39 protein-coding genes and 2 pseudogenes (2 of these 41 running past the window's edge) are annotated in these 57,671 nt (G+C 68.5%); 17 read left to right on the top strand and 24 right to left on the bottom strand.

Translation table 11 applies throughout. From position 1 onward, the window contains the following. A protein-coding gene (locus tag BEN78_08760) for a hypothetical protein (GenBank protein ID ASR43451.1) crosses the window boundary here: on the top strand, positions 1 to 669 show its 3' portion. The gene continues 441 nt to the left of window position 1, outside the view; 669 of the gene's 1,110 nt are visible here — the last part of the coding sequence; its start codon lies off the left edge, out of view; its stop codon occupies positions 667 to 669. 24 nt (positions 670 to 693) lie between these two features. Then, positions 694 to 1,128, top strand: a complete 435-nt coding sequence (locus BEN78_08755; GenBank protein ID ASR43450.1) for a hypothetical protein — start codon at positions 694 to 696, stop codon at positions 1,126 to 1,128. Positions 1,129 to 1,156: 28 nt separating this feature from the next. Here the strand turns inward: BEN78_08755 and BEN78_08750 are convergent, their stop codons facing one another. Then, positions 1,157 to 1,552, bottom strand: coding sequence for a hypothetical protein (locus BEN78_08750; GenBank protein ASR43449.1), 396 nt, complete (start codon positions 1,550 to 1,552; stop codon positions 1,157 to 1,159). Between the two features lie 109 nt (positions 1,553 to 1,661). On the opposite strand from BEN78_08750, the gene BEN78_08745 reads away from it, so the two are divergent. Together BEN78_08745 and BEN78_08740 are read left to right on the top strand one after the other, a co-directional pair. Further along, the gene (locus BEN78_08745) at positions 1,662 to 2,018 is read left to right on the top strand and encodes a 6-carboxytetrahydropterin synthase QueD (protein ASR45030.1); all 357 of its coding nucleotides are present in this window, start codon (positions 1,662 to 1,664) and stop codon (positions 2,016 to 2,018) included. A gap of 216 nt (positions 2,019 to 2,234) precedes the next feature. After that, positions 2,235 to 2,642 (top strand): phasin-family protein, encoded by a 408-nt coding sequence (locus BEN78_08740; protein ASR43448.1) that lies wholly within the window; start codon positions 2,235 to 2,237, stop codon positions 2,640 to 2,642. 93 nt (positions 2,643 to 2,735) lie between these two features. Here the strand turns inward: BEN78_08740 and BEN78_08735 are convergent, their stop codons facing one another. The 4 genes and pseudogenes from BEN78_08735 to BEN78_08720 form a co-directional block, all read right to left on the bottom strand. Then, on the bottom strand, positions 2,736 to 3,470 hold the full coding sequence (locus BEN78_08735; GenBank protein ID ASR43447.1) for a uracil-DNA glycosylase: 735 nt from the start codon (positions 3,468 to 3,470) through the stop codon (positions 2,736 to 2,738). Then, positions 3,463 to 4,413, bottom strand: a complete 951-nt coding sequence (locus tag BEN78_08730; GenBank protein ID ASR43446.1) for a cell division protein FtsX — start codon at positions 4,411 to 4,413, stop codon at positions 3,463 to 3,465. Before BEN78_08730 ends, BEN78_08735 begins: the two co-directional genes overlap by 8 nt. Further along, positions 4,406 to 5,095: a cell division ATP-binding protein FtsE gene (locus BEN78_08725; GenBank protein ID ASR43445.1), complete on the bottom strand. Its 690-nt coding sequence runs from the start codon at positions 5,093 to 5,095 to the stop codon at positions 4,406 to 4,408. Before BEN78_08725 ends, BEN78_08730 begins: the two co-directional genes overlap by 8 nt. A 379-nt stretch (positions 5,096 to 5,474) precedes the next feature. Next, a pseudogene (locus BEN78_08720) lies at positions 5,475 to 7,228 on the bottom strand (ATP-dependent RNA helicase RhlB). A gap of 201 nt (positions 7,229 to 7,429) precedes the next feature. Between BEN78_08720 and BEN78_08715 the strand changes: the two are divergent. Further along, on the top strand, positions 7,430 to 7,756 hold the full coding sequence (locus tag BEN78_08715; protein ID ASR43444.1) for a thioredoxin: 327 nt from the start codon (positions 7,430 to 7,432) through the stop codon (positions 7,754 to 7,756). A gap of 227 nt (positions 7,757 to 7,983) precedes the next feature. Beyond that, on the top strand, positions 7,984 to 9,768 hold the full coding sequence (locus BEN78_08710) for a transcription termination factor Rho (protein ASR43443.1): 1,785 nt from the start codon (positions 7,984 to 7,986) through the stop codon (positions 9,766 to 9,768). Between the two features lie 125 nt (positions 9,769 to 9,893). On the opposite strand, the gene BEN78_08705 is transcribed toward BEN78_08710, so the two are convergent. The 4 genes from BEN78_08705 to BEN78_08690 all read right to left on the bottom strand — a co-directional run bounded on the left by BEN78_08705 (position 9,894) and on the right by BEN78_08690 (position 24,573). Next, on the bottom strand, positions 9,894 to 10,595 hold the full coding sequence (locus BEN78_08705; protein ID ASR43442.1) for an aquaporin Z: 702 nt from the start codon (positions 10,593 to 10,595) through the stop codon (positions 9,894 to 9,896). Between the two features lie 410 nt (positions 10,596 to 11,005). Further along, positions 11,006 to 16,726, bottom strand: coding sequence for a hypothetical protein (locus BEN78_08700; GenBank protein ASR43441.1), 5,721 nt, complete (start codon positions 16,724 to 16,726; stop codon positions 11,006 to 11,008). 794 nt (positions 16,727 to 17,520) lie between these two features. After that, complete coding sequence (locus BEN78_08695; protein ASR43440.1) at positions 17,521 to 18,705, bottom strand: hypothetical protein; 1,185 nt, start codon at positions 18,703 to 18,705, stop codon at positions 17,521 to 17,523. Positions 18,706 to 18,903: 198 nt separating this feature from the next. Further along, positions 18,904 to 24,573, bottom strand: a complete 5,670-nt coding sequence (locus tag BEN78_08690) for a hypothetical protein (GenBank protein ID ASR43439.1) — start codon at positions 24,571 to 24,573, stop codon at positions 18,904 to 18,906. A 303-nt stretch (positions 24,574 to 24,876) separates the two neighbouring features. Here BEN78_08690 and BEN78_08685 point away from each other — a divergent pair, with 303 nt between their 5' ends. Further along, the gene (locus BEN78_08685; protein ASR43438.1) at positions 24,877 to 25,089 is read left to right on the top strand and encodes a hypothetical protein; all 213 of its coding nucleotides are present in this window, start codon (positions 24,877 to 24,879) and stop codon (positions 25,087 to 25,089) included. A gap of 164 nt (positions 25,090 to 25,253) precedes the next feature. Here BEN78_08685 and BEN78_08680 read toward each other — a convergent pair whose 3' ends face one another. From BEN78_08680 to BEN78_08655, 6 genes are all read right to left on the bottom strand, one after another. Beyond that, positions 25,254 to 26,387: a hypothetical protein gene (locus BEN78_08680; protein ASR45029.1), complete on the bottom strand. Its 1,134-nt coding sequence runs from the start codon at positions 26,385 to 26,387 to the stop codon at positions 25,254 to 25,256. Positions 26,388 to 26,455: 68 nt separating this feature from the next. Next, positions 26,456 to 27,082, bottom strand: a complete 627-nt coding sequence (locus BEN78_08675; GenBank protein ID ASR43437.1) for a hypothetical protein — start codon at positions 27,080 to 27,082, stop codon at positions 26,456 to 26,458. After that, entirely contained in the window at positions 27,079 to 28,212 is a 1,134-nt protein-coding gene (locus BEN78_08670; GenBank protein ID ASR43436.1) for a hypothetical protein, read from the bottom strand. Before BEN78_08670 ends, BEN78_08675 begins: the two co-directional genes overlap by 4 nt. Next, the gene (locus BEN78_08665; GenBank protein ASR43435.1) at positions 28,209 to 29,375 is read right to left on the bottom strand and encodes a hypothetical protein; all 1,167 of its coding nucleotides are present in this window, start codon (positions 29,373 to 29,375) and stop codon (positions 28,209 to 28,211) included. The genes BEN78_08670 and BEN78_08665 overlap by 4 nt, the downstream gene beginning before the upstream one ends. Positions 29,376 to 29,479: 104 nt before the next feature. Then, positions 29,480 to 30,265: a hypothetical protein gene (locus BEN78_08660; GenBank protein ASR43434.1), complete on the bottom strand. Its 786-nt coding sequence runs from the start codon at positions 30,263 to 30,265 to the stop codon at positions 29,480 to 29,482. 74 nt (positions 30,266 to 30,339) lie between these two features. Further along, a complete protein-coding gene (locus BEN78_08655) occupies positions 30,340 to 30,696 on the bottom strand; it encodes a hypothetical protein (protein ID ASR43433.1) in 357 nt (118 codons plus the stop codon). A gap of 45 nt (positions 30,697 to 30,741) precedes the next feature. Here BEN78_08655 and BEN78_08650 point away from each other — a divergent pair, with 45 nt between their 5' ends. After that, complete coding sequence (locus BEN78_08650) at positions 30,742 to 31,062, top strand: hypothetical protein (GenBank protein ASR43432.1); 321 nt, start codon at positions 30,742 to 30,744, stop codon at positions 31,060 to 31,062. A gap of 55 nt (positions 31,063 to 31,117) precedes the next feature. Here the strand turns inward: BEN78_08650 and BEN78_08645 are convergent, their stop codons facing one another. Then, a complete protein-coding gene (locus tag BEN78_08645; protein ID ASR43431.1) occupies positions 31,118 to 33,766 on the bottom strand; it encodes a hypothetical protein in 2,649 nt (882 codons plus the stop codon). A 1,141-nt stretch (positions 33,767 to 34,907) separates the two neighbouring features. Here BEN78_08645 and BEN78_08640 point away from each other — a divergent pair. Next, entirely contained in the window at positions 34,908 to 35,477 is a 570-nt protein-coding gene (locus tag BEN78_08640) for a DNA resolvase (protein ID ASR43430.1), read from the top strand. Positions 35,478 to 35,792: 315 nt separating this feature from the next. Here the strand turns inward: BEN78_08640 and BEN78_08635 are convergent, their stop codons facing one another. Continuing rightward, complete coding sequence (locus BEN78_08635; GenBank protein ID ASR43429.1) at positions 35,793 to 36,569, bottom strand: AMP nucleosidase; 777 nt, start codon at positions 36,567 to 36,569, stop codon at positions 35,793 to 35,795. A gap of 176 nt (positions 36,570 to 36,745) precedes the next feature. On the opposite strand from BEN78_08635, the gene BEN78_08630 reads away from it, so the two are divergent. Next, complete coding sequence (locus BEN78_08630; GenBank protein ASR45028.1) at positions 36,746 to 38,119, top strand: amidohydrolase; 1,374 nt, start codon at positions 36,746 to 36,748, stop codon at positions 38,117 to 38,119. Next, the gene (locus BEN78_08625; GenBank protein ASR43428.1) at positions 38,116 to 39,423 is read left to right on the top strand and encodes an amidohydrolase; all 1,308 of its coding nucleotides are present in this window, start codon (positions 38,116 to 38,118) and stop codon (positions 39,421 to 39,423) included. The genes BEN78_08630 and BEN78_08625 overlap by 4 nt, the downstream gene beginning before the upstream one ends. A 357-nt stretch (positions 39,424 to 39,780) precedes the next feature. On the opposite strand, the gene BEN78_08620 is transcribed toward BEN78_08625, so the two are convergent. Both BEN78_08620 and BEN78_08615 read right to left on the bottom strand, forming a co-directional pair. Further along, a complete protein-coding gene (locus BEN78_08620) occupies positions 39,781 to 40,446 on the bottom strand; it encodes a DNA-binding response regulator (GenBank protein ASR43427.1) in 666 nt (221 codons plus the stop codon). Positions 40,447 to 40,455: 9 nt separating this feature from the next. Beyond that, complete coding sequence (locus BEN78_08615; protein ASR43426.1) at positions 40,456 to 42,459, bottom strand: acetate--CoA ligase; 2,004 nt, start codon at positions 42,457 to 42,459, stop codon at positions 40,456 to 40,458. 205 nt (positions 42,460 to 42,664) lie between these two features. Here BEN78_08615 and BEN78_08610 point away from each other — a divergent pair, with 205 nt between their 5' ends. Continuing rightward, entirely contained in the window at positions 42,665 to 44,044 is a 1,380-nt protein-coding gene (locus BEN78_08610) for a hypothetical protein (protein ASR43425.1), read from the top strand. A gap of 129 nt (positions 44,045 to 44,173) precedes the next feature. Continuing rightward, complete coding sequence (locus BEN78_08605) at positions 44,174 to 45,835, top strand: MFS transporter (protein ASR43424.1); 1,662 nt, start codon at positions 44,174 to 44,176, stop codon at positions 45,833 to 45,835. 355 nt (positions 45,836 to 46,190) lie between these two features. Here the strand turns inward: BEN78_08605 and BEN78_08600 are convergent, their stop codons facing one another. Together BEN78_08600 and BEN78_08595 are read right to left on the bottom strand one after the other, a co-directional pair. Continuing rightward, complete coding sequence (locus BEN78_08600; GenBank protein ID ASR43423.1) at positions 46,191 to 46,550, bottom strand: hypothetical protein; 360 nt, start codon at positions 46,548 to 46,550, stop codon at positions 46,191 to 46,193. Positions 46,551 to 46,563: 13 nt separating this feature from the next. Then, complete coding sequence (locus tag BEN78_08595) at positions 46,564 to 47,772, bottom strand: aminotransferase (protein ASR43422.1); 1,209 nt, start codon at positions 47,770 to 47,772, stop codon at positions 46,564 to 46,566. Positions 47,773 to 47,890: 118 nt separating this feature from the next. Between BEN78_08595 and BEN78_08590 the strand changes: the two genes are divergently transcribed. Both BEN78_08590 and hppA read left to right on the top strand, forming a co-directional pair. Next, positions 47,891 to 48,718, top strand: a complete 828-nt coding sequence (locus tag BEN78_08590; GenBank protein ID ASR45027.1) for an ABC transporter ATP-binding protein — start codon at positions 47,891 to 47,893, stop codon at positions 48,716 to 48,718. Between the two features lie 101 nt (positions 48,719 to 48,819). Further along, positions 48,820 to 50,871: a sodium-translocating pyrophosphatase gene (gene hppA / locus BEN78_08585; GenBank protein ID ASR43421.1), complete on the top strand. Its 2,052-nt coding sequence runs from the start codon at positions 48,820 to 48,822 to the stop codon at positions 50,869 to 50,871. 226 nt (positions 50,872 to 51,097) lie between these two features. Here the strand turns inward: hppA and BEN78_08580 are convergent, their stop codons facing one another. Then, positions 51,098 to 51,643, bottom strand: coding sequence for a hypothetical protein (locus BEN78_08580; GenBank protein ID ASR43420.1), 546 nt, complete (start codon positions 51,641 to 51,643; stop codon positions 51,098 to 51,100). Positions 51,644 to 51,887: 244 nt separating this feature from the next. Continuing rightward, on the bottom strand, positions 51,888 to 53,450 hold the full coding sequence (locus BEN78_08575) for a hypothetical protein (protein ASR43419.1): 1,563 nt from the start codon (positions 53,448 to 53,450) through the stop codon (positions 51,888 to 51,890). A gap of 187 nt (positions 53,451 to 53,637) precedes the next feature. Here BEN78_08575 and BEN78_08570 point away from each other — a divergent pair, with 187 nt between their 5' ends. Together BEN78_08570 and BEN78_08565 are read left to right on the top strand one after the other, a co-directional pair. Then, positions 53,638 to 54,171 carry an inorganic pyrophosphatase gene (locus tag BEN78_08570; protein ASR43418.1) on the top strand — a complete coding sequence of 178 codons (534 nt, stop codon included), beginning with the start codon at positions 53,638 to 53,640 and terminating at the stop codon, positions 54,169 to 54,171. Between the two features lie 106 nt (positions 54,172 to 54,277). After that, on the top strand, positions 54,278 to 55,393 hold the full coding sequence (locus BEN78_08565) for a hypothetical protein (GenBank protein ID ASR43417.1): 1,116 nt from the start codon (positions 54,278 to 54,280) through the stop codon (positions 55,391 to 55,393). A 173-nt stretch (positions 55,394 to 55,566) separates the two neighbouring features. Here BEN78_08565 and BEN78_08560 read toward each other — a convergent pair. Then, positions 55,567 to 57,671: pseudogene (locus BEN78_08560) on the bottom strand (hypothetical protein) (it continues 783 nt past the right edge of the window).

Below are 57,671 nucleotides of genomic sequence, written 5' to 3'. Positions count from 1 at the left end.
GCGGCCGACGCGGCCGGCGACGTCGCCGATGCCGCGCGCGTGGCCGAGCACGCACAGGGCCTGGGGGAAGGCGGACGCGCTGCTGCGCGCGGCAGCGAGACGGCGGACCTCGCCGATGTGCTTGCCCGCGCCGACACCGGCCGCACCGTCGGCGGGCGGCCCCTGCTGCGGTTCGACACGATGGACGACTTCAATGTCGCCGCGAATGCCGCGCGCCCCGACACGGTGTATGAGTTCGGCGACTACCGCTGGAGCACCGACGAGGCCGGCCGCGTGGTCAAGGCCGAAGGCAGCGTGTCGCTCGAGCCCGCCGGCCGCAACGATCCCGGCCTGCAGCGGCAGATCGGACACGAGGGCTATCCCACCGACGTGGGCTTCCACCTGATCGCCGATTCGTTCGCCGGCCCGACCAATCGCCTCAACGTCGTGCCCGGCAACGGCAAACCGTTGCCCGACGGCACCAAGAACCTCAACACCGGGGCCTACGGCCACCAGTTCGAGGGCCAGATCCGCGCACTCAAGCAGGAGAATCCGGAGCTGGATGTGCAGATCCGGGTCGAGCCCTACTACGACGCCGGCAACACGACATCGCGGCCTGACGGCTTCGTCGCTGCTTATCGACAGGAAGGCGGGAAGTGGGTGGAGTTCGATTTCGATAACATCCACTGATCCCTGAGTCTCGCCCGGAATCCCATGCTCGACGCCATCGCCATCCAGCAAGCCCAGGAACGGGTCGTGCGCGAAGTCGCCGCCTGCGTCACCGATGTGATGGAAGGCGAATGGGGCGCGCGCGAGTGGAAGCGCATCGGCCTGCATGCGGAGATCGACACCGAAGGCGGCCGCAGGATCAGCTCGCAGACCTCCGCGATCGCGGCCGCCCCTGCGCAGCCACTCGAAGACGTGGACTTCCGCCTCTCGCGCGCCGCCAAGGACGCGCTGGTGGCGCTGCGCGAGACCATGCGCGAGGAGCGCGGCGCGTGGTCGAGCGTGCTGTTGACGATCGAGCCGAGCGGCCGGTTCTCGTTCGATTTCTCCTACGAGCCACCGCGGCGGCTGGCCGGCGACCTGCTCTACTCGCCTCTCGACGGGTTCCTGGACCGCTACAAGGCCGAGACCGGCGCGCCCTAAGCGCACTGCCGCAGCGCACGCCTGCGCGTCATGCCGCCGGAGGTTCGGGGCGCAGCCACAGCCAGGTGCCGACGACCGCCATACAGCCGATCGGCAGCGCGGTCATCCACCAGCGATGGGCCGGGATCCACCACACGAGCGCGACCAGGATCACCGACGAGGCCAGCATCGTCACCGTCGCCAGCCACTTCGCGCGGCGGCTGACGGCGCGATGGGCCTGCCAGTCGCGGATCGATGGCCCAAAACGCGGGTGCGCAAGCAGCCAGCGATGCAGGCGCTCGGACCCGCGCGAAGCGGCCCAGGCCGCGATCAGGATGAACACCGTGGTCGGCAGGCCCGGCACGAAGATGCCCAGGATGCCGAGGCCCAGGCTGGCATAGGCCAGCAGCCACCAGGCCCAGCGGAAGCGCGCGCGACGATGCATGCCCGCATTCTATGCGCGGCCAACGCTGCGTCGCGTGTCCACGGACGCTATGCGACCTGCCCGCCACGCCGCGATTGCCGCGCCGCCAGCCACCCTCGACAATGCCGTCATGGATATCTTCAAGGTCTTCTCCGTCGAGGCGGCGCATCGCCTGCCCAACGTGCCACCCGGGCACAAATGCGCGCGGCTGCACGGCCACTCGTTCCAGATCGAGATCCACGTCTCGGGCGAGCCGGGCGAGCACTCGGGGTGGATCATGGACTTCGGCGATCTCAAGGCCGCGTTCGCGCCGCTCTACGCCCAGCTCGACCATCACTACCTCAACGACATCCCCGGGCTCGAGAACCCAACCAGCGAGCGCCTGGCGATCTGGATCTGGGAACGGCTCAAGCCGACCCTGCCGGCGTTGAGCGCGATCGTGATCCGCGAGACCTGCACCTCGGGCTGTCGCTACACCGGTCCCTGAGCGGCATCCGCTTGGTCGCCAGCCGATCACGGCGGACCCGCCCGAGCCAAGCCCCGTAGACCCGCGACCCGCCTTGGCAGCGCGCCCAAGCCGTTGATCCGCCTACGAAACTGAATACACAGCGACCGTTCGTCGGCTCGATGTTGCAATGCAACATAGACGCGCTATGCTGCATTGCACAAACCCGGCAGCCGCCGGCCCACGCAGGTAACCGCCATGTCCTACCAGTTCAACGAGCAGTTCACCGCCGCGTCGCGCCAGTTCGCCGATGCCGCAGCCCAGATCAACCGCCTGACCCTCGAGAATGTCGAGAAGGTCTTTGGCGTCCACTTCACCACGCTCGGCGAGAACGCCAACGCCACGTTCGCATTCGTCAACGAAGCGATCGAGGTCCGCGACCTCGACGGTATCAAGGCGCTGTGGCCCAAGGGCGCGCAGATTGCCCGTGAGAACGTCGAGCGTCTGGTCAGCGCGGGCCAGGAAGTCATCGGCCGCACCGTGAAGACCAACGAGGCGATCGCCGAACTCGCCAAGTCGCAGCTCGAATCGGCCACCGCCGACGTCCGTGCGCAGGCCGAGACCGTCGCCAAGGCGGCCGCGGGCAAGCCTACCGCCAAGCGTTGACCGCATGCGGGCCACGGCCCGCATGCCATCGAACACCCGGGCGCTCCCTCCCTCGCCCGGGCCGACCCGGCAGCTCGCGCTGCCGGGTTTTTTTTATGCGAGCGAAGCGCGCGGTGGCAGCGACCAGTCGATCGGCCGCTCGCCTCGGCGCTGCAGATAGTCGTTGGTGGCGGAGAAATGGCCGCAGCCCAGGAACCCGCGATGCGCCGACAGTGGTGAGGGATGGGTGCTGCGCAGTACCCGGTGGCGACGCGTGTCGACCAGCTTGCCCTTGGCCTGCGCATAGCTGCCCCATAGCAGGAACACCAAGCCTTCGCGCTCGCGGTTGAGGGTGTCGACGACGTGGTCGGTGAACCCCTCCCAGCCCTTGCCCTGGTGCGAGCCGGCCCGGCCTTCCTCGACCGTCAACACCGCATTGAGCAGCAGCACACCCTGGCGCGCCCAAGGCACCAACCAGCCGTGATCGGGTCTCGGCAGGCCGAGGTCGCGGGTGATCTCCTTGAACATGTTGTCCAGCGACGGCGGGATGCGCACGTCGGGCCGTACCGAAAACGACAGACCATGCGCCTGGCCGGGCCCGTGATAGGGGTCCTGCCCGAGGATGACGACTTTGACCGCGTCGAACGGAGTCGCGTCGAACGCGGCGAAGATGTCCGGACCCGGCGGGTGGATCCGCGCGCCCTCGGCGCGGCGTGTGCGCAGGAACGCCGACAGCGCCTGCATGTCGTCGCGGAGCAGCCAGTCGCCCACGCGCGCCTTCCACGAGGGCTCGAGTTTGATCCGGGAGGCGGTCTCGGCCGCGGGCGTCGTCGTGTGCGAATCAGGCATGGTCGGGACGCGTCTGGCGCAGGAAGTGGCCGGTGACGATCCCCCCACCCAGCCAGCCGAGTGCGGTCGAGCCGCCCAGCACCGCCAACACGCCGAGCGGCCCGAAGCCACGCAGCGCGAACGTGGCGCCGTAGCTGGCCGCGACTTCGGCCAGCGGCGCGCGCAACGCGGCCGCCGCCGCGCCCAGCAGCACCAGCGCGACCGCGCCCGAGGCCAGCCCGTACCAGGCGCCAAGATAGAGGAACGGCCGCCGGATGAAGCCGTCGGTCGCGCCCAGCAGCTGCAGCACGCCCAGTTCTTCGCGCCGCGACTGGATGTCCAACCGCACGGTGTTGCCCACGACCAGCAACGCGCCCAGCCCCAGCAGCGCGGCCAGGACCCAGACCACGCGCCCGCCCAGGCGCAGCCAGCCGTCGAGCCGCTGCCGCCACTGCGCGTCGTGCTGCACCAGTTCGGCCTCGGGCAGTTGGCGCAGCGCATCGGCCAGCAGCATCTCGTCGCCCGACGGGGTCAGGATCAGCACGTGCGGCAAGGGGTTCTCATCGAGGACGTCGATCGCCGGACCGAACTCGCCGCGCTCTCGCAGTTCCGCCAGGCCCTCGTCGGGCGTGCGGTGGACCACGCTGCCGACATCACCACGCGCGCGCAACTCGCCGGCCAGCGCGGCAGCGCGCTCGGCATCGACATCGCGCTGCAGGAACACGCTGATCTCGCGCGAGGCGTCGATGCTGCCGCCGAGCCGGCCGACGTTGTCGAGCACCAGCCACAGGCCGAGCGGCAGGGCCAGCGCGACGGCCATCACGCCGATAGTCAGCGCGGTCGACCAGGGCCTGCGGAACACGCGCCCCAGGCTGGCGACGAAGCTGTAGACATGGTGGTCGACCCAGGTGCCGACCGGGGACGCGCCGGTGCGGGCCGGCTGGTTGCGAGGCGCCTCAGGCATCGGCGAGATCCTCCGGCGCAATGTCGTCGACCAGGGTGCCGTGGTCGAGCACGAGCGTGCGTTTCTTCATGCGCTTGACCAGGCCCAGGTCGTGGCTGGCGATCAGCACGCTGGTGCCGCGCTCGGGCAACTCGGCGAACAGCGCCATGATCTCGGCCGACAACGTCGGGTCGAGGTTGCCGGTGGGTTCGTCGGCGACCAGCAGCCGCGGCTCGCCGACGATCGCGCGCGCGATCCCGACCCGCTGCTGCTCGCCGGCCGACAGCTGCGTGGGCAGCGCGCGCTCGCGGTTGCCCAGGCCCAGCCGCTCGAGCGCACTGCGCACCCGCTTGCCGATCTCGCCGCGGCGCTGGCCGCGCAGGATCAGCGGCAGCGCGATGTTGTCGAACACGCTGCGGTCCGACAGCAGCCGATGGTCCTGGAACACCACGCCCACATCGCGGCGATGCAGCGCCACGCCGCGCCCGCGCACCTTCAGCAGGTTGCGCTCGGCGAACACCACCGCGCCGCGGCTGGGCCGCTCGGCCAGGTGGATCAGCTTGAGCAGCGTGCTCTTGCCCGCGCCCGAGTGGCCGGTGACGAACAACAGTTCGCCCGCCGACACGGCAAAATTGACATCCGACAGCGCCACATGGCCGCCGGCGTACTGCTTGCTCACGTTGTCGAATCGCAGAACGCTCATGCGCAGGATTATTGCAGGGAACGCGTGCAGGGCGCTGTCACCGGATCGGCGCGACGCAAGGCCCCTTCCCCCGTTGACGGGGGAAGGTTGGGATGGCGGCGATTCCACCGTCGAGTCGCTCGGACCGCGTTGTCGTCATCGGAACCATCTCCCCCACCCAACCCTCCCCCGCGCGCGGGGAGGGCTTGCGCATACAGCGGTCCGCGCACCTGGGCCACCCCCCGCGCGCGGGGGAGGGCTCGCAACGCTGACCGACACCGGCGCACAAGCCTCCCTCACGCGGGGACGCAAGCCAAAGATTCTGCGTCTGGTCCGGAATCCACGGAATGAAGAAGCCCCGCTTGAGCGGGGCTTCTTGGACCTACGACCTCGCGCCGGATCAGCGCGAATCGCCACCCGACACCAGACGACGCAGCCCACGGCCGATGCGGCTGAGCAGCGACGGCGCCTTCTCGGCCGCCGCGGTCGGCGCCAGGCGCTGGGTCGGACGCACTTCGCGCGGACCCTTGCCGTCGTTGCCGCCATTGCCGCGCGGCTTGGACTCGGTCGACTTCGTCTCGCCGGTCTGCAGCGCCGTGGCGTCCGCACCCTCGACCTTCTTGCCGCCACGACGGCGGCGACGCTTGCGCGGCGGACGCGACTCGTCCGGCATCGCCTGGGCGACGGCGCCGGCGGCGTCAATGACCGGCTTGGCCGGCGCGGCGGATGCATCGACCGTCGTCGCGTCCGGCCGCGGGGCGCGGGGCTTGCGCGGACCGCGCTCGCCACGACCTTCGCCACCGCCCGCACGCGGACCCCGCGAACCCGGCGCGCCGCGCGCCCCCCCGGACCACCACGACCGCCACCACGCTTGGCGTCCTCGGCAGCACGCGCCTCGCGGACCTCGCGGAAGATCTCACCGACGCTCTCGCCCTCGGCGGCATCGACCTCGACGCCTTCGCGCGGCTTGCGCGGCAGCGGCGTCAGCAACTCCTGGGTGACCGGCTCGGACGGGATCTTCTGCTCGATATAGGCCTCGATATCCGGCAGCGAGGTCGCGTAGCGCTCGCAGGCGAAGCTGATCGCATCGCCCTCGGCGCCCAGACGCGCGGTGCGCCCGATGCGGTGCACGTAGTCCTCGGCGTCGAACGGCAGGTCGTAGTTGAAGACGTGGCTCACGCCATCGATATGCAGGCCGCGGGCGGCAACGTCGGTCGCCACCAGCAACTCCAGCTGGCCGGCCTGGAACTTCTTGAGCAGCGACTCGCGCTTCTTCTGCGGCACATCGCCCGAGAGCACGCCGACGCGGTAGCCGGCTTTCTCCAGCGCGCGCGCGACCCGCTCGACGAACGCCTTGGTGTTGACGAACACCATCGTGCGCGCGCCTTCGCTGCGCGACAGCAGGCCGATCAGCAGCGGCAGCTTCTCGTCGTCGGCCGGGTAATACATGCGCTGGCGCACGCGCGCGGCGGTGATCGACTCGGTTTCCACGACGAGCTTCTCGGGCTCGTTCATGTGCTCGTAGGCGAGTTCGAGCACGCGGTGGCTGAGAGTGGCGGAGAACAGCAGCGTCTGGCGCTCGGTGCGCACCGGCATGCGACGCAACAGGAAACGGATGTCCTTGATGAAGCCCAGGTCGAACATCCGGTCGGCCTCGTCGAGCACGCACATCTCGCAGGCGTGCAGGCTGACGACCTTGTGCTGCTTGACGTAGTCGATCAGCCGGCCGGGGGTCGCGATGATGACGTCGGCGCCCTCCTGCAGGATCTGGCGCTGCTTGTCGTAGTCGACGCCGCCGTAGACCAGCGCGAACTTCAGGCCCAGCTCGCTGCCGAACTTGACCGCGTCCTTATGGATCTGGATCGCCAGTTCGCGGGTCGGCGCCAGGATCAGCGCGCGCGGGTCCTCGGGCTTGCGGTCGGCCAGGGCCGGGCGGGTCAACAGGCGATTGATCACCGCGACCAGGAACGCCAGCGTCTTGCCGGTGCCGGTCTGGGCCTGGCCGGCGACGTCACGGCCATTGAGCGCCAGCGGCAGCGTCAGCGCCTGAATCGGGGTGCAGCGGGTGAAGCCCGCGCCTTCCAGGCCGGCCTGCAGGGCCGGATGCAGCTCGAAGGAGGCGAAGGTGAGGTCGGTCAGGGGTTTGTCGCTCATGCGTAGGTCTGTATCCGGGCGTCGCCGGCAATGGGCGCCGCGTGCTTGCGTGGGAGGCATCCGCGACGCAGACTGCCTGGATGCAGGACGCGTGGGTCGTCCCGCGGATGCGCCGCCTTGATTCGGGCCGACGATCCCCCACTTTACCATCCATCCCGGCGCCGCTGCCGCAGCCGGCGCCTCCTTGATCCGGAGAAGCCCGTGAGCGAACGCGTCATCCATGCCACCGATTCCGACTTCGACGCCACCGTGCTGCAGGCCGACGTGCCGGTGCTGGTGGACTTCTGGGCGCCGTGGTGCGGCCCCTGCCGGATGATCGCCCCGGCGCTGGACGAACTGGCCGGCGACTACGCCGGGCGCGCCAAGGTGGTCAAGGTCGACGTCGACCAGAACCAGGCCACCGCGCTGAAGTACCACGTGCGCTCGATCCCGATGCTGCTGGTGTTCAAGGACGGCCAGGTCCACGGCACCCAGATCGGCGCGGTCGGCAAGGCCCAATTGGCCCAACTGATCGACAAGGCGCTCTGAGCACGCCTCCCGCGGCGGCCCCAGCGCCGCCGCAAACGGCCTCGGCCTGAATCGCCATCGCCGCAACCGCTTGCCGACGCCCCCGCGGCGATGCTAGGTTTGCGCGACTCCGGTAGGCATTCGCCTGCCGCACCCATCTGAACTGCACCTGCCGGGCGTGATCTCCCGGCCCTGCCCGTTTCCACCTTCCGCCCTCCGGGCGCTCGCACCGAGCGAGGATTCTGCTCTTGTCCGACAACACCCCTGACGACGCCGGCACGCCGGCCGCCGACACTGCCGTCAAGCGCGTCCGCAAGCCCCGCGCGGCCAAAAAGCCCGCCGACGCTGCATCCGACGCCCCCCAGCCCCAACTCCAGCTGCCCGCCCAGGACGCCCCTGCCGCCCCGGCCCCTCCGCGTCCGGCCGCCGAGCCCCCGGCATCGCCCGCTCCTGAGGCGCCGCGCCCGCAGCCGCCGAAGGCCCCGCCCGCCGCAGCCAGCGATGGCGCGCCGCAAGACGGCGGACAGCGCCACGAGCCGCGCAACGGCGGCGAACCCCGCCACGGTGGTGAGCGTCAGGGCGGCGAGCCGCGCCCGCAGCAGCAGCCTTACCAGAACAACCGGCAGGATCGCCAGGACCAGGGCAACCGCCGCGACCGCTTCAAGAACCGGCGCGACCGCCAGCGCGGCGGCCGCGATGACGGCCTGCCGCAGGACGGCGGCAACGACCACGCGCAGCGCCTGCCGCCGCCGAACGTGCCCGAGGGCTTCCCGCAGTACTCGCTGAGCGACCTGAAGCGGATGCCGGCGCACAAGCTGCTCGACATCGCCGACCAGCTCGCGATCGAGGGCGTGGCCCGCGCCCGCAAGCAGGACGTGATCTTCGCGCTGCTCAAGGTCCTGACCCGCCACGGCGAGGGCGTCGTCGCCGACGGCGTGCTCGAGATCCTGCCCGACGGCTACGGCTTCCTGCGCGCAGCCGAGGCCAGCTACCTGGCCGGCCCGGACGATGTCTACATCTCGCCCAGCCAGATCCGCCGCTTCAACCTGCGCACCGGCGACCACCTGCTCGGCCGCATTCGCTGGCCGAAGGACGGCGAGCGCTACTTCGCGCTGTCGGTCGTGGACACGATCAACGGCGAGCCGCCGGAAGCCAGCAAGGGCAAGGTGCTGTTCGAGAACCTGACCCCGCTGTTCCCGCGCAAGCGCTTCAAGCTCGAGCGTGGCGACGGCTCCAGCGAGGACATCGCCGGCCGCGTCCTCGACCTCATGGCCCCGCAGGGCAAGGGCCAGCGCGCCCTGATCGTCTCGCCGCCCAAGGCCGGCAAGACGATGATGATGCAGCAGGTCGCCAGCGCCATCACCTACAACCACCCCGACGTGCATCTGATCGTGCTGCTGATCGACGAGCGGCCCGAGGAAGTGACCGAGATGCAGCGCACCGTGCGCGGCGAGGTCATCAGCTCGACGTTCGACGAGCCGGCCGCGCGCCACGTGCAGGTCGCCGAAATGGTGATCGAGCGCGCCAAGCGCCTGGTCGAGCACAAGAAGGACGTGGTCATCCTGCTCGACTCGATCACCCGCCTGGCCCGTGCCTACAACAACGTCGTGCCGAGCTCGGGCAAGGTGCTCACCGGCGGCGTCGACGCCAACGCGATGCATCGGCCCAAGCGCTTCTTCGGCGCGGCCCGCAACGTCGAGGAAGGCGGCTCGCTGACGATCATCGCCACCGCGCTGGTCGACACCGGCAGCGCGATGGACAAGGTGATCTATGAAGAGTTCAAGGGCACCGGCAACTCGGAAGTGCACCTGGACCGCCGCATCACCGAAAAGCGCGTCTACCCGGCGATCAACGTCAATCAGTCGGGCACCCGCCGCGAGGATCTGCTGATCGAGCCGGAGCTGCTGCAGAAGATCTGGATCCTGCGCAAGCTGCTGCATCCGATGGACGAGATCGCCGCGATGGAGTTCCTGCTCGACAAGATGAAGAGCACGAAGTCCAACGACGAGTTCTTCTCGTCGATGAAGCGCTGAAGCCCCCAGCCTTCCCGAAGAACGCCCCGCATCGCGGGGCGTTCTTCGTTCTGCGGTCATCGCGGCTTCACGGGAACGCAGCCGCATTCGTAACGAGCTTTCTCACGACCGACATCGCCAGTCCCTCAGAGCTCACGACGCGGCGCCAATACCAGACGATGCAGCACACCACCGGCCGCACCGGCGACGAGCGGCACTAGCCAGAACACCCAGAGCTGCTGCAGCGCCGCGCCGCCCTGAAACAACGCCACGCCGGTGCTGCGCGCCGGGTTGACCGAGGTATTGGTGACCGGAATGCTCACCAGGTGGATCAGCGTCAGCGCCAGGCCGATCGCCAGCGGCGCAAACGGCGCGGTCACCGGCTTGGCGGTCACGCCCAGCACGATCACGGTAAACAGCATTGTCAGCACGAACTCGATAACGATGGCCGCCTCCAGCGGATAGCCGGCCGGCGAATGCGCGCCGTAGCCGTTGGTGGCGAAGCCATGGCTGGAGTCGAAGACCGGGCTGGCACTGGCGATGTAGTACAACACCGCCGCCGCGCAGATCGCGCCGGCGGTCTGCGCGATGACGTAAGGCACGACGCGACCTGCGGTGATGCGCCTTGCCACCCAACACGACAACGTGATCGCGGGATTGAAGTGGCCGCCCGAGATCGCGCCCAGCGCATAGGCCATGGTCACGACGCTCAGGCCGAAGGCGAACGAGACACCGAGGGTGCCGATCCCCGCGCCAGGCGAGGACGCCGCCAGCACCGCGGCACCGCAGCCGCCCAGGACCAGCCAGAAAGTACCGATGAATTCTGCGACCAGGGGTTTGTAGTTCATGGGACGCGCACCTCTTTCAGGAGAATGACCGCCGGATGGCGGGTGGAAACGAACGCAGCCGTTGACCTGTCCAGGGATCGATCGCGTTCGGAGAACACGCACTTGCAGGACATCCTTGGCGCACGCTGTCGGGCCCGCCGCACATGGCACGGCATTGATACGCACGTGGCGTAACCCGAACGCGGTTCGGCGCTCCCCACAAGCAGGACGGTCTGGCAGCCGGGAAGACGATGGCGACCGCGAAGACTGCGCCCTGCCCCCCCCCTGCGGGGAGCAAGCGCGAAGACCGGGCCTTCCCCCTGCGGAAGCGCGAAGACCGAGCCCGTCCCACCTTCGGGAAGCACGAAGACCGAGCCCTCCCCCGCCTGCGGGGGAGGGTTGGGTGGGGGCGACACCGCACCTGTGATGCATCACCAACCCACCTTCACGCCGACGCTCGCCGACAGGTCATCGCTGCGGCTGCGGCTCTGATCACCGTGCGCCCACAACTTGCTGACTTCGCCGAACAGGCTCACCTCGTTGTTCACCGACAACGTGCCACCCATCGCCAGCTCGCTGCTGCGGCCACCGGTCGGCGTCACGATGTCCGCCGTCGCCGACGGGCCGATGAAGCGCGCCACGTCCTGATCCGAGCGCGTGCGGTAGTAGTTCACCCGCGTGTACGGCTGCAGCAGCCCCGCGCCGGTCTCGAACTCGCCCTTCAGCCGCAGGCCCACACGCGCCGTCAGGCTGTTGGCCGCGTCCTGCTGCACCAACGCATTGGCGATCTCGACATCGTCGTTGTCCAGACGCTGGTAGATCAGCTGCAGCTGCGGCTCGAGCTGCCAGTCGCGTCCGATCGGGAACGCCTGGCCGACTTCCACCGACGCCGTCCGGCTGTCGCCATCGCCCGACACCATGTCGCCGATCGTCGGGATCAGCTTGTAGCGCAGCCGGCCGCCCTGCAGCACCGTATCGACGTAGAAGCCGTTCTCGGCCTCGAAGGTGCCGTACAGACCGACGAACTTGCTGTCGAGATCGGTGCGGCCCACCGCCAGGTTCGTGCTGCCACGGGCCGAGCCTGCGACCTCCATCTCGCCGGCCAAGGTGCCGAAGTAGGCGCCGACGTGCCAATTGCCGTTGGCCCACACGTCGGAGCCGATCTGCAGGCCGTTCTGGCGCCCACGGCTGCTCGGCGTCGCGTCGCCGCCCTGCTTCAGGCTGCGATCGATGCTGACCAGGCGGCCCCAGGACTGCCGATACCCGGCCGACTCCGAGCCGCTGCCCATCGTCGCGTCGCCCAGGCGCTGGTGCAGGTTGCCGAGCATGCCGGCCGCTGATTCGCGGAACTGACCGCCCAGCGATCCGAACAGCGCCGCCTCACCGCGATTGCTCGAGCGCAGGTACCAGTTCTCGCCCAGGCCCGCGGCATCGGCGGCATACAGCCGGTACTCGAACGCACCCGCATCGACGAAATCTCCGACCAGCGAGAAGCCGTCCTTGGTCGTCTGCGCGGTGGTCGTTGCGCCGTTGATCGCACGGACCACTTCGATGCCGTCGCCGGTGGTCTGCGCCCCGAGACCGTCGCGGTTGGTGAGGTCGATCAGCGTGCGACCACTCACCGCACCGCCATCGATCACCAACCGGTCGGTCGGGCTGGACGAGTCGCCCAGCGCTGCGCTCATCCGCAGCACGCCACCGTCGCCGACGTAGTCGCCACGCACGGTCAGCGTCGTGCCCGGGGTCGCGCCCATCAGCGACACGGTGCCGGCGTTGCGCAGACCGGCCACCGTCTGGTCGTAGCCAGCGAGGTCCAGCGTGCCGTCGGCGGCGACCTCATGCCGCGAGTTGGCACTGAACGCGTTGGCCATCGCCACCTGTAGCGAACCACTGGCCACTTCGGTCACGCCCGTATAGGTGTTGCCGCCGCCGAAGGTCACTTGGCCGGCGCCCTCCTGACGCACGCGACCGGTGCCGGACACCACGCCATCGAAGCGCACCGCATCGGACCGGTCGAACACCAAGGCGCCGGCGTTGGCGACGTTGCCGACCAGACTGCCCGTGGTCCCGCCACTGCCGACCTGCAGCGTGCCGGCCGAGATGGTCGTGCCGCCGGTATAGGTGTTGTCGCCGACGAGAACGGTGGTGCCCGTCCCCGCCTGCGTCAGGTGCCCGGTACCGGAGATGGCGCCGGTCAGCGTCGTCTCGTCCGAGCGGTTCATCACCAGCGCGGCGTTGTTGACGATGTCGCCGGCCAGGCTGCCGCTGGTGCCGCCGTCGCCGACCTGCACGGTGCCCGCCGAGATGGTCGTGCCGCCGGTGTGGGTGTTGGCGCCGGTCAGCACCGTGGTACCGGTACCGGCCTGGGTCAGGTGACCCGTGCCCGACATGGCGCCGGCCAGCGTCACGGCGTCACTGCGGTCGATGGCCAGCGTGCCGTTGTTGACGATGTCGCCGGCGATGTGGCCGCTCGTGCCGCCGTCACCAAGCTGCAGCGTGCCGGCCGAGATCGTCGTGCCGCCGGTGTAGCCGTTGTCGGCCGTCAGCGTCAGCGTGCCGGTGCCGGCCTTGGTCAGGGCGCCGGGGCCAGCGATCGCACCACCCAGCGTCACCGCGTAGGCCTGCGTGTCGATCGTGCCGCCACCGGCCCGCGCAGCGATCGCGCGATCGCTGTCCAGGTCGGCCAGCGCCCGCAGCGTGCCGCCGTCGAGGGTCACCCCACTGGTGGAAGCACCGAGGTTGGCGTCTTCGGAGATCGCCACCGCACCACCGTTGACCGTCGTACCGCCGGTGTAGGTGTTGGCACCGCCGAGCACCAGGGTGCCAGCGTCGGTCTTGACCACACCCACATCGCCTTGCAGCACCGCGTCGATCGTCGCGGTGAAGTCGGCACCGGCCGTCGTGCCATCGCCAACCCGGATCGCGGCCCCATTCGCATCGTCAGCGACCAATGTCAGCGCGTCGCCCTGCACCACGTAGCCGTCGGTCGCAAACTGCATGCCACCGGCGACCACGTCTCCCAGGCTGTTGTCGACATCCACTGTGCCCGCCGCGCCGGCGAAGATCGCGAACGCGCCACTGTTGTGCGGGGCATTGAGCGTGCCGTCGGCATCGGTCCAGTTGTCGTTGCCCGCACGTGCTTGCCAGGTGCCGTCGCCGCCGCTGATCGTGCCGTCGTTGCGCCCACCCGCGTCGCCGTCCCAGAAGTTGAGCGTCAGCCCGGTCGCGTTGACCAGATTGACTTGGTTCGCGATCGAGGTCTGCACGCTGATCTGCGCCGGATCCAGCATCGTGCCGAGATCGAGCGTGTTGTTGGTCAGCGCGCCGCCATAGCTGATGACGCGATAAAGGCCGGTGCCGAATTCGCCGCCGGGCGACTGGGTCGCATTCAAGGTCCCGTCGAGCACCAGATCGCCTTCGACCACAGTCAGATCGTTGAGCGGACCGCCGACCGTGCCGGCTTGGCCGAACTGGTAATCGAGCACCGCACCGTCGGCCAGCGACAGATCACCGGCAATCGTCAGCGTACCCGGCGCACCCGCGCTCGCACCCGGCGCCAAGGTGGCACCGCTGGCGACCGCCACATCGCCGCCGACGATGCCGGCACCGCCGATCGTCGCGCCGCTGGCGACCGTGGTCGCGCCCGTGGCAGCACGCTGGTCGCCGTTGACCAGCAACGCACCGGCCGCGACATCGGTCGCACCGGTGTAGGCATTGGTGCCCGTCAGCACCGTGGTGCCGGCGCCGTCCTGCACCACACGCCCACGTCCGGAAATCGTGCCGTCGAACGAGTGCACATCCGAGCGGTCGAACACCAGTACGGCGTCCAACAAAATGTCGCCGACCAGGCCACCGACCACCACGTCGCCGACCACGCTGCCGCTGGTGCCGCCGTCGCCCAGCCGCAACGTGCCGTTCAAGACCGTCGTACCGCCGGTGTAGGTGTTGTCGCCGGTCAGCGTCGTGGTGCCGAAGCCGGTCTGCAGCACGCGGCCATTGCCGGAGATCGTGCCTGCAAGGGTCAACGCATCGCTGCGCCGGATCTCCAACGTGGCGTTGTTGACCACATCGCCGACCAGGCCGCCGGTGGTGCCGCCCGCCCCCAACTGCAGCGTGCCGGCCGTGATCGTCGTGCCGCCGGTGTAGGTGTTGTCGGCCGTCATGACCGTCGTGCCATCGCCGATCTGGTGCACCTGGCCGTTGCCGGAGACGAGGTTGCCCAGCGTCGCCGTCCCGGACCGGTCCACCGCCAGCGTCGCGTTGTTGACGATATCGCCGAGCACGCTGCCGGTGGTGCCACCATCGCCCAGTTGCAGCGTGCCGCCCTCGATCGTCGTGCCGTCGGTGTAGGTGTTGTCGGCGCTCAGCACCAGCGTGCCGGCGTCGGTCTTGGCCACCGCCGTGTCGCCCTGCAGCACCGTGTCCAGGGTGGCGGTATAGCCCGCACCCGCGGTCGTGCCGTCGCCTACCCGCAACGTCGCGCTGCCGGTGCCGTCGTCGATCAGCGTCAGCGCATTGCCCGCCACGCGGTACCCGTCGGTCGCGAACTGCAGACCGTTCGCGGTCACGGCACCGACGCTGTTGTCCACGGTCACCGTGCCGGCCGTGCCGGCGAAGACTGCGAAGGCACCGTCCGAATAGGTCGCATTGATCGAGCCGTCGGCGTCGGTCCAGCTGTCGTCGCCACCGACCGTACGCGCCTGCCAGCTGCCGTTACCGCCATCGACAACACCATCGTTGCGACCGCCCGCCTTGCCGTCCCAGAAATTCAGGCTCAGGCCGGCGGTATTGACCAGGTTGACTTGGTTGGCCACCGAGGTCTGCACGTTGAACGTCGCCGGGTCCAGCCCGGCGCCCAGCGACAGGCCGTTGTTGGTCAGTGCACCGTCGTAACTGATGACGCGATACAGGCCGCCGCCGAAGGTGCCGCCAGGCGATGCGGTTGCGCTCAGGATGCCGTCGAGCACCAGGTCGCCTTCGACCACGGTCAGGTCGTTGAGCGCGCCGCCCACCGTGCCGGCCTGGCCGAACTGGTAAGCGAGTGCGCTGCCGGCCGACAGCGACAGGTCGCCGGCAATCGTCAGCGTGCCCGGGGCGCCCGCACTGGCGCCCGGCGACAGCGTGGCGCCATCGGCGATCACGACATCGCCGCCGATCACACCGCTACCGCCGACCGTCGTGCCACGGGCCGTCGTGACCGTTCCGGTCGCGGCGCGCTGGTTGCCGTTGACCAGCAGCGTGCCGGCCAGGACCTCGGTCGCACCGGTGTAGCTGTTGGCGCCGGACAGCGTGGTGGTCCCCGCACCCGATTGGGTCAAGGTGCCGCTGCCGGAGATCGCGCCACCGAGTGCGATCGCGTTGCTGCGTTCGACGACCAGCGCGGCATTGTTGACGATGTTGCCGACCACGCTGCCGACAGTCCCGCCGTTGCCCAGCTGCAGCGTGCCGGCCGAAATCGTCGTGCCGCCGGTGTAGGTCTGGTCGGCGGTCACCGTCGTGGTGCCGGTGCCGGCCTGGGTCAGGCTGCCACTGCCCGACACGCCGCCGCCGAGTGTGTAGGCATTGGAACGGTTGATCACCAATGCGCCGTTGTTGACGATGGGACCGACCACGTTGCCGCTCGTCCCCCCATTGCCCAACTGCAGCGTGCCTGCCTCGATGGTCGTGCCACCGGCGTAGGTGTTGTTGCCGGTGTAAACCAGCGTGCCGGGACCGCGCTTGACGACACTCCCCGCGCCGGTGATCGTTTGGGAGATCGTGAATGCATTGGTCGGGCTGGCGATGTCGAACGCCCCACCGGTGTCTTCGATCACGATCTGGCGCGCCGTGCTGGTGAAGGCGTCGCCTGCCACGCGCAAAGTGCCGCCAGCGAGCAGAGTCAGGCTGCCCGAGGTCGCGCCCAGCGCCCCTTCCGAAGACGCGGTCAGCGTGCCGCCAAAGATCTGCCAAGGAGTGACCGCGGCTGTGGTGCCGGTCAGTGTCCAATCTACCCCGAGCACCTGAAAGCGACCGAACCCACGATACTTCGCTGCATCCCCGATCTCGGCGACATCGAGGGCGCCGGTGCGATTATCGCTCGTTCCGCCGAGAATCAGGCTGTCATTACGACTGAACGCGAAGACGGTGCCATTAATGACGCCGCCGGGTTGCAACTCCAGAGTATTGGTGCCGCCGGTGAAGAGAATTCCATTGGTCCTGGCGCCGTTGCCATTCTGCCCACCTGAAATGATGCCGGCATTGCTCACATAGACGTTTGATCCCAGGACGCCGTAGCCGCCCGGCTGTGCGCCACCGCCACCATTGCCGCCGGAGATGGTGCCGAAGTTCCGAATCGTTGCCCTATTTTCCGAGCTAGTGCCCCCGGACGCGATGATCCCGTGCCCCCCCCGCGTCCAGGCAGGGCATCTGCCGCGATGATTCGGCCAGTTGTAGTGTTGATGAGTTCCACCCCGTCTTGGGACATCCCGACAGCACTACCGGCATTGCCGTTGTTCGTCCCGCCGCCCGCCTGAATGAGGCCGCTATTACGATGGCCTTTACCCCCACGCAGCTCGGCCCCTGCCCCACCGCTGTAGTCGTAACCAGACGATGGCCCTCCAATCAGGCTGCCGGTGTTGTTCATGATGTTCCCGGCGTCGAATACCCCACCGGGCGCACCAGCTTGCGCATGCGCGAGTGGGATCGCTCCCGCGAATAACCCCGCCGACAACAACGCGGCACCGATCGTGCGCCCGCTTCCTGCGGACGCATTGGATGTGGGCCGCGTGCGCCGGGCCAGTTCGCTGGTCACGACCCAACGGCGGATGGAGGCGTTCCAGCGAAGTGCGTAGATGCGGTTCATGACGTGATGTCCTTCAGAGAATGGGGGTTGCGACGGATGGGGGTGAACACCCCCCGATGACGCGGAAAAGAAAAGAACAGAGCGAACGTTGTGATCGCTCCGGGATCAGGACGCCGCACGTTGCAATGCGCGTTCTCGGGAACGCAGTTGTCCGTGGGCGCGGTGCTGCCCGGCGCGTCCGCGGTAGAGCGACCAGTTGCCGTCCACGGCATGCATCGCCGCCTTGCTGGCTTCGCGCCGCTCGATGATCACCACGTGCGGAATCGCCGCCCGGCACAGCGCCTGCAGCGCATCGATGACTTCGTCGCTCCAGATGTCCGGGCTTTCCTTGCGCGCATCGAGATAGGCATGGTGCTCGCCGATGCAGACGATCGCGGGCTTGACCGCAAGCAGGAAATCCAGATTGCAGCGGCCGCTGCCAAAGCCATCGAACGCGATCGAACACCCGGCATCGCGCAGGCGCTGGCAGAACGCCTCCGCCGGCGCGGTGTCGAGCACGGGCACCGGCATCGCGATCTGCACCACCAGCCGGGTTGCGAGTTGTGGGTCGGCCTGCAAGCGCTCGAACAGCGAACTCCACCACATATCGCAGGCCGCGCTCTGCAGCGAGATGCTGCAGGCGAGCGTGAGCTCGGGATCGGCGACCAGTTGGTCGAGCGCGGTGTGCAACAGCGTGTGGTCGAGCAGGCGCGTCATGCCCAGACGCTGTAGCGCCGACAGCCATAACGGCAGGTCGCTCGCCGGAAATGGCGAGGCCGCAGTCAGCTGCAGCACCAGTTCGTGATAGATGACGCAGTCGGGATCGTCGCCGGGCACGATGGTCGAGCGGGCAACCTCGATATTGCCCTTGTCCAATTGGTCGTGCAGCGCGACCGCCAGCGCGATGTCGCGCCGGTAGTCCGCCTGCCAGGTCAGGTCCTGCAACAGCACGGCCTCGCCTTCTGCGCCTGGGCCGAGATTGGACACCTCCTCGATCAATCGCACCGACACCGCCGGCATGACTTCGGTGTCGTCCTCGAGCACATAGCGGCGGTTGAGCAGGACCAGCCAGTCCTCGACCAACTGGCGCTTTTCCTGTTCGCTGAGCTCGGGACCCGAGAAATCGAGCCGGACAATCAGCCGGTCCGGTCCGACCCATTCGATGAACGCGCCTTGCAAGGCGCAGATCCAACTCAATGCGCGCAGCACGCTGGGCGCGATGCCATCGGCGCCATAGCCGGCCGCCGGGCCGAATGTGGCGTTGAGTTGACCGTAATTGCGCAGGGTGACCAACAGCCAGACATCCTGCATTCGCCCCGCAGCGCGGGGATCGACCGCACACGACATGGACCAGCCTCCTTACCTGCGGCCAGCGACGGCCGCATCCACGACAGACGATGGATGGACGCGCGGCGAACGCCGCCGCGTGCCGGATATCCCGATGCAAGACAGTGCGGTGCATCGGGCGCGATGCGGGCGCGGCGGCGTGTCCGCCGCGCCCGCGAGGCCTTACCAGCCGACCTTCACGCCGACGCTGGCGGACAGGTCATCGCTGCGGCTGCGGCTCTCATCGCCGTGCGCCCACAACTTGCTGACTTCGCCGAACAAGCTCACTTCGCGGTTCACCGACAACGTGCCGCCCATCGCCAGCTCGCTGCTACGGCCGCCGGTCGGGGTCACGATGTCCGCCGTCGCCGACGGGCCGATGAAGCGCGCCACGTCCTGATCCGAGCGCGTGCGGTAGTAGTTCACCCGCGTGTAGGGCTGCAGCAGCCCCGCGCCGGTCTCGAACTCGCCCTTCAGCCGCAGGCCCACACGCGCCGTCAGGCTGTTGGCCGCGTCCTGCTGCACCAACGCATTGGCGATCTCGACATCGTCGTTGTCCAGACGCTGGTAGATCAGCTGCAGTTGCGGCTCGAGCTGCCAGTCGCGCCCGACCGGGAACGCCTGGCCGACTTCCACCGACGCCGTCCGGCTGTCGCCATCGCCCGACACCATGTCGCCGATCGTCGGGATCAGCTTGTAGCGCAGCCGTCCGCCCTGCAGCACCGTGTCGACGTAGAAGCCGTTCTCGGCCTCGAAGGTGCCGTACAGACCGACGAACTTGCTGTCGAGATCGGTGCGGCCCACCGCCAGGTTCGTGCTGCCACGGGCCGAGCCTGCGACCTCCATCTCGCCGGCCAAGGTGCCGAAGTAGGCGCCGACGTGCCAATTGCCGTTGGCCCACACGTCGGAGCCGATCTGCAACCCGTTCTGGCGACCGCGGCTGCTCGGCGTCGCGTCGCCGCCCTGCTTCAGGCTGCGATCGATGCTGACCAGGCGGCCCCAGGACTGCCGATACCCGGCCGACTCCGAGCCGCTGCCCATCGTCGCGTCGCCCAGGCGCTGGTGCAGGTTGCCGAGCATACCGGCGGCCGATTCGCGGAACTGACCGCCCAGCGATCCGAACAGCGCCGCCTCGCCGCGGTTGCTCGAACGCAGGTACCAGTTCTCGCCCAGGCCCGCGGCATCGGCGGCATACAGCCGGTACTCGAACGCGCCCGCATCGACAAAATCGCCGACCAGCGAGAAGCCATCCTTGGTCGTCTGTGCGGTCGTGGTTGCCCCGTTGATCGCACTGACGACTTCGATGCCGTCGCCGGTGGTCTGCGCACCGAGGCCGTCGCGGTTGGTGAGGTCGATCAGCGTGCGACCACTCACCGCACCGCCGTCGATCACCAACCGGTCGGTCGGGCTGGACGAATCGCCGAGCACTGCGCTCATCTGCAACACGCCGCCGTCGCCGACGTAGTCGCCACGCACCGTCAGCGTCGTGCCCGGCGTCGCGCCCATCAGCGACACGGTGCCGGCATTGCGCAGGCCGGCCACCGTCTGGTCGTAACCAGCGAGGTCCAGCGTGCCGTCGGCGGCGACCTCATGCCGCGAGTTGGCACTGAACGCGTTGGCCATCGCCGCTTGCAGCGAGCCCGAGGCGACCTCGGTGACGCCTGTGTAAGTGTTGGCGTTGCCGAACAGCACCGCACCGGGACCGGTCTGCACCACGCGACCTGAGCCGGTGATCGTGCCGTCAAAACGGCTCGTGCCCGCACGATCGAACGCCAGCGTGCCGCCATTGTCGACATTGCCGATCAGGCTGCCGGTGTCGCCCCCATTGCCGACCTGCAAGGTGCCGGCCGAGATGGTCGTGCCGCCGGTGTAGGTGCTGTCGCCGACCAACACGGTGGTACCGGTCCCCGCCTGGGTCAGATGCCCCGTGCCGGAGATGGCGCCGGTCAGCGTCGTCTCGTCGGAGCGGTTCATCACCAGCGCGGCGTTGTTGACGATGTCGCCCGCCAGACTGCCGCTGGTGCCGCCGTCGCCGATCTGCACGGTGCCCGCCGAGATGGTCGTGCCGCCAGTGTGGGTGTTGGCACCGGTCAGCACCGTGGTGCCGATACCGGCCTGGGTCAGGTGACCGGTGCCGGACATCGCACCAGCCAGCGTCACCGCGTCGGAACGATTCACGACCAAGGTGCCGTTGTTGACCACGTCACCAACGATGTGACCAGTTGTGCCGCCGTCACCCAGCTGCAGCGTGCCGGCCGAGATCGTCGTGCCGCCGGTGTAGCCGTTGTCGGCCGTCAGCGTCAGCATCCCGGTACCGGCCTTGGTCAGTGCACCGGGGCCATCGATCGCACCACCCAGCGTCACCGCGTGGGCCTGCGTGTCGATCGTACCGCCACCGGCCTGCGCAGCGATCGCGCGATCGCTGTCCAGGTCGGCCAGCGCCCGCAGCGTGCCGCCGTCGAGGGTCACCCCACTGGTGGAAGCACCGAGGTTGGCGTCTTCGGAGATCGCCACCGCACCACCGTTGACCGTCGTGCCACCGGTGTAGGTGTTGGCACCGCCGAGCACCAGCGTGCCGGCATCGGTCTTGACCAAGCCGGTGTCGCCTTGAAGCACCGCGTCGATCGTCGCGGTGAAGTTGGCACCGGCCGTCGTGCCATCGCCTACGCGGATCGTGGCCCCGTCCGCATCGTCAGCCACCAGCGTCAGCGCGTCACCCTGCACCACGTAGCCGTCGGTCGCGAACTGCATGCCGCCCGCGACCACATCGCCCAAGCTGTTGTCGACATCGACCGTGCCCGCCGCGCCGGCGAAGATCGCGAACGCACCACTGTTGTGCGGGGCATTGAGCGTGCCATCCGCATCGGTCCAGTTGTCGTTGCCCGCACGTGCTTGCCAGGTGCCGTCGCCGCCGCTGATCGTGCCGTCGTTACGGCCGCCCGCATCGCCGTCCCAGAAGTTCAGCGTCAGTCCGGTCGCGTTGACCAGATTGACTTGGTTCGCGATCGAGGTCTGCACGCTGATCTGCGCCGGATCCAGCATCGTGCCGAGATCGAGCGTGTTGTTGGTCAGCGCGCCGCCGTAGCTGATGACGCGATAGAGGCCGGTGCCGAATTCGCCGCCGGGCGACTGGGTCGCGTTCAAGGTCCCGTCGAGCACCAGATCGCCCTCGACCACAGTCAGATCGTTGAGCGGGCCGCCGACCGTGCCGGCCTGACCGAACTGGTAATCCAGCACCGCGCCGTCGGCCAGCGACAGATCACCGGCAATCGTCAGCGTACCCGGCGCACCCGCGCTCGCACCTGGCGCCAAGGTGGCGCCGCTAGCGACCGCCACATCGCCGCCGATGACGCCGGCACCGCCGATCGTCGCGCCGCTGGCGACCGTGGTCGCGCCCGTGGCAGCACGCTGGTCGCCGTTGACCAGCAACGCACCGGCCGCGACATCGGTCGCACCGGTGTAGGCATTGGCCCCCGTCAGCACCGTGGTGCCGGCGCCGTCCTGCACCACGCGACCAATGCCGGAGATCGTGCCGGCGAATGTGTGGATATCCGAGCGGTCGAACACCAGTGCGGCGTCGCTCAGAATGTCGCCGACCAAGCCGCCGACCACCACGTCGCCGACCACACTGCCGCTGGTGCCGCCGTCGCCCAGCCGCAACGTGCCGTTCGAGACCGTCGTGCCGCCGGTGTAGGTGTTGTCGCCGGTCAGCGTCGTGGTGCCGAAGCCGGTCTGCAGCACACGCCCGCTGCCCGAGATGGTGCCTGCGAGCGTCAACGCATTGCTGCGATTGATCTCCAGCGTGGCGTTGTTGACCACATCGCCGACCAGGCCGCCAGTGGTGCCGCCCGCACCCAGCTGCAGCGTGCCGGACGCGATCGTCGTGCCGCCGGTATAGGTATTGTCGGCGGTCATGACCGTCGTGCCCTCGCCGATCTGGTGCACCTGGCCGCTGCCGGAGACGAGGTTGCCCAGCGTCGCCGTCCCGGACCGGTCCACCGCCAGCGTCGCGTTGTTGACGATATCGCCGAGCACGCTGCCGGTGGTGCCACCATCGCCCAGTTGCAGCGTGCCGCCCTCGATCGTCGTGCCGTCGGCGAAGGTGTTGTCGGCGCTCAGCACCAGCGTGCCGGCGTCGGTCTTGGTCACCGCCGTGTCGCCCTGCAGCACCGTGTCCAGGGTGGCGGTATAGCCCGCACCCGCGGTCGTGCCGTCGCCTACCCGCAGCGTCGCGCTGCCGGTGCCGTCGTCGATCAGCGTCAGCGCATCGCCCGCTACGCGGTACCCATCGGTCGCGAACTGTAGGCCACTCGCAGTCACTGCGCCGACGCTGTTGTCCACGGTCACCGCGCCCCCGGTGCCGGCGAAGATCGCAAATGCGCCATCGGCATACAGCGCATTGATGCCGCCATCGCGGTCGGTCCAGTTGTCGCGCCCGCGCGGTGTCCGCACCTGCCACGTGCCGTCGCCGCCGCTGATCGTGCCGTCGTTGCGACCGCCGGCGTCACCGTCCCAGAAGTTCAGGCTCAGCCCCGTGGCATTGACGAGGTTGACCTGGTTGGCGACCGAGGTCTGCACGTTGAACACGTCCGGGTCGAGGCTGGTGCCCAGGTCCAAACCGTTGTCGGTCAGGCTGCCGCTGTAGCTGATCACCCGGTACAGGCCGCCGCCGAAGGTGCCGCCAGGCGATGCGGTTGCGTTCAAGATGCCGTCGAGCACCAGGTCGCCTTCGACCACGGTCAGGTCGTTGAGCGTTCCCCCCACCGTGCCGGCCTGGCCGAACTGGTAGGCGAGCGCGCTACCTGCCGACAGCGACAAGTCGCCGGCGATCGTCAGCGTGCCCGGGGCGCCGGCACTGGCGCCCGGCGACAGCGTGGCGCCATCGGCGATCACGACGTCGCCGCCGATCACACCGCTACCGCCGACCGTCGTGCCGCGGGCCGTCGTGACCGTTCCGGTCGCGGCGCGCTGGTTGCCGTTGACCAGCAGTGTGCCGGCCAGAACATCGGTGGCGCCGGTGTAGCTGTTGGCGCCGCTCAGCGTGGTCGTCCCCGCACCCGATTGGGTCAAGGTGCCGCTGCCGGAGATCGCGCCATCGAGTGCGATCGCGTTGCTGCGTTCGACGACCAGCGCGGCATTGTTGACGATGTTGCCGACCACGCCGCCGGTCGTGCCGCCGTTGCCCAGCTGCAGCGTACCGGTCTCGATCGTCGTACCACCGGCGTAGGTGTTGTTGCCGGTGTAGACCAGCGTGCCGGGACCGCGCTTGGCGACACTGCCCGTGCCCGTGACTGCCTGGGAGACCGTGAAGGTATTGGTCGGGCTGGCGATGTCGATCGCGCCCGCATCGTTGACCGTGATCTGGCGCGCCGTACTGGTGAAGGCATCACCCGCCACGCGCAAGGTGCCAACGCCAAGCAAGGTCAGACCGCCAGACGCCGCACCGAGCGCCCCGTCCGAAGACGCGGTCAGCGAACCATCGAAGATCTGCCACGGCGTGACCGCGGCCGTGGTGCCGGTGAGCGTCCAGTCCGCAACGACTTGGTAGATGCCGAACCCGCGATACTTCGCCGCGTCGCCAATTTCGGCGACATTGAAGGTCCCGATTCGATTGTCAGACGTCCCGCCGAGAATCAGGGTATCGCTTCGGGAAAAGGCCAGGACGTTACCGTTGATCACACCACCGGGCTGCAACTCCAGCGTATTGCGGCCGGTACCGAACAGGACCGCCTCCCTGCGAGTGCCGTTGGGGAACAGGCCACCTGTGATGACACCGGCATTGGAGACGTATGCATTGAAGGCATGGATACCGGGGCTGGCGACCGAGGTCCCGCCCCCGCCATTGCCGCCCACGATGGTGCCGAAGTTGTACAGCTTGGCTTGCTTAGCTGGATCGTTCCCCCGAGGATGTAGGCGCCGTAACCGCCATTATGTTCAAAACCGCCATTCGGTCCGATGATCCGCCCGGTCGCCGTATTGGTGAGCTCGGTCCCGCCCCCATCCAGCTTGACGCCTGACCCGGAATGGCCGCCGGCCGCGCCGCCGTTGCCGCCCTGTAGCGTGCCGCTGTTGACGTGCCCCTCGTTGCCGATGAGCACGGCACCAAAGCCACCGACGTTGTCGTGTGCCGGCGCCGGACTCCCGACCAAGGTTCCCGTGTTGTTCATGATCTCGCCGTCGAACACCCTGCCAGGCGCGCCTTGGGCGTGCGCAAGCGGCATCGCGCCCGCAAACAGACCCATCGACAACACGGCGGCGCCGATCGTACGGCCGCTGCCTGCGGACGCACCGGATGTGGGCCGCGTGCGCCGGGCCAGTTCGCTGGTCACGACCCAACGGCGGATGGAGGCGTTCCAGCGTAGTGCGTAGATGCGATTCATTGAGAGTCATCCTCTGGGGTAGTCATTGCGGCCGGTGCGGCCATGCAGCGGGGGAAGTGGTGATGCAACGGAAATGCGGAACAGGGGCGGATGCGCGATGCAAGGCAGCGCCTTCTTTGGGAAAGGCATCGACACGCGCGGGCGACAGCGGACTCATGACCGTGCCTCGGTGCTGCACAAGGTCGCGAGCAGCGCGTCGTAGGCGCTGATGAGTGCGCGATCAGTGCTCAGATAGGGCGCGATGCGCTCGCGCTGGGTGGTGCGATAGCTGTCCCACTGCAGGTCGTGCCGGGTCAGCGCTTCGATCAGCTGCCGCGCGCCGGCCTGCACGTCGTTGCCGGGGTAGTAGTAGCCCAGACCCGCACACAGCGAGGCGTTGTGCACCAACGCATAGCCCTGCCAGCACACATCGAAGTAAAAGTAGTTGAGCGGGTTCGCCCACTGGTGCGAGATCACCACGTCGGTGTGCGCGGCCAGGAAGTTGGGCGTCTCGAACCGCCCGACAAAGCTCGCCTTGCCCGCACGCACGATGTCGAGCTGGGCCATCAGCCCGATGAACTCCGGGCTCTCCACCGCGATGCGCGCCGCATTGGTCACGTGCAGATGGCCGATGGCCTCGGGCACGCGCCGCCAGGCCTCTTCGGCGATCAGCACCGGGTAAAGGCAAAACTTGGTGATGTCGTGATTGGGCTCCATCACCGTCAGCCGCTTGGGAGCGCTGGCGGGGCGGTACTGCCCGGCGTGCGGCAACGCGAGCGTGCGCTGCTCCAGGAACATCGGATCCCAGACGAACGGCACGATCGTCGCCGGCACGCGGCGCAGCGTCTGCAGGAAGTGCAGCGTGCTTTCGGCGACCTGCGGGATCACCCACACCGCGTCGTAGCGGGTGTTGACGAAGATCGTGTCCCACAGTCGGCGCCCGAACAGGATCGCCTGGGCGTTGTGGATGTACTCGAAGCCGCAGCAGTAGCTCACCAGGCGCGTGCCGCGCGCCTTGAGGTGCTGGGTCTGCGCGGCGTCGATCTGCCCGCCGAGCTCGATCAGCACGTCCAGCTGATCGCGACAGGCCTCGAACGACACGGTCGGAAACTGCTTCAAATCCCACGGCAGCCGATCGGTGATCGGCACGTCGGTGACATTGACCAGCAGCACCTGGTGGCCGTGCGGGCTGCCCAGCAGCAGCTTGGCCAGGTACAGCGCGTTCTGCTTGATGCCGTTGGTCCACAGGCTTTCGTCGGGCGCATGCAGGCCCAGCGTGATGCCGATGCGCAGCGGCGTGCGCACCACGCCTTCGTCGGTCAGGTCGCGCACATAGGCCGCGCGCCGGCCGGTGAGCCGCCCGAGCAGGGACTCGATCATTGCCCGCCCTCCCCGGCCTGATAGCCGGGTGCGGTGCCGGGGATGCGGGTCGGTCGGCCGATGCCGTACTGCACGTGCCGCCAGACCATCAAGCAGCCGGGCGAGGCACGCACCAGCATCACCGTTTCCTGCGGCCGCTCGGCCAGGGTGTAGACATCGACCGTCGGCAGGAACGGCACCCGGGTGTAGCCGACGAGTTCGTCGGAGGCCAGCACGTTGCAGGCACGGCGGTCGGCCTGGATGTTCTCGACCAGGAACGCGCAGCCGCCGTTGCGCTCGGGCACGCGGTTGACCGACAGCAGCATCGTGCGGTCGCGGGTCTCGGAGGCGAGCAGGCTGAAGAACGCGCCGTCGTCGGGCGATTCGCGATCCCAGTCCAGCAGCACGTCCTGGCGCAGCACGTCGCGCGAGACGCTGGCCGAGATCGCCGACAGCGCCGGCAGACAGGTGCGGATGCCGGCACGGCGGGCGGCGCTGGCGAGCAGGGGCAGTTCCTGGCTGGTGGGCATCGCCACCGGTTGCGCTTCGGCGGCCTGGGTTACCGCCGCCAGGAGGATGTGGGCCACGACACAGGCCGCCAGGAACCAGGCGGCGAGCGCGGCACGGGCTTGATGTCGTCTCATGCGAACAGCGCCTCCAGCGCCGCTTCGTACTGCCTGACGTTGTCGGGATTGGCCGGGTGGAGCGTGTCGAGAAAGGCGCGCGCGTCGCGGCGGTAGCTCGCCAGCGAGGCGTCGTGCATGGCGTGGGCCCGGCGCAGGGCGCGGGCGCCGTCTTCGCAGTCGAAGTCGCGGTAGCGATAGCCGCAGCCGCCGAGCAGCGCCGAGTTGTGGATCAGCGGAAAGCCGCCCCACAGCGCTTCGTAGTAGAGGTAGTTCTGGGCGTTCTCCCAGTGGTGCGACACCAGCGCATCGGCGCTCACGCCGAGGATGTCGGCGATCGGCAGCCGCGGCTCGAAGGTGGCGATGCCGTGATTGACCAGGTCCAGGCTGCGCGCGAAGGCCACGAAGTCCGGGTTGGCCTTCATCTGCAGCGTGTTGTGCACGCGCAGGTGCACGATGACGTCCGGTGCCTGGCGATGGGCGACATCGCACACCAGCATCGGGATGTGGCAGGTCTTGACCGAGCAGATGTTCGGCTCGCACACCGCCAGCCGCCAACGCGTGCGGCCGGGCACGTACTCGAATGCGACCCCCGATTCGGCGGCGCGGTGCTCGAGCATCGCCGGGCTCCACAGGTGGCCCATCGTGCGTACGGGGGCACCGAGCACGTGGCGGTAGTAGCTGGCGCAGGTGGCCTCGAACGACGGCAGCGTCCAGACGCTGTCGTAGACCACACCCGAGGCGCGCATGCCCGGTGCCAGGCCGTAGATCATCCGCTCGATGTCGATGACGTAGTCGTTGGCCACGTGCATCGCGACGATCCGCCCGCCCTTCTCGCGGAAGGCCTGCGCCCAGGTGGGGTCGAGCTGGGCGCTGAGCTCGATGACCACGTCGAGTTCGTCGAGCGCGGTCGCCAGATCGATCACCGGCACCGGCGAGGCGGCCAGGAAGTCGCCGCTCTGAGTCGGGTCGCCGTCGCCGCCGTTGACCAGCCGCACCGAGCCCACGCGCGGCGCGCACAGCAGCAGCGTGGCCAGCAGGAAGCAGTTCTGGAAGATGCCGTTCTCCCAGATCGACTGCTGCCCGCGCCGCACATACAGCGTGATGCCGACCTCGAGCAGTCCGCCGCGCCGTCCGGTGGCCCCGCTCATGCGAGCGTCTCCGCAAGGGCTGGCGCAGTGGCGAGCACGGCCGCGAACGCCGCGACATTGCTCGGCACCTGCGGATGCAGACCGCCGAGAAATTCCAACTCGCGCAAGCGCGCCGCGCCGAAACCGGCCAGGCAGTCGTGCGCGGCCAGCGCCAGGCTGTCGGCGCCGGCATCGATGTCGAAGCCGGGGTAATAGGCGCCCACACCTGCGGCGTGCAGCCAGGGCGAGTTGTGGACCAGCGCAAAGCCGCCGTACAGCACGTCGAGCCAGGCCGCGTCCTGGTCGCGGCACCACTGGTGCGCGATGACCAGGTCGATCCGGTGCTCGGCGCTGTAGCGCGCAAAGCCCTGGGCGCCGGTGAGCAGCAGACGGTCGTCTCTCACCAGCTGCAGATGCGGGCTGAGCGCGGCGAAGGTCGGGTGCTGGCGCAGGTGCAGGCTGCCGAGTACGTGGACGTGCTCGATCGCGACCGTGCCCATGCGGTAGGCGTGATTGGCGATCAGGATCGGCAGCAGGGCCACATCGAGCACGGAGGTATTGCTGGCGATGCAGGCGATCCGCAGGCTCTGCAGCTCGCTGTCGGGCGCATCGGTGCCTTCGCGCGCCAGACGCGCGGCCCGGGACCCGTACTCGATGCCCTGCCCCTGCAGCACCCGGGCCTGGGCATCGACGAACTCCGGCCCCCACAGCAACGGCACTTCCTGCACCGGGCAGCGGTGCAAGGCCCGCATCGTCGGCGCCAGCGCGGCGTCGCGTGGCAGCAGCCACACTTCGTCGCAACGCCGCGGCCGGGCGAAGCCGCGCGGCCGGTCGAAGATCGTCGCCTCCATCAGCCGTGCATACGGCGGATGCGGCGGATGCAGCACCACGCGCTTGCCGCGGGCGCGCAGATAGTCGAGCCATTCCAGGTCGGGCTGGCCGCCGATCTCGATCAGCATGTCCAGGTGTTCGGTGGCCTCGCGTTGACCGGCCACCGGCAAGCGCAGCGTCTCGGGATCGGCCTCGTCCATGGCCTGCGGCACCTGCGCGGTATCGACCAGCATCACGTGCTCGACCGTGTCCACGGCCGCCAGCGCCTGGGCCATGTGCAGGGCGCGCCGACGCGCCGCCGCTTCGGCGGCGTCGTGCGGATGCGCACTGCTGATCGAAAGTCCGATTCTCATTCCGTTGTGTCCTCGCTCGATTCCATGGCCGCGCCGGGCGGCCCCTGGTGTCACGCGATGGGGCGATCCCGCCAGCCCGATGGCTCTGTTCGGTGTGCGCTACTTCATGGGCCGCGCCTGCTCGGCCACGCCTTGCCCGCCGTGGTCGGCGGCCGCGGTCTCGACCTGCGCCAGCGGTTGCGGCGTGGTCGAAGGCGCGCGTCGGACGGCGAACCAACTGGGCCAGTCCCGATGCGTGTCTCCATGCGGGCCCATCGGCGCGGCATGCAGGGTGTCCGGGCGCACCGGCGCCCCGGCACGCGCCCGATAGACGAACGCCGACTGCCGATGGCCCTGCGCCCCCGACATCGCCCGCTGGCCTGCTCGGCCGGCGGCATCCGCACCTCCACGTGCGGCGGTGCGCAGGCACTGCGGCGGCGGGCCGCGGCCACGCCGTCGCGCACATCGTCACGCGCCATCGGCGCGCAGCCGGCCGGCTGAAACGCGATCCCGCTCGACCGGTTCTCCTTGTCGAACCAGATCCGCGCCCGGCACGCCTCCGCCACCGGCGCCCGCGGGCTGGGCTTGATGACATAGCTCCACTCGCGTGGCTCGGGCAGTCCATCGCTGAACTGCGGCGGGCCCAGCAGCGCCAGCACCTGACGCCGCGTCATGCCGAGCACCAGCCGTCGCAGCTCGGCCTCGGAGACGAAAATGCCTTGTCTCGCCTGCTCTTCTGCGGCGAGGTTGGGAAACAGCAGCTCGCTGATCGGCGAACTGCTTCCCGTCATACCGCGGGCCAGTTGGGACGCCCGTCCCGTGCCCGCAAACAACAACACGATCAACGCCAGGGCGAGGATCAACAGCACCAGCAACACCACGGTGCCCAGCTTTGCCAGGAACGACTTCACACACCACCTCCTGTCAGTCGAGCGAATGCCGCCCACACACGGCCGCCCGAAGGCGGCCGTGCGCGGTCAACGCATCACCACTGATAGCCGACGCTCACGCCTGCACCGGTCTTGTCGCGGGTGTTGACGGTGGCACCGCCCTTGAACACCCAGTCGCCGTCTTCCGAGACGCGCGACACGCCGACGGCCAATGCGCCTTCGCCGTCGTACCCGCCGAGCGAGGCCGAGACCATGCTCTTACCCGGGTCGGTGGGCTGCGGCATCATCGCCATCGCCATCGCACCTGCGATGCCGGCGTTCGTGTTGCGCTCGATCTGGTCGACACGGTGTTCGACCGCACGCAGCTGACGCATGTTCGCCGCGTCCGTATCGGCGATACCGTCGGCCACGTTGACGATGCGACGCTCATGGCCCGGCGAACCGACCGACACGGTGTTGGGCTGGTCGGCAATCGACCCTGCCCCAACGCGACCGAGTTGGCGCCGCTGGCCACCGCACCCGCACCGATCGCGGTGCCCTGGTTGCTGGCCGACGAACCCGAACCGATGGCCGTGGTCTTGTCGCCGTTGGCGTTGGAGTCCGAACCGACCGCGGTCGCGCCGTTGCCGTTGGCATTGGAGCCGCCGCCCGCCGCCAGGCTGCCGTCGCCATCGGCCTTCGCCGGCGGACGCGGGGCGCCGCCGCCGGTGTCGCCACCACCGCCGATCAGGCTGCCGCCGCCGGTGCCGATACTGCTCAGCGCCGTGGACAGCGAGGCCAGACCGGTCGAGGTCGAGGTCGACAACGAACCCAGCTGACGGCCGTTGACCGCATCGGTGCTGTCGCTCGCCAGCGACCCGTCGGAGACGTTGGTCAGGCCGACCGTCCCGGTCGCCGACGTGCCGCCGAGCGTCGCCTTGGTGTGCGAGGCATCGTCGTACTGCACCGCGTTCGCCCCGCCGCCCCGTTGACCGTCAGGTTGGCGATCGCGGTCGAGGTCGAGGTCGACAGCGCGCTGAGGTTGAAGTTGGTCGTGCTCAGGCTCGTCGACAGCGCGCCCAGCTGGCTGCCATTGACCGCATCGGTGCTGTTGGCCGCCAGCGAACCGGCCGCGACGTTGTTCAACCGCACCGGGGCCTGGGCAGCCGCGCCGCCGAAGGTGACCGCGTCGTGGTTGACGTCGTTGTACTGCACCGCGTTGAAGCCGCTACCGCCGGCCGACAGATTGGCGAAGGCGGTCGAGGTCGAGGTCGACAGCGAGAACAGCTGGCTGCCGTTGACCGCGTCCGTGCTGTTGGCGGTGAGCGCACCGGCCGCCACATTGGTCAGCCGCACCGGCGCCGTCGCCGACGTGCCGCCCAGCGTGACGATCGAGCGCGAGGCGTCGTTGTACTGCACCGCGTTGGCGGCCCCGGTCGACAGGTTGGCGAACGCCGTCGAGGTCGAGGTGGACAGCGAGCCCAGGCCCGTGGAGGCCGAGGTCGACAGCGCGGCCACGGTGCTGTTGGTCGAGCTCAGGCCGGTGGACAGCGAGCCCAGACCGGTCGAGGTCGAAGTCGACAGCGAACCGAGCTGGCTGCCGTTGACCGCATCCGTGCTGTCGGCTGCGAGCGAACCGGCCGCGACGTTGGTCAGCCGCACCGGCGCCGTGGCCGACGTGCCACCCAGCGTGACCGACGTACGGGTCGCGTCGTTGTACTGCACCGCATTCGTGCTGCCGCCGGTCGACAGGTTCGCGAACGCCGTCGAGGTCGAGGTGGACAGCGAGCTGAGGTCGAAGCGGGTCGTGCTCAGCCCGGTGGACAGCGAGCCCAGACCGGTCGAGGTCACCGTGGACAGCGAGCCGAGCTGGCTGCCGTTGACCGCATCGGTGCTGTCGGCCGCCAGCGAACCGGCTGCGACGTTGGTCAGTCGCACCGGCGCCGTCGCCGACGTGCCACCGAAGGTGACCGCCGTGTGCGAAGCGTCGTTGTACTCCACGACGTTGCCGCTCAGGCTCGACAGCGACGCGATCGTGCTGTTGGTCGAACTCAGGCCCGTCGACAGCGAGCTCAGGCCGGTCGAGGTCGAGGTCGACAAAGAACCGAGCTGCGCACCATTGACCGCATCGGTGCTGTCGGTGGCGAGCGAACCGGCTGCCACGTTGGTCAGCCGCACCGGCGCCGTCGCCGACGTGCCACCCAGCGTGACGATCGAGCGCGAGGCGTCGTTGTACTGCACCGCATTCGCCGCCCCGGTCGACAGGTTCGCGAACGCCGTCGAGGTCGAGGTGGACAGCGAACCCAGGCCCGTGGAGGCCGAGGTCGACAGCGCGGCCACGGTGCTGTTGGTCGTGCTCAGGCCGGTCGAGGTCGAGGTCGACAGCGAACCGAGCTGACTACCGTTGACCGCATCGGTGCTGTCGGCCGCCAGCGAGCCGGCGGCCACATTGGTCAACCGCACCGGCGTCGTCGCGTTGGCGCCGCCGAAGGTGACGACCGCACGCGAGAAGTCGTTGTACTGCACCGCGTTCTCGGTCCCGCCCGTCTGCAGGTTCGCAAACGCCGTCGAGGTGGAGGTCGACAGCGAGTTCAAGCCGGCCAACGCCGCCGTCGACAGCGAGCCCAGCTGGCTGCCGTTGACCGCATCGGTGCTGGTGGCGGCCAGTGAACCGGCGGCCACGTTGGTCAACCGCACCGGTGCGGTTGCCGAGGCGCCGCCCAGCGTGACCGCAGTGTGCGAGGCGTCGTTGTACAGCACGGCGTTCTGGCCGAGCGTCGACAGCGAGGCGACCGTGCTGTTGGTCGTGCTCAGACCGGTCGACAGCGAGCCCAGGCCGGTCGAGGTCGAGGTCGACAGCAAGCCGAGCTGGCCGCCGTTGACCGCGTCCGTGCTGCCCGCCGCCAGCGAACCAGCCGCGACGTTGGTCAGCCGCACCGGGGCGACGGCGCCGGCGCCGCCGAGGGAAACGATGCCGTGCGTCGCATCGTCGTACTGCACCGCGTTGGCGGCCACAGTGGACAGCGAGGTCACCGAGCTGTTGGTCGTGCTCAGGCCGGTCGACAGCGAGCCGATGCCGGTGGACAGCGACACCAGGCCGGTCGAAGTCGACGTGGACAGTGAGCCCAACTGGCTGCCATTGACCGCATCGGTGCTGGTGGTCGCGAGCGAACCGGCCGCAACGTTGGTCAGCCGCACCGGCGCCGTCGCCGCGATGCCGCCCAACGTGACCGATGTGCGCGCCGCATCGTTGTACTGCACGGCATTGCCGCCGCCCGTGCCGCCACCGCCGACCGCCGTCGACAGCGAGCTGATGCTGGTCGAGGTCGATGCCGACAGCAGGTTGACCGCTTGGTAGGCCGCATTGAGCTGGCTACCGTTGACGGCGTCGGTGCTGGTGGCACTGACGCGGCCAGCGGCGACGTTGGTCAGCGTGCGTGTTCCCCCAGTTCGAGCCAAGCCAATGCTGACGTTAGCCCGCGGCGCCGCACCACTGAAGCCGTAATTCACCCCGCCCACCGTTGCACCGGTGGTCGCGACCACCGCGTCAGTGCCCGATTCCGAGCCTAGTGCGACGCTAGCCGGATGGCTGGCGACAGCCTGAGCGCCCAATGCAACGGCACCTAAAGCGGATGCCTGCGAATACGATCCGAGCGCTACGGAAGCGAGGCCACTCGCAGCCGAGTCAGGCCCCAAGGCGATCGAACGGTTACTTGAGGCAGCCGCCAATCGCCCCATTGCCAGCGCGTCTTCACCCAGCGCTTTTGAGGCTCCGCCGATTGCGACTGCAGTTCTTCCTGGAGCAAACGCCTCGTAACCAAGCGCTACCGAAGCGTCACCAGTTGCGCGCGCGAACTGGCCGAAAGCGCTACCGGCATAGCCGGCCACGGCGTTATGACCGCAGGCAACATCTCCGCCCCTCGTCATGTCTGTCGAGCCGGCGGGGCTTCCATCAATATGCCGGCAGATGACGTCCATGTTGGCCTGCGCCATCGCCGATTGCGGCACCGCAAACATGGCACCGGTCAACAGTAGTGCCTGCGAGCCCCACAGCGCGCAGCGCAGGGCGGTGGTGAGCCTGGCATCGGACGGGGCACCGACAACACCGGTCACCACGGCGGCCGCGCCTTCAGCGCTGGCCAGTTCGGACGTCACGACCACTTGTTGCAGCGCGCGACTCCATTTCTTCTGATAGATCCTGTTCAATTTCGCGTCCTCAATCGTATTGGCAACGTTCGTATGACTGCCATGCGCCTTTGGCTGGCAGTGCGTTATGGGTTAATGCACCGGGAGACGCCCACGCACGCGCCGCCGCCCTCTCCAGGGAGACGTGTCTTCTCGCGTGCGCCCTTCTGCCCGCTCTGCGGCGCATCGTCGTGATGCCGACCAGCTAGCGAATGCGTGCGGGCTAAATCCCCAAACCGCTATTCATTCTGTTAATCTGTAACGCCTACTCGAAAGGAAATAAAATGCAAACATTGGTGAAACTTCGAGCATTTCCTGGCGAAAGGGATCCCTTGTGCAAAGATGAAATTGCCCACAATATTGGCGGGCAAAAGTAAGGGCGTATCGCGCATTAAGGATTCGGCGCAGCCGAAATTGACAGAAGGAGGAAAGGGATCCCTTGTGTCAACAGCGCGTGTCGCCCACGGGGACTGGTGGACATGGAGGCTGCGCGGTAGATATGAGATTCCTAGGCTATGCGCGTGTGTCGACCGACGAACAGAACGTCACCCTGCAACTGAACGCCTTGAAGGCCGCAGGCTGCACCGAGATCTTCACCGACGAGGGCATCTCCGGCGGGCAGCGCTCTCGGCCCGGACTGGAGGAGTTGCTGTCCAGTGCGCAACCCGGCGATACGCTGGTGGTCTGGCGCCTGGATCGTCTGGGCCGTTCGTTGACCCACCTCGTCGAGCTGCTGGCGGACCTCGGCCAGCGCGATATCCGCTTCCGCTCGCTGTGTGAGTACATCGACACCGCCTCGTCAGGCGGTCGGCTCGTCTTTCACATGATGGCGGCGCTATCGGAATTCGAGCGTTCGTTGATCAGTGAACGCACACGTGCCGGCATGGCCGCGGCGCGAGCCAAGGGGCGTCATCTAGGACGCGCGTCCGCACTTTCGCCGGCCCAGCGCGAGGAAGCCCGCAAGCTGGTGCAATGCGAGCACCTGAAGCACCGGGAGGTGGCACAGCGCTTCAACGTGCACCCGCGCACGATTGCGCGACTGATCGCGCGCGACAACAGCGACGGGTAAGTGCGTCACGCCGCATGGATGCCCTGCACGACCGGATGCCCCGCAGACTACAGATGGCGGCGTTCTCCGCCGCCCTCTGTGTCTACATGTCGTCGGCGGTCGTGACCTCGCGTTACGTCCGTCGACAGCGCAGTCCGGCGCCTGCGATGATCACCTGGCCACTCGATTTCATCGAGGCAATGCTGCCTGAGATCGCAGCGTGCTGCGGATTGCGAACGTGCGTGTCTCGCATCTTTCGATTCTCGCATCGGTCCGAACGCCGCTGCCTCCGGCAGCGGCGGATGCAACTCGGTGCTGCAACGGCTTGCGGCCCCCTCACTCGTCGAAGCGCAAATGCCGGACCGACTTGCCGTGACGGCGGATCAGCTTCAAGGCCTCGATGCCGATCTGGATGTGGCGCTCGACGAAGTCGGCGCTGACCCGGGCATCGGAGGCTTCGGTCTTGACGCCTTCGGGAATCATCGGCTGGTCGCTGACCAGCAGCAGCGCGCCGGACGGAATGCGGTTGGCGAAGCCGGCGGCGAAGATCGTCGCGGTTTCCATGTCGATCGCCATGCAGCGCATTGCCCGCAGCCGCTCCTTGAACGCGTCGTCGTGCTCCCAGACGCGACGGTTGGTGGTGTAGACGGTGCCGGTCCAGTAGTCGTGACCAAGATCGCGAATCATCGTCGAGACCGCACGTTGCAGCGCAAACGCCGGCAGTGCCGGCACCTCGGGCAACAGGTAGTCGCTGCTGGTGCCCTCACCGCGGATCGCCGCGATCGGCAGCACCAGGTCTCCCAGTTGGTTCTTGCGCTTGAGGCCGCCGCACTTGCCCAGGAACAGCACCGACTTGGGCATGACCGCCGAGAGCAGGTCCATCATCGTCGCCGCATTGGGGCTGCCCATGCCGAAGTTGATCATCGTGATGCCATCGGCGGTAGCGCTTGGCATTGGACGGTCCAGGCCCACGACCTCGGCGCCGGTCAGGCGCGCGAAGTGATGCAGGTAACCGCCGAAGTTGGTCAGCAGCACGTGCTCGCCGAACTGGTCCAGCGGCACGCCGGTGTAGCGCGGCAACCAGTTGCCGACAATCTGGTCTTTTTCTTTCATCGTCTTCTCCTTACTTCGCAGGCATTCTCGCACCGCGCGCCGGTCGGCCGCAGCCCGCCACAACTGCGCGCACGGTCGCAGTGCGCACGGCCACGACACGGGTACACTCAACGACGCTTCGGGGGTCGCGCATGCGCGACGGCTGTTCCATCATCCATCGCTTCGGGGAGTTGTCGATGTCTCGTCTGTTGTCCGCCGCCCTGGCGGCCGTCCTGCTGGGCGGCTGTGCCACCACTGCCTCATCCGGCGCGCCGTCCCGCGCCTCTTCTCCGTCGACGCCTTATCCCAGCACCTATGCGCCGATCGCCGCCGCGCCGGTGCTGATCAGCGGCGCCACGGTGCTGATTGGCGACGGCCAGCGCCTGGACGGCGCCGATGTGTTGCTGCGCGATGGCCGTGTCGCCGCGGTCGGACGCAACCTCGAGGTGCCGGCCGATGCGCAGCGCGTCGACGGGACCGGCAAGTGGGTCACGCCGGGTCTGATCGACGTGCACTCCCATCTGGGCGTGTACCCCAGCCCCGGCGCACGTGCGCACAGCGACGGCAACGAGATGACTGCGCCGGTCACCGCGCAGGTGTGGGCCGAACATTCGGTATGGCCGCAGGACCCGGGCTTCGGCGCGGCGCTGGCCGGTGGCATCACCACGCTGCAGATCCTGCCCGGCTCTGCGAACCTCGTCGGCGGGCGCGGCGTCACGCTCAAGAACGTCGCCGCGACCACGGTGCAGGCCATGAAATTCCCCGGCGCGCCCTACGGCCTGAAGATGGCCTGCGGCGAGAACCCCAAGCGCGTCTACGGCGAGAAGGGCGGTCCGGCCACGCGCATGGGCAATGTCGCCGGTTACCGCGCCGCGCTGATCGACGCGGCCGAGTACCGCAACAAGCAGGCCGGCGATTCGCCCGGCAAGCGCGACCTCAAGCTCGAGACGCTGGCCGGCGCGATGGACGGCGACATTCTGGTGCACATCCACTGCTACCGCGCCGATGAGATGGCGCAGATGCTGGATCTGGCGCATGAGTTCAACTTCCACATCACCGCGTTCCACCACGGCGTGGAGGCCTACAAGATCGCCGACCGGCTGGCCGCCGAGGGCGTGTGTGGCGCGCTGTGGGCCGATTGGTGGGGCTTCAAGATGGAGGCCTTCGACGGCATCCAGGAGAACATCGCGATCGTCGACCGCGCGCCGGGCGGCTGCGCAATCGTGCATTCGGATTCCGACGAAGGCATCCAGCGCCTCAACCAAGAAGCGGCGAAGGTGCTGGCCAGCGCCCATCGCGCGGGGCTCGACATTGCGCCCGAGCATGCGATCCGCTGGCTGACCGAGAACGCGGCGCGCTCGCTGGGCGTGCTCGAGCGCACCGGCACGCTGGCACCGGGCAAGATGGGCGACGTGGTGCTGTGGAACGGCAACCCCTTCAGCGTCTACGCACTCGCCGAGCAGGTGTGGATCGACGGTGCGCACGTCTACGACCGGTTCGACCCAGCGCGCCAGCCGGTGACGGACTTCATGCTCGGCCAGGGCGCGGCTGCCACCGGAGGTGCCCGATGAGCCGCACGGTCTCGACCCGACGCACGATCGCACGCCTGCTGTGCGTGGGCGCACTCGTCGCCGCCACACTGCCGGTCGCCGCGCAGGACGTGCTGATCCGCGGCGCGACGGTCCACACTGCCGGTGCCCAGGGCACGCTGCGCGAAGCCGACGTGCTGGTGCGCGGCGGCCGCATTGCCGCGGTCGGCCCCGGGCTGTCTGCAGCCGGCGCGCCTGTCGTCGAAGCCGGCGGCCGCCCACTGACACCGACATTGTTCGGCGGCGTGACCGGGATCGGCATCGAGGAGGTGTCGGGCGAGCGTGGCACCCGCGACGACCGCCTGTCGCTCGGCAGTGCCGAGGACATGGTCGTGCGTCCAGAGTTCGACGTCACACTGGCGTTCAATCCCGACTCGATCGTGATCCCGGTCGCGCGCGTGGAAGGCATCGGCTTCACGCTGCTGTCGGCCGGCAATGCCAATGCGATCGTCGGTGGACAGGGCGCAGCGATGCGCCTGGACGGCAGTGTCGATCCGGCCGGTCCGAAGGTGCTGTACCTGGCGCTGGGCAGTGCCGGCGCCGAACAGAGCGGGCAATCGCGCGCGGCCCAGTGGATGCTGCTGGACCAGTTGATCGACGAGGCACGCGGTCGGCTGCCGGCCGATTCGCACGTCGCCTCGCTGACGCCGGCCGGCAAGCGCGCACTGACGCGTTACCTGGATGGCCAGGGCACGATCGTCGTCGGCGTCAACCGCGCCTCCGACATCCGCCAACTGTTGCGCTGGAGCAAGCGCCACGGCCTGCGCATCGCGATCCGCGGTGGTGCCGAGGCCTGGAAGCTGGCACCCGAGCTCGCGGCCGCCGGCGTGCCGGTGTTCGTCGATCCGCTGGTCAATCTGCCGTCGGACTTCGACCAGATCGGGGCCACGCTCGAGAACGCCGCACGCCTGCATGCGGCCGGCGTGCGTGTCGGCTTCGCGCAGGCCAGCGATGCCTCGCACAACGCCCGTAAGCTGCGCCAGCTTGCCGGCAATGCGGTTGCCCACGGGCTGCCGTGGGAAGCCGGCCTGGCCGGGCTGACGCGTGTGCCGGCCGAAACCTTCGGCGTCGACGCGGCAATCGGCACGATCGCGGTCGGACGCACCGCCGATCTGGTGTTGTGGTCGGGCGACCCGCTGGACGTCGCCTACACCGCGGACCAGGTGTGGTTCGGCGGCCGCGCGATCGAGATGCGCTCGCGTCAGACCGAACTGCGCGACCGCTATCTGCCGCCGGCGACACCGGCCAGCGAAGGCGGCCTGCCGCGGGCCTATCGGCACCGCTGAGGGCTCTGCGCCCCGCGCATGCGGCGAGGTGCGTGAGGGGAGACCTTCAGCCTTAGCGGACTGTGGCCCAAGGACCACGGTCTGCTGGGAAACCGATCTACGCGCGATCGGAGCGTTTGCCCCCATCCCGGCCTTCCCCCGCAAGCGGGGGAAGGAGGTTGCAAGGGCCGCGGCTTGTTGCACGAATGCAGGCCTTCCTCCCGCAGGCGGGGGAAGGAGGTTGCAAGCGCCGCGGCTTGTTGCACGAATGCAGGCCTTCCTCCCGCAGGCGGGGGAAGGAGGTTGCAAGCGCCGCGGCTTGTTGCGCGGATGCAGGCCTTCCCCCGCAAGCGGGGGAAGGGGGCAGCAGGCGCGCGGCTATCGGGCGTCGGGCGGGATGCCGTCGATGTCGGGGTCGACGGCGAGCTTGCCGGCGATCAGCACCGCCTGGGTGCGATTGGAGGCGCCGAGCTTGCGCAGCACCGCGGTCATGTGCGCCTTGACCGTGGCCTCGGAGACGCCGAGCTCGTAGGCGATCTGCTTGTTGAGCATGCCGTCGCCGAGCATCTGCAGCACCCGGAACTGTTGCGGGGTGAGGTCGCGCAGCCGCGCGGCGACATCGTGCTCGCCGGCCGAGACCGCCGGCGCCGAGACTGCGGCCTCGGGGACGAATCGGTCGCCATCGAGGACCTGCGCGACCGCGCGCCCCAGCGTTTCGGCATCGGCCGACTTCGGGACGAAGCCGGCGGCGCCGTGGTCGAGCGCCCGGCGCATCACCGCCGGCTCCTCGCGCGCCGACACCATCAGCACCGGCAACTGGGGGAACTGCGCGCGCAGGTGCACCAGAGCGCTGAAGCCCTGGGCGCCGGGCATGTTGAGGTCGAGCATCAACAGATCGGCGTCGGGCTCGGCCTCGACCATCGCGTACAGCGCCTCGACGTTGTGCGCCTCGCGCAAACGGGCATCGGGCACCGCACGCGCGATCGCCCCGCGCAAGGCCTCGCGGAACAGCGGGTGGTCGTCGGCGATCAGCAGGGTCGTCATCGGGCGAGGTCAGGCGTTGGGGACGTACCGTTCCTTGACCAGCGCATCGACGACCGAGGGGTCGGCCAGGGTGCTGGTGTCGCCGAGCTGGTCGGGGGCGTTCTCGGCGATCTTGCGCAGGATGCGGCGCATGATCTTGCCCGAGCGGGTCTTGGGCAGGCCCGGGGCCCACTGGATGTGGTCCGGGGTCGCGGTCGGCCCGATCTCGCGGCGGACATGCGCGACCAGTTCCTTGCGCAGTTCCTCGGTGTACTCCTCGCCGGCCTTGAGGGTGACGTAGGCGTAGATGCCTTGCCCCTTGATGTCGTGCGGGAAGCCGACGACCGCGGCCTCGGCGACCTTGGGATGGAGCACCAGCGCGCTTTCCAGTTCCGCGGTGCCGATGCGGTGGCCGGACACGTTGATGACGTCGTCGACGCGGCCAGTGATCCAGTAATAGCCGTCCTCGTCGCGCCGGCAGCCGTCGCCGGTGAAGTACATCCCCGGATAGGCCTTGAAGTAGGTGTCGATGAAGCGCTGGTGGTCGCCGTAGACGCTGCGCATCTGCCCCGGCCACGAGTCGGTGATCACGAGATTGCCTTCGGCGGCGCCCTCAAGGATCGTGCCGTTGGCATCGACCAGCGCCGGCTGTACGCCGAAGAATGGCTTGGTCGCCGAGCCCGGCTTGGCCTCGATCGCGCCGGGCAGCGGCGAGATCAGGATGCCGCCGGTCTCGGTCTGCCACCAGGTGTCGACGATCGGGCAGCGACCGTCGCCGACCACATCGGCATACCAGCGCCAGGCCTCAGGATTGATCGGCTCGCCGACGCTGCCCAGCAGGCGCAGGCTTGCGCGCGAGGTCTTCTTGACCGGCGCTTCGCCTTCGCGCATCAGCGCGCGGATCGCGGTCGGCGCGGTGTAGAAGATCGTGACCTGGTGCTTGTCGATCACTTCCCAGAAGCGCGACACGCTCGGGTAGTTCGGCACGCCCTCGAACACCAGCGAAGTCGCCGCGTTGGCCAGCGGGCCATAGACGATGTAGCTGTGGCCGGTCACCCAGCCCACGTCGGCGGTGCACCAGTAAATGTCGTCGTCGCGCAGGTCGAACACCGAGGCGTGGGTGTAGCTGGCGAACAACAGATAGCCGGCGGTGGTGTGCAGCACGCCCTTGGGCTTGCCGGTCGAGCCGGAGGTGTAGAGGATGAACAGCGGGTCCTCCGCGTTCATGCGCTCTGGCTCGCAGGTATCGGGCTGCCCATCGACGACGGCGTCGTACCAGCGGTCGCGCGGCATCTGCATGTCGACTGCGCCACCGGTGTGGCGCACCACGAGCACGGTTTCCACGCTCTGCGCGCCGGGCAGCTTGAGTGCGGCGTCGACATTCGCCTTCAGCGGCACGCGCTTGCCACCGCGCATGCCCTCGTCGGCGGTGATGATCAGTTTGCTGCCGCAGTCGCCGACGCGGTCGGCGATCGAATTGGGCGAAAAGCCGCCGAAGACCACCGAGTGCACTGCGCCGATGCGTGCGCAGGCGAGCATCGCCACCGCCGCCTCGACGATCATCGGCAAGTAGATCGTGACCCGGTCGCCCTTGGCGACGCCAAGGTTGCGCAGCGCATTGGCCAGCCGGCACACGCGGGCGTGCAGTTCGCGATAGCTGATGTGGCGCGCCTCGGTGTCGGGACCGTCGGGCTCCCAGATCAAGGCGGTCTTGTCGCCGTTGCGCGCCAGGTGGCGGTCCAGGCAATTGACACTGACATTGAGCTCGCCGTCGTCGAACCAGCGGATGCGGAAGTCGGATAGGTCGTAGCTGACGTCTCGGATCCGGGTCGGCGGCCGGTACCAGTCCAGCCGCTGGGCGATCTCGCCCCAGAAGGCCTCGGGGTCCTGGACCGAGCGCGCGTAGTCGCGCGCGTAGTCGTCCTGGGTGATGGTGTCGGGACCGGCGAAACCGGCCGGAACCGGATGACGTTCTGCGGGACTGGACATGCGGGACCTCTTCCCCTTGTTGCGCGTCACGCCAGTGTGCCGCATCCGCCGGCCCGAGACGCTAGGACCTTGGTCTAGCCCGCGGGCTCGGGCGCGTCCACTCGCCGGCGCGCCGCGTGCCGGGCCCGCTGCAGGCGTCCGCACTTCGACCAATGGCGAATGGGCGCCGGGCGCGCCGCCATGCAGTCTGCACGAAGGACCGGGCGCCGGTTCGACCAGGCTCAGGCTCACGCATCCCTTGGGAGGGGACATGACACAGACCATCGCCGCGCAGGCCAGGCCGCGCCTGCTCACGGCCGCCGTGCTCGTCGCGCTCGCATTGCCGGGCGCCGCATTCGCGCAGACCGCCAAAGAGCGCGAACTCGAGGCGCGGATCGCGCAACTCGAATCGCAGGTGCAGGCGCTGCTCGGGCAACAGCAGCAGACCGCCGCGCAGGTGCAGGAAGTGCGCACCGCCCAGGCGGCCGCGCCGGCGGTCGCCGCGGCACCGCTCCCGGCCGGCAGCCAGCCGATCCAGGCCACCACGATCACCCCGCAGGCCAATCCGGGCACCAAGTTCACCGTCGGCGGCATGATCCGCATCGACGGCATGGCTACCAAGACCACCGACGGCGACATCGCCAAGGGCACCGCCGGCCGCGACTTCTACGTGCCCGGCGCGATCCCGGTCGGCGGCGAAGGCCCGGACACCTACATGGACGCGCACGCGAAGTTCTCGCGGCTGTGGTTCGACGCCAGCACGGTGCTCGACTCGGGCGACAAGCTCGGCGCGCGCGTGGAGATGGATTTCTTCGGCGGCACGCTCGGCAACTCGGCGGCGACCAACACCTACGGCGCCACGCTGCGCCACGCCTACCTGACCTACAACAACTGGCTGGTCGGCCAGACCTGGTCGAACTTCATGGACACCAATGCGTTGATCGACGCGGTGGACTTCGTCGGCCCGACCGACGCGGTCGTGTTCGTGCGTCAGCCGCAGGTCCGTTACACCAGCGGCCCGTGGACGGTGTCGATCGAAAGCCCGGAGACCACGGTGCAGCCCTTCGGGGGCGCGGCGCGCATCATCGCCGGCGACAACAGCGCGATCCCCGACGTCATCGCGCGCTACACCCACAAGGCCGACTGGGGCCACGTCAGCGTCGCCGGCATGGCGCGCCAGCTCAAGTACGAGCCCGCGCCGGGCCTGGACAGCACCGACACCGGCTTCGGCGCGACCGTCAGCGGCCTGGTCAAGCTGGGCGACAGCACCGACATCCGCTACCAGGTCAGCGGCGGCGAGGGCATCGGTCGCTACATCGGCCTGGCGACGATCCAGCAGGACGCGATGGTCGACGCCGCCGGCAACCTCGACGCGCTCGGCGGCTGGGCCGGCTACTTCGGCGTGCGCCAGGTGTTCAGTCCATCGGTGCGCGGCAACCTGTACTACGCCCGCTCGCAGTGGGACAACGACACCGCCTGGACGGGCCTGGGCGTGACCCGCAAGGTGCACTCGGTGCATGCCAACGTGATCTGGTCGCCGGTGCCCAAGCTCGACTTCGGCGTCGAGGCGATCTGGGGCGAACGCACGCTCGAGTCCGGCGTCGACGGCGAGCTGATGCGCCTGCACACGATGGCCCGCTACTCGTTCTGATCCATCCCGGCGCGGTCGCCGCATCGACCGCGCCGGACTGCGCTCGCGCGCCTACCGCACGCACGACCGGACCACCGGCATCCCGCCGGGGCCGTCCATCCCACGCACGCTTCGGAGGGGAAGCTTCCCATGTCCAGCACGACCGCCAACGCAGCGCCCAAGGGCCAGCTGACGAAGGGCCACAAGAAGGTCATCTTCGCATCCAGCCTCGGCACCGTTTTCGAGTGGTACGACTTCTATCTCTACGGGTCGCTCGCGATCATCATCTCGCGGCAGTTTTTCAGCGGCGTCAATGAAACCACCGGCATGATCTTCACGCTGTTGGCGTTCGCCGCGGGCTTCTTCGTCCGGCCGTTCGGCGCCGCGTTCTTCGGCAGCCTCGGCGATCGCATCGGGCGCAAGTACACGTTCCTGGTCACGATCCTGATCATGGGCATCTCCACGTTCCTGGTGGGCGTGCTGCCCAGCTACGCCTCGATCGGCGTCGCCGCGCCGGTGATCCTGATCGTGCTGCGCCTGGCCCAGGGCCTGGCGATGGGCGGCGAGTACGGCGGCGCGGCGACCTACGTCGCCGAGCACGCGCCCACCGGCAAGCGCGGGCTGTACACCAGCTTCATCCAGACCACCGCGACCCTGGGCCTGTTCCTGTCGCTGGCGGTGATCCTGGGTTGCCGCTGGATCCTCGGCGTCGAGGCGTTCGAGGACTGGGGCTGGCGCATTCCGTTCCTGGGCTCGATCGTGCTGCTGGGCATCTCGGTCTGGATCCGCCTGCAGCTGTCGGAGTCGCCGCTGTTCCAGGAAATGAAGGCGCAGGGCAAGGGCTCGAAGATGCCCTTCCGCGACTCGCTCAAGGGCGGCAACCTGAAGCTGATGCTGCTGGTGCTCTTCGGCGCGACCGCCGGCCAGGCCGTGGTCTGGTATGCGGGCCAGTTCTACGCGCTGTTCTACCTGCAGAGCATGCTCAAGGTGGACCTCACGGTGTCCTACCTGCTGATCGCCGCGGCATTGCTGCTGGCCACGCCGTTCTTCCTGTTCTTCGGCTGGCTGTCGGACCGGATCGGCCGCAAGAAGATCATCATGGCCGGCTGCCTGATCGCCGCGATCACCTACATCCCGATCTTCAAGGGCATCACCCACTACGCCAACCCGGCGATCGAGGAGGCGAGCACCAACTCGCCGGCCGTGGTGGTCGCCGACCCCAAGACCTGCAGCTTCCAGTTCGATCCGGTGGGCATCCGCAAGTTCACCAGTTCGTGCGATGTCGCGACGGCCGCGCTCACCCGCGCCGGCGTGCCCTACAGCGTCGATCCGGCGCCGGTCGGCTCGTTGGCCCAGGTGCACGTCGGCCAGACCGTCGTCACCTCCTACGAGGCCGAAGGGCTGACGGGCGATGCGCTCAAGGCGCAGCAAAGCGAGTTCGGCGGCGCGCTGAAGGCGGCGCTGACCCAGGCCGGCTATCCGGAGAAGGCCGCCACCGAGCGCATCAACGTGCCGATGACGATCCTGTTGCTGTGGATCCTGGTGCTCTACGTCACGATGGTCTACGGCCCGATTGCCGCCTACCTGGTCGAACTGTTCCCCACCCGGATTCGCTACACCTCGATGTCGCTGCCCTACCATATCGGTAATGGCTGGTTCGGCGGCTTCCTGCCCGCGATCTCGTTCGCGCTGGTGGCCGGCACGGGCAACATCTACTACGGCCTGTGGTATCCGATCGGCATCGCGATCATGACCCTGGTGATCGGAACGTTCTTCCTGCGCGAGACGCGCAACGTCGACATCACCAAGTAGGCACCATCGGCGGGACCCAGAACCCGCCACGCAAGACCCGGACGCCGGCCCTTGGGCCGGCGTTCGTCGTTTCAGGACGTCGAGCGGCCGTGCCCGAAGCACGGAGCGCGGGGCAGCCTCGACGGCCACGCATTCGCCTGCAGCCGGCCGGCCCGTTGCGCCGTGTGTGCCATGCGTTGCTGCGTCGAGTTCGCGGTGCGTTCACACGGGTCGGCCGGCAGTGCGCACGACACTGCGCTGTCTCATGTCGAGCGAAACCGACGGGCCCCAGCGGCGGCTCGTATGCAGGCGGCCCGCGCGACTCGGGACTGCGCTACCTGGCCCCGCCTCGCGCGTGCCAGGACGGCGGACGCGGTCAGCGCTGCGGCGGTGCCGCCAACTCCCGGGCGTCGAGATAGCCGTCGCGATTGCGATCCTGGCGATTGAAGGTCGCAGCCAGGCGCGCCAAGTGCTCGGCGCGGGTGATCGGGCTGCCCTGGCCGCCCGGCAGCTCGTCGGCCGACAGCACGCCGTCGCCGTTACGATCCATGCGGTCGAAGGCGTAGCCCATCCACGCCTGGTACTCGGCGAGCGACACGCGGCCGTCGCCGTCGGTATCCATCCGTTGCAGATACTCGGTGGTGCGCGCGACCTGAGCGCCGGCGGCCGAGGACAAGGCGCCGCAGGCCAGAGCGATGCCCAGCTGCGCAGCGTGCGGCCTCGGTGAACGCCTCATTCCGGAGGCCGGCTCAGGCGCGTGCGCTTTGCAGCGAGTAGCCCTTGAGCCGGGCCGCGTAGTCCTGCAGTGCGCGGATGCCGCTGGCCTCGGCCTCGCGGCACCAGGCCTGCAGGTGCTGCAGCGCTTCGCCAGCATTGTGGGTGCGCGCCTCCAGCAATGCCGCCAAGCGCGCACGGTATTCGACGAGGGTTCGGATGCGCGGCCGTTGCGCGATCCAGGCCTGCAACTGCGCGCGCGCATCAGGCGCGAGCCAGCGGCCATCGTCGACCAGGCCCCGGCGCAGCTTGCGCGGCAGCAGCGCGCGCAACTTGGCGCCGGCCGCCTGCGCTTCCTCGCGCAGCGCCGGGCCCAGCACGTTGCGCTGGTAGTCGGTCATCGCCTGGAAGCGGTGCGCAAGCAACGCCTTGAGCGTGTCGGTATCAGGCGCGTGGATGTTCGGACGCACGTCGAGCGACGGCGCAACGCGCAGCACCCGAGCCAAGCGCAGCGTCTCCAGCCCCTTGATCACCGCCCAGCCGATGTCGAATTCCCAGCGCCGCAGCGCGAACTTCGCCGAGCTCGGAAACGCGTGGTGGTTGTTGTGCAGTTCCTCGCCGCCGATCCACACGCCCCACGGCGTCAAATTGGTCGCGGTGTCAGTGGTCTCGAAGTTGCGGTAGCCCCACCAGTGACCCAGGCCGTTGACCACGCCGGCGGCCCAGAACGGGATCCACGCCATCTGGATCGCCCAGACCGCGACGCCCTTGAAGCCGAACAGCACAATGCTCACCAGCAGCAGCACCGTCGGCCCCATGTTCGCGTGCGGGGTGTAGAGGCGGCGCTCGATCCAGTCGTTGGGCGTGCCCTTGCCGTACTGCTCGATATCCGCACGCTGCGCACGTGCCTCGCGATACAACTCCACGCCGCGCCAGAAGACGTTGCCGATGCCCTTGTGCATCGGGCTGTGCGGATCGTCCTCGGTTTCGCACTTGGCGTGGTGTTTGCGGTGGATCGCGACCCATTCGCGGGTGATCATCGACGTCGTCAACCAGGTCCAGAAGCGGAAGACGTGCGCGATGGCCGGGTGGAAATCCACGCCGCGATGCGCCTGGCTGCGATGCAGGTACAGAGTGACGGCGAAGATCGTGAGCTGGGTGGCAGCCAGCAGGTACAGCAGCATCGCGCCCCACCCCCACTGCAACAAGCCACCGGACAACAGGTCGAACAACGAGACGGACATGGCGAGAGACAACGGGTTCGGGTGTACATCCCATGATGGGACGGACCTGCGACGATTGCCATCCCTGCCCGCCCGTATGGTGAGCGGCGGCGTTCAGGCCTGTCACACTGCGCGCGACATGAACACGCCCGATTCCCAGACACCTCCGTTGCTGGACCTGCACGACGCGACGGTGGTCCGCGACGGCCGCACCGTGCTGCATGCGCTGCGGCTGCGGATCCCGGCCGGCCGGCACACTGCGATTCTCGGCGCCAACGGCTGCGGCAAGTCCACGCTGGTGCAACTGCTCACGCGCGAACTGCACCCACTGGCGCATGCAGACGGCACGCCGCCGGTGCGTGTGTTCGGCGCCCGGTTGGGCGATGTGACGCAACTGCGCGCGCGCCTGGGCATCGTCACCGGACGCATCCACCAGGACCTGCTGTCGCTCCCGGCCCTGCGGGTGGAGGACGCCGTCGTCGCGGCGGCGTACGGCAGCATCGCGTCTGTTGCGCCCGCGCGCGTCGATGCCGCCCTGCGGAGTGCAGCGCGGGACGCGCTGGCCGCGATGGCCGCCACGCATCTGGCCGGGCGCCGCTACGCGACGCTGTCGGCCGGCGAAGCGCGCCGTGTCCTCATCGCCCGGGCACTGGTCCATCGGCCCGAAGCGCTGCTGCTCGACGAGCCCTCGACCGGACTGGATGTCGTCGCCCGCGCGCAGTTGCTCGACCGCCTGCGCACGCTGGCGCGCGGCGGCACCACGCTGGTCCTGGTGACCCACCACGCCGAGGAACTGCTGCCCGAGATCGGGCATGTGGTGTTGCTGCGCGAGGGCCGGGTTCTGGCCGAGGGGCCGCGCGAGGCGATGTTGACCGAGGCCTGGCTGTCGCAGACATTCGGCGCACCGCTTCGGCTGGGCTGCGACGCCGCCGGCGCGCCGACGTTGCAGGTCGTCCAAGGCGGCTGAGGCCTCGCGGCGGCGCGGCATGCCGTGGCGCCCGCGCTGTGCCATAGTCGGCGCGCATCACCGCTGTTCTGTCTGGCATCACCACTTTCGGGAGGGGGTCCATGCTCGAGCAATACGGTCTGTGGCTGGCGCTGGTCTGCGCGGCCATCGCGATTCTTTACGGCGTGGTCTCCGCCGGCTGGATCAACCGGCAACCGGCCGGCAACGAACGCATGCAACAGATCGCCGGTGCGATCCAGGAAGGCGCGCGCGCCTACCTCAACCGCCAGTACCTGACCATCTCGATCGCCGGCGCGGTGTTGTTCGTGCTGATCGGCCTGTTCCTGGGCTGGTCGACCGGCCTGGGCTTCCTGCTGGGCGCGGTGCTTTCGGGGGCGGCGGGCTATATCGGCATGAACGTCTCCGTCCGTGCCAACGTGCGCACCGCCGAAGCCGCCCGGCGCGGCATCGGCCCGGCCATGGACGTCGCGTTCCGCGGTGGCGCGATCACCGGCATGCTGGTGGTGGGCCTGGGCCTACTGGGCGTGGCCGGCTACTGGATGCTGCTGCCGCACTTCGGCATTGCCGGCGAACCTGCATTGCACGCGCTGGTCGGTCTGGCCTTCGGCAGTTCGCTGATCTCGATCTTCGCGCGCCTGGGCGGCGGCATCTTCACCAAGGGCGCCGACGTCGGCGCCGACCTGGTGGGCAAGGTCGAGGCCGGCATTCCCGAGGACGACCCGCGCAACCCGGCGGTGATCGCCGACAACGTCGGCGATAACGTCGGCGACTGCGCCGGCATGGCCGCCGACCTGTTCGAAACCTACGCGGTCACGGTCATCGCGACGATGCTGCTGGGTCATCTGATGGTCGGCACCGTGGGCGCCAACGGTGTGCTTTATCCGCTGGTCCTGGGCGGTGCCTCGATCCTGGCCTCGATCGTCGGCACGTTCTTCGTCCGCGTGCAGACAGGCGGCTCGATCATGGGCGCGCTGTACAAGGGCGTGATCGTCTCGGGCGTGATCGCCGCCGTGCTGTTCTGGCCGATCACCACGCAGTTGATGGCCGACAACACGCACGGCGCCGGCAATCTCTACTGGTGCGCGCTGATCGGGCTGCTGCTCACCGGCGCGATCGTCTGGATCACCGAATACTACACCGGCACCCAGTACGGGCCGGTCCAGCACATCGCGCAGGCATCGACGACCGGGCACGGCACCAACATCATCGCCGGGCTCGGGGTGTCGATGAAGTCGACCGCGCTGCCGGTGGTGGCGGTGTGCTTCGCGATCTGGGCCTGCTTCTCGTTCGCCGGGCTGTACGGCATCGCGATCGCGGCGACCGCGATGCTGTCGATGGCTGGCATGATCGTCGCGCTCGACGCCTACGGCCCGATCACCGACAACGCCGGCGGCATCGCCGAGATGGCCGAGCTGCCGCCCGAGGTGCGCGAGATCACCGATCCGCTCGACGCGGTCGGCAACACCACCAAGGCGGTGACCAAGGGCTATGCGATCGGCTCGGCCGCGCTGGCGGCGCTGGTGCTGTTCGCCGATTTCACCCACAACCTGGAAGCGAAGTATCCGGGGGTCGAATTCCGCTTCGACCTCGCCGACCCGGCGGTGATCATCGGCCTGTTCGTCGGCGGCCTGATCCCCTACCTGTTCGGCGCGATGGCGATGGAGGCAGTCGGCCGCGCGGCCGGCGCCGTCGTCGAAGAAGTGCGCCGCCAGTTCCGCGAGATCCCCGGGATCATGGCCGGCACCGGCAAGCCGCAATACGACCGCGCGGTCGACATGCTCACCCGCTCGGCGATCAAGGAGATGATCGTGCCGTCCCTGCTGCCGGTGTTGGTGCCGGTCGTCGTCGCATTGGGCATGAACGCGCTGATGGGCCCGGGTGCGGGCATTCGTGCGCTCGGCGGCCTGCTGATCGGCACGATCGTCACCGGCCTGTTCGTCGCGATCTCGATGACCACCGGCGGCGGCGCCTGGGACAACGCGAAGAAGCACATCGAGGACGGGCACTTCGGCGGCAAGGGCAGCGAAGCGCACAAGGCCGCGGTGACCGGCGACACGGTCGGCGACCCCTACAAGGACACCGCCGGCCCGGCGATCAACCCCCTGATCAAGATCATCAACATCGTGGCACTGCTTCTCGTGCCGTTGCTGTAGTCAACATTGACCCCGCCCGGCATCTCCGCCCCTCTCCCGCGTGCGGGAGAGGGGAGCGGGGTGCACGTATCGGCGATTCGCGATCGCCGTGGAGGGGGCAACGTCGCCACCGCGCTTGCAATGCGCAGCGAGCGTCGCCGCGCCGTTCCGCATGCGGCGAACGCTCGAATCTCCAGGATCCAGGCCTGCCGAAGGCTCGCCTCCACACCTGGGCAAGCGCTGCCGGTCAGTCGCCCTTCGCGAAAACCCCGCTTGCCAGATCGAACCACGGCGTACACAACAGACGCTGGACATCGGCGAACGCGAAATCGGCTCGCCAGACCTCGCCGTCGTCACCCGGCTCAGGCGCCAGCAGTCGCGCGGCATCGGCGGGCGCGACCCCCAGACACCAGCGCACCGCAGCGGGCGCATCGCTGAGCCACTGCGAAAAGGCGAACTCGCCGACCAACTCGCCGCCCGGCTCGACCCGGCGCGCCAGCGGTGTCGGCGGCACCGTCGGTGCCGGCGAGGGCAGCGACTGCGCGACGTGAGAGAGCGTGACCCGGCCCTCGCCTTCCTCGCGCAGATAGGGAATGCCGGCCGCGCCCGGCTTCTGGCGCCCGGTCAGGACCGCGTGGCGGTCGCCCCGGTCGAACACGGCGAGCGCGACGTTGCCGGTATTGCGTAGCCGATAACGGACCTCGAGCGCACCGCGCGCGGTCACGGCGAACACGGCTTCGAGCGCGACGCCGTCGGCGTCGACATGGGCGCGGGCAGTATCGGTCAGCGTCATGGAAGACCTCGATATCGGGAAGCGGCAGCGGAACACAGCGCGAGCACTCGCGGCAGCAGCGCCGCGGCGCCATGCACCGCGGACGATGTGCGGCCGAGCCCAGCATGCGGCGAAGACCGTGAGCGCGGCGCGCACAATGCGCGCGGTCTCACCAACTCGAGGCGCGCACCCGTCATCACACGAAAGGCGGCGCATGCGCCGCCTTCGGTGCCCACATCACCGGGCTACATCGCAGCGCGGTCGGTCAGAGCGCGTAGCTCGGCCGATCTGGCAGGCCCAACTCGCGACGGATGCCATTCTCGGTCAGATGGATCGGATTATGGGTGATCGCGCCAGTGCCATCGAAATCGTAGGGCTGGGCGCTGGTCTCCAGGCCCACGGCCTGACGCTCTGCGTTGGGCACCTGGCCGCTGTCAGGGCCTTCGCCGCGGTAGGTCCCCGGCAGGAAGGTGCCGTTGACGCCGTTATAGGCATGCGACATCTCGTGGTAGAGCACCACCGACGGCGCCGGGAAAGCGTCCATGTGGAAGGACGGGTTGTAGCTGATGGTCACGTCCCCGCCGGCCCCTGGGCGCCCGTTGACGATGTCGGCGTCATTGCTGAAGGTCTGTGCGTAGCCATTGTCCTCATTGGACAGCTCCTGGATGGTCACAGTGTTGCCCTTGGCTTCGGCCGCCTTGTCGAACTCGGCGAGCATCTGCTGGCCATTGGGCGAGGCCCGCAGGAAGTCCAGTTCCGACTGCATGCGCTGCACGAACGCATCCGAGCCCTTCACCGCAATGCCTCGGTCGCCGACGCTGTTGTCGATTTCGACATTGACCACGGTCGGCTTGGCGCCGGTCGCGGCGTTCACGAGGTCGGAGACCTCCGCGTACACCGTCGTCTGCGCATGCGCGCCCTCGATCATGTCCTGACCGTCACCTGCGTACACCGTGGTGCGCCCCTCGCCGACGTGAACCGTATCGTCCCCGCGACCGGCCGAAATGATGTCGAACTCGCCGCCGCCATGGATCACGTCGTCGCCACGGCCGCCCTCGATGTAGTTGGTGCCCGCACCGGCGTGGATGGTGTCGTTGCCATCGCCGCCGTAGATCACATTGACCCCGCTGCCGCCATGGATCTCGTTGTTGCCGCCGGTGGTGTGGATGTCGTTGCGGCCGCTGCCGGTCACCCGAATCAGGTCGTCGCCGTTGCCGCTGCTGATGCGGTTGTCGCCGTTGCCTTCGACCAGCACCTCGTTGTCACCCTGACCGGCATCGACGACGATGTTGACGTCGACGTTCGGCGCGACCTTGATCGTGTCGTTGCCCTCACCGGTGCGCAGCGTCAGCTCCTGGCCCTCACCCAGGCGTACCTCGTAGCTTTCGCCATTGACGGTGACATCGAGCGTGCCGTCGTCGCGCTGGCTGACGCCGACATCGTCGTTGCCGCTGCCGGTGGTGAACACGACCTGGTCGCGGCTGACATAACCCTGAGCGACGGTGCGTTCACGGGCGATCTCCACCTGCCCATCCTTGTGCAGCGGATCGATCTGGATCGGCTTGCCGTCGGGGGTACTGCGGGTCGTCTGCTCGCCGGGATTGGTGGCGGTGCCGTCGACCTCGACCGCGCCGCCGGCCGCCCGCTGCGGCTGGTCACGCGTGCTGACCTGCGGCCCGCCGTCGGCGAGCCCGTCGACCGAGCCGTGCCCCACTTCGGTCGCCGGACCGTCGTGTCGGTGCGGGGTCGGGGCCAGCGGATTATCCCAGTAGCCCTGGGCGCTTGAAGGCAGAACAGACGTGGGCGACAGCGAGTCGAACGTGGTCATGGCAGGCCTGCGTGAGAAAAGAGGCATCCATATGTACGCCCCGTATGGGGAGCCCGTACTAGGGCGTACCCGAGGACGAAGCTGCCCGCGACGGTTTCAGGCGAAACGGAACGCCAGCCCGCGCTGCGCCGCAACATGCCTTGCGCGTAGAATGACGGCCCACTTTCCGCACTGGAACCGCAGCAGCATGGGCCTGGATTCCGTCTCCACCGGCAAGAACCCGCCGCACGAAATCAACGTCATCATCGAGATCCCGAAGGACGCCGAGCCGGTCAAGTACGAGGTCGACAAGGAAAGCGGCGCGATCTTCGTCGACCGCATCCTGTCCACGCCGATGCGCTATCCGTGCAACTACGGCTACGTGCCCTCGACGGTCTGCGGCGATGGCGACCCGGCCGACGTGCTCGTCGTGCTGCCGCTGCCGCTGGTGCCCGGCTCGGTGATCCGTTGCCGCCCGGTCGGCGTGCTGAAGATGAGCGATGAGGCCGGCAGCGACGAGAAGATCCTCGCCGTACCGGTCGAGAAAATCTTCGCCGGCTATGCCCACGTCGACGACCTCGACAAGGTGTCCACGCACTGGCTCGAGCGCATCGGCCACTTCTTCGAGCACTACAAGGATCTCGAGAAGGGCAAGTGGGTCAAGGTCGAAGGCTGGGGCAATGCCGCCGAGGCCAAGCAGATCCTGGTCGACGCGATCGAAGCCTACAAGCAGGCCGGTTGATCCACGCCCGGCGCCGTGACGGCGCCGGTGCCCGCCCGGTGCGCACGAGGCGCACTGGCGCATCGACGCTGCGCCCGCGCGGCGTCCCGCAGGGGGAGAGGCAGACGTGCGCATTCTGTTCGTGGGGGGCGGCTACGGCCTGCCCACCGGTTTGCTCGAACTGGCCGGCGGCATGGACGCGCGCTGGGACATCGCGCATGTCGATGACGGCGGCGCGGCCATGGCGCTGGCCGCCGAATCGCCACAGGATGTCGTCGTCGTGGCACCGACGCTGCCCGACATGTCCGCGGCCATGCTGCTCGGCCAGATCCGGACGCTGCGACCCGAGACCTCGCGCGTCGCGCTGATCGGCGCCCAGCCGGCGGCCCGCCTGCTCTCGCTCGCCCACCGCTTCCTGCCCCTTCCGGTCGACGACGCCCAGTTGCTCGAGGCCATCGGCAGCCTCCAGGAACTGCGCGACCTGCTCGACGATCCGGCCCTGCGCACATGCATCGGCCGCATCGAGCGGCTGCCGCCACCGCCGCAGACCTATCTGGCGCTGACCCATGCCCTGGAGGCCGAAGATGCCACCGGCGCGGCCGACATCGCCCGCCTGATCGGTCGTGATCCGGCGATTGCCGCCAAGGTGTTGCAGCTGTGCAACTCGGCCTACTACGCAGCCGGCCGCACGATCGCCGACCTGCGAACCGCAGTGACCCGCCTGGGACTGTCGACGATGCGCGACCTGGTGCTCGCCAGCGAGGTCTTCGCGCAGCCCGGGTGCATCGACGTGGACCGCCACGCACTGCAGCAGCGCGCCCTGCACGCCTCACAGCTCGCACGCCGACTGCTCCCCGAATCCAGCGCCGAGCTCGGCGCGACCGCCGCCCTGCTGGCCGACATCGGCCTGCTGCTGCCCGGTGTCCGCGATGCGCGCCCGGATGCGGCGGACGCAGACAGTGACGTCCCGTCCGATGCGCCCGGCCACATCGAAGCCGGCGCCTACCTGCTGGGCCTGTGGGGCCTGCCGATGCCCATCATCGAGGCCGTTGCATTCCAGCGCGACCCTGCGCGTGCCGGCACACGCGGCTTCTGGATCGCCGGCGCGGTCCATGTCGCGACCTCGCTCGCTGGCGACCTGCCGCTGCGCGAGGACTATCTGGCGCGCGTCGGTGTGCTCGAGCGGCTCGAGGATTGGCGCGCGTGGGCGCTCGATACAGCCCGGGCGTCCGCGGCGCCCTGATGCAGTGCCCCCCTCGGGCGGCCCGCGGTTGGGGTGCGTAAGAGCACCTCGCTTTCATGCCACCCCCGCCCCGCCTAGCTCCTGGGCGGCGAGCCGCACGACCAACGCCTTCGCCATAAAGAACTACGGCCCTTTCGGGGCCGTAGTTTTGTCACGTGCTTAGCTTTGATCGATCAGAAGCGCTGCTGGTACTTCATGTAGGTGAAACGACCGATGTCGTGCGCGGCCTGGTAGGAGAAGCCTGTGGTCGGCTGCGTATAGACAAGCGGACCAACCTTGTCGAACACGTTGTTGACACCGATCGCGATGGTCGCGTTCCACGGCGCATTCCAGCGGACCTGGACGTCGTTGAACGTCACCGAGCCGGTCTTGTTCTGCGGGATTGCGTTGCCATCACGGTCGACGTAATCAGGAAGGTTACAGGCGTCATCGTAGTAGCACTCTTCCTTGACTCCCGACAGGTAGCGAGCCGTCCAGCTGGCGCCGAAATCACCCATGTCCCAATTCAGCGAGGCAACCGAACGAATACGGAAGTTGCCACCAAAGCCCACCTGCGCCTGCGGCGTGGTGTTGTCGGTGCTGTCGGGCTTGATTTCGAAGTTGCTGTAGTACGTCGTTGCCCAATTGACACCGAAGGTACCAACGCTGGTCTCAGGCAGGCGATAGTTGACCTCGAGATCGTACCCTTCCACCTCCCAGTAGCCCGCGTTGCGACCGAAGCGGGTCAAGTTGTTCACCACGCCATTGTCGCCACGCGTGAAGTACTCGCATTGCGCCTCAATGTTGTAGACGTAGCAATCACGGAGGATTCCGCTGGCGGTGAAGGCCGTCACGACATTGTCGATCCGCGTCTTCCACCAATCCAGCGACACGCCAAGACCGGTTACGAACTGTGGGCTGTAGACGAAGCCGAGCGAGCGGCTGACCGACTCTTCAGGCGTCAGATCGGGGTTGGATCCGCTGAGGAACGGGGTGCCCGTCTGATTGCCGTACGCGAGGAGACCGCCCTGACCGAGCTGCTGATAACCAACGTGGTTGCTGCCTGGATTGGTGATCGTGGCGTAGTTGGCGATATCTTGCGCACAACGTGCGTAGACTTCCGGATTGTTGGCCGCAGCACCGCGCGCCGTATCGCAGGGATCGGCGTAGCGATCGAACGTCTGCCCGACGCCGCCATAGAGGTCCGAGACCGAAGGCGCGCGGAACCCCTGAGCCCAGGTGCCGCGGACAAGCAGATCATCGATCGGCCGCCAGCGGAAACTGGCCTTACTGTTGGTGGTATCGCCGAACACGTCGTAATCCGAGTAGCGGCTCGCGACGTTGACCGCGAGTTCCTGCGCACCCGGCAGGTCGGCCAGCAACGGGATGTCGAGCTCGATATAGGCTTCATTGACGCTGTAGCCACCACTCGTCTCTTGCGCGGCAAGGTTGGTCGAGTTGCCCGTCTGCGCGAAAGCGTCCGGTGAGTACCGCCCTTCACACGCCGATTCTCCAAGCCGGCCGCGAAACCCAGGTCGCCTGCCGGCAACGTGGCAAGCGAACCGCTGACATTGGCGAAATAGTTGTGCGTCGTGGTTTCGGACGTCGCGTTCTCCATCAGGAAGAAGCGACGCTGGATGTCCGGATTGGCCAGCGAGTACTGCCCCTCGCTGAGCGCCGGGCTCCATGGGGTGCAGTCGGCAAGCGCGATCGGCGCATCAGGCGTGCCGCACTGGACGACGCCATCGCCGTTCAGGAACGACGGGCCGACAGCCTGGCGAACCGCGAGCTTGTTGAAATCGCCCCGGCCACGGACCGTCGCGTCGCCGCGCGTGAACAGATAGCCCGCATCCCAATCGAAGAGCTTCTCGCCGACCTCGAAAGACCCCTCCAGTGCCATGCTGAAGCGATAGGTATCAAGGCGACGATCGGTGGTACGTGGCACTTCCCAACCACGGCGACGGAAATCGAGCGTCTCGCCCGTCGGGTTGAAGTAGCTGTCAGCGCTCATCGGAGTCTGCGTGTCGACCGCGCCGCTCTGCAGAGGATAACCAGCCACCTGCACATTCGTTTCGCGACGGTTGAAGCTGGCATCGGACACGAGGCGGATGCTGTCCGTCAGCTCGAAATCGGCGCTGGTGAAGATCGACGTACGCTCCATGCCGGTCTTGACCATCATCTGCTCAGCAGCGTTGCTGCTGTCGCCGATGACGCCGCCACCCGGGCTCACTTGGGGACGATAGTCGGCCAGATTGGTCGGATCGCCGCCGTCACGCAGTACCAGCCACGCGTCACTCGC

Source organism: Xanthomonas citri pv. mangiferaeindicae (genome assembly GCA_002240395.1).
Taxonomy (GTDB): Bacteria; Pseudomonadota; Gammaproteobacteria; order Xanthomonadales; family Xanthomonadaceae; genus Luteimonas; species Luteimonas citri_A.
This window is presented reverse-complemented; position numbering and strand designations above follow the sequence as displayed.

Coding starts and splice junctions, on each gene's coding strand:
- BEN78_08610 (ASR43425.1), top strand. CDS start 42,665: ATGACACAGACCATCGCCGCGCAGGCCAGGCCGCGCCTGCTCACGGCC.
- BEN78_08590 (ASR45027.1), top strand. CDS start 47,891: ATGAACACGCCCGATTCCCAGACACCTCCGTTGCTGGACCTGCACGAC.
- BEN78_08575 (ASR43419.1), bottom strand. CDS start 53,450: ATGACCACGTTCGACTCGCTGTCGCCCACGTCTGTTCTGCCTTCAAGC.
- BEN78_08735 (ASR43447.1), bottom strand. CDS start 3,470: ATGCCTGATTCGCACACGACGACGCCCGCGGCCGAGACCGCCTCCCGG.
- BEN78_08595 (ASR43422.1), bottom strand. CDS start 47,772: ATGTCCGTCTCGTTGTTCGACCTGTTGTCCGGTGGCTTGTTGCAGTGG.
- BEN78_08750 (ASR43449.1), bottom strand. CDS start 1,552: ATGCATCGTCGCGCGCGCTTCCGCTGGGCCTGGTGGCTGCTGGCCTAT.
- BEN78_08740 (ASR43448.1), top strand. CDS start 2,235: ATGTCCTACCAGTTCAACGAGCAGTTCACCGCCGCGTCGCGCCAGTTC.
- BEN78_08570 (ASR43418.1), top strand. CDS start 53,638: ATGGGCCTGGATTCCGTCTCCACCGGCAAGAACCCGCCGCACGAAATC.
- BEN78_08670 (ASR43436.1), bottom strand. CDS start 28,212: ATGAGCGGGGCCACCGGACGGCGCGGCGGACTGCTCGAGGTCGGCATC.
- BEN78_08755 (ASR43450.1), top strand. CDS start 694: ATGCTCGACGCCATCGCCATCCAGCAAGCCCAGGAACGGGTCGTGCGC.
- BEN78_08665 (ASR43435.1), bottom strand. CDS start 29,375: ATGAGAATCGGACTTTCGATCAGCAGTGCGCATCCGCACGACGCCGCC.
- BEN78_08635 (ASR43429.1), bottom strand. CDS start 36,569: ATGAAAGAAAAAGACCAGATTGTCGGCAACTGGTTGCCGCGCTACACC.
- BEN78_08675 (ASR43437.1), bottom strand. CDS start 27,082: ATGAGACGACATCAAGCCCGTGCCGCGCTCGCCGCCTGGTTCCTGGCG.
- BEN78_08725 (ASR43445.1), bottom strand. CDS start 5,095: ATGAGCGTTCTGCGATTCGACAACGTGAGCAAGCAGTACGCCGGCGGC.
- BEN78_08625 (ASR43428.1), top strand. CDS start 38,116: ATGAGCCGCACGGTCTCGACCCGACGCACGATCGCACGCCTGCTGTGC.
- BEN78_08695 (ASR43440.1), bottom strand. CDS start 18,705: ATGCAGGATGTCTGGCTGTTGGTCACCCTGCGCAATTACGGTCAACTC.
- BEN78_08630 (ASR45028.1), top strand. CDS start 36,746: ATGTCTCGTCTGTTGTCCGCCGCCCTGGCGGCCGTCCTGCTGGGCGGC.
- BEN78_08730 (ASR43446.1), bottom strand. CDS start 4,413: ATGCCTGAGGCGCCTCGCAACCAGCCGGCCCGCACCGGCGCGTCCCCG.
- BEN78_08640 (ASR43430.1), top strand. CDS start 34,908: ATGAGATTCCTAGGCTATGCGCGTGTGTCGACCGACGAACAGAACGTC.
- BEN78_08615 (ASR43426.1), bottom strand. CDS start 42,459: ATGCGGCACACTGGCGTGACGCGCAACAAGGGGAAGAGGTCCCGCATG.
- BEN78_08580 (ASR43420.1), bottom strand. CDS start 51,643: ATGACGCTGACCGATACTGCCCGCGCCCATGTCGACGCCGACGGCGTC.
- hppA (ASR43421.1), top strand. CDS start 48,820: ATGCTCGAGCAATACGGTCTGTGGCTGGCGCTGGTCTGCGCGGCCATC.
- BEN78_08705 (ASR43442.1), bottom strand. CDS start 10,595: ATGAACTACAAACCCCTGGTCGCAGAATTCATCGGTACTTTCTGGCTG.
- BEN78_08600 (ASR43423.1), bottom strand. CDS start 46,550: ATGAGGCGTTCACCGAGGCCGCACGCTGCGCAGCTGGGCATCGCTCTG.
- BEN78_08605 (ASR43424.1), top strand. CDS start 44,174: ATGTCCAGCACGACCGCCAACGCAGCGCCCAAGGGCCAGCTGACGAAG.
- BEN78_08745 (ASR45030.1), top strand. CDS start 1,662: ATGGATATCTTCAAGGTCTTCTCCGTCGAGGCGGCGCATCGCCTGCCC.
- BEN78_08620 (ASR43427.1), bottom strand. CDS start 40,446: ATGACGACCCTGCTGATCGCCGACGACCACCCGCTGTTCCGCGAGGCC.